We start from the raw sequence: 57074 nt of genomic DNA, 5'->3' as shown, positions 1-57074 counted from the left end.
GAAGGCCGCATCCTGGAAACGGCCCTGCTGCTGTCACTGCTGCGCAAGCAACACACCCTGCCCGCAGTGCAGACCAAGCTGGAGCGGTACCTGTCGACTGCCACCGCGGCCACTGCCCTGGACGCCACGATCGCCGGGGCCATGCTTCTCCCGGGACGCCGACCTCGCGCCGCCGACGGGGTCGCCCCGGGCGGGAAACTGCCGAACCTGGCTTCCCTCCACCCTTTCACCGGCCATCGCAAACGGCTTCTCCTCGCCACCGTGCTGGCGATCCTGGGCGTTGGCCCCTACGACCCCGCGACCCGCCCGCACCAGATCGCGTACGGCGGCTATGCCGCTTGGACCGACCTGTCCCTGTGCGCGGTCAGAATGCTGCACACCGCGGCCCAGGACGGCAGCCCGGACGACACGGATACCGCCTGGCTCACCGAACGGCTCTCCGCCTTCCCCCACGGGCAGATCTGGGAGGGCAACGCGCTCGCTCACCTCGTCGCCCTGCACGCCCTACACACCCGGGCGCCGCAGCACCCCGTCCTCCACGCAGGCATCGTCGCACTGACAGAGGCCGTGCGAGAGGACGGTGGCATGCCCTTCATCGCCGGACAGGAGGTGTGGGTGACGGCGCTGGCAGGAGCGGCGCTCGCCGAAGCAGGAGCCGACCCGGCGCTGCTGCACCGCATCGGTGACTACCTCGCCGCACGGCAACAGGACGACGGGGGCTGGGGATACAACGAAACCACCACACAAACGGATGTGGACGACACCTCTCGCTGCGCCGTCACCCTCCATCTCACCGGCGGCCACCTCCGCTACGGAACGCACCTGAAGCAGGCGCGGAAGTACCTGACGGCGATGGCGGGAACCGACGGCGGCTTCCCCACCTACCTCAAGGGCCACGCCTCGGAAGCGGACCTTACTGCGGGCGCACTGATCGCCCTCGCCCAAAACCACCCCTCCCAGAGGAACGATGATCATTCAGACCTGGTGAGGAGTTCCGCCGAGTTCCTGATGTCGGCCCAGATCGGCAACGGCTCCTGGGAACCGTCCTGGACCCTCTCGGTCACCAGCGTCACCGCCCACGCCGTGGACGCGCTGAGCGTCGCGGCCCGCACGGTGCCCGCCATCGCCGCCCGCACCCGGTCGACCGGGGACGCGGCCCGCTCCTACCTGGACGCCACTCAGAACACCGACGGGGGCTGGGGACACCGCCCCGGCGAGGACAGCGACGTGATCTCCACCGCCCACGCGCTCCCCGTCCTCCGCCCGGGGCACCAGGCGGAAACAGCACTCCACTACCTGCTCTCGCACCAGAGCGCGGACGCGGCCTACCACGCACGACCGGACCAGGTGGGACCACGCCCATTCCCCTACGACTTCCCGCTCCTGGCCGACGTGCACGTATGCACCGCCCTGGCACGCAGCCGGCGTCTGCCGAGGTAACAACCGATCTGCCCTGATCCACGGGTTACTTGGTGGTGGAGGTCAACGCTGGTCACCAACTGGTCCCCCACAATGATCGAGGGGCGGTTTCGGATTGCTCCGAAACCGCCCCTCACCAGCGACTCTGTCGAGTCGGGACGACAGGATTTGAACCTGCGACCCCTTGACCCCCAGTCAAGTGCGCTACCAAGCTGCGCCACGTCCCGTTGCCCGTCTGACCTGGGGTTTCCCTTGGCCGAACGTGCATGGAAACAATACCGCACTCGGGTCGATGGTCGCGCACCCGTTTATCGCGCCCCGGCCGCCGGGGCGCCCTCAGTCCTCCGTGGCCACGCCGAGGTCCGGGTACGCCTCCAGGAGGCGCGGCGGGGCCGCCTGGCGCCAGGAGTCGGTGAGGATGTCACGCAGTTCGTCCTCGTCGTCCAGCGCGGCCAGCCGGGCGCGGACCCAGGCGAAGTGGGCCTCGTGGTCGGCGATCCAGAACTTCCCGGGCTCGGCGAGCACCAGTTCGTCGCGCTCCTCCTTGGGGCAGCGCACGGCGAGGGAGGTCTCCTCCTCGGGCAGCGTGGCGAACATCTTCCCCGCGACCCGGAAGGTGGGCATGCTCCAGGCGATCTTCTCCGTGGTGTCCGGCAGGGACAGGGCGATACGGCGTACATCTTCGGCGTCCGGCATGCTCCGCACCGTAACGGCTGCCACTGACAGTCAGGGGTGGGTGGAACAGGGCGACGCCGACCCGGCGGCGCGATGCTCCGAACACCCGGATCACGTCCGCGCGACCTCTTCCAGTGCGTCCAGCACCGGGCGGATCAGCGGGTGCTCCTCCGCTCCCCGTCGTACGGCCGCGAAGACCCGGCGGGTCGGGGCGACGCCGTCGACCGGGCGGACGACCACGCCCGTCAGGTCCATGCCGCGCAGCGCCGAGCGGGGGACGAGGGCGACGCCCGCGTCGGCCGATGCGAGGGCGACGACGGCGCGGAAGTCGTCGGAGGAGTGTTCCAGGCGGGGCTGGAAGCCGGCGTTCTCGCAGGCCAGGACGACCACCTCGTGGCAGGGGTTGCCGGGGTAGGGGCCGATCCAGGGGTCCTTGGCCAGCTCTGCGAGCGGGACCTCGGGGGCGTCGGCCAGGCGGTGGGCGACCGGGACGACCGCGTCGAAGGGCTCGGCGTACAGCGGGACATGGGTGAGGCGCGGGTCGTCGGCGGGCGGGGCCCCGCGGTACTCGACGGCGACCGCGACGTCGACCTGCCGGTCGAGCACCATCGGCAGGCTGGCGTCGCCCTCGGCGTCCTGGACGCGGATGCGGATGCCGGGCGCCAGCCGGGCGAGACGGGTCACCGCGGGTGCCACGACCTGCGCGATACCCGTCGCGAACGCGGCGACCGTGACCGTGCCGGCCGCGCCGGAGCTGTACGCGGCGAGTTCCGCCTCGGCCCGCTCGAGCTGGGCCAGGACGGCGTTGGTGTGGCTGAGCAGGATCTCGCCGGCCGGGGTCAGCCGTACGCCCTTGGCGCCGCGCTCGACCAGCCGGTGGCCGGTCTCCTGCTCCAGGGCCGCGAGCTGCTGGGACACGGCGGACGGGGTGAGGTACAGCGCGGCGGCAGCCGCCGTCACCGTGCGGTGGTCGGCCACCGCACGGAGGATGTGGAGCCGCCGCGCTTCGATCATGGGATCGATTATCGCAATATTTCCGGGCCGGAGATTCGCGCGGCCCCTCAGCCCGCCCGTTCCGCCCGCAGCTCCGCGCGGGCCGCGACGAAGGCGTCCACCGCCCGGTTCACGTCCTGGGTGGAGTGCGCGGCGGAGAGCTGGACGCGGATGCGGGCCTGGCCCTGTGGGACGACCGGGTAGGAGAAGCCGATCACGTACACCCCGCGCTCCAGCAGCAGTTCCGCCATCCGGCCCGCCTCCGACGCGTCGCCGATCATCACAGGGGCGATGGCGTGGTCGCCGGGCAGGATGTCGAACCCCTCGTCCGTCATCCGGCGGCGGAACAGGGCCGTGTTCGAGGCCAGTTGCTCGCGCAGCTCGCCCGCCGACTCCAGGAGGTCCAGGACCTTGAGCGACGCCGCGGCGATGACCGGGGCCAGGGTGTTGGAGAAGAGGTACGGGCGGGAGCGCTGGCGCAGCAGGGCCACGATCTCGGCGCGCGCGGCGACGTAACCGCCGGACGCCCCGCCCAGCGCCTTGCCCAGGGTGCCGGTGACGATGTCGACGCGGTCCATCACCCCGTGCAGCTCGGGGGTGCCCCGGCCGCCGGGGCCGACGAAGCCGACGGCGTGCGAGTCGTCGACCATGACCATGGCGTCGTAGCGCTCGGCGAGGTCGCAGATCTCGGCGAGGGGCGCCACATAGCCGTCCATGGAGAACACGCCGTCGGTGACGACCAGCCGGCGGCGGGCGTCGGACGCGTCCTTCAACTGCCGTTCCAGGTCCGCGAGATCACGGTTGGCGTAGCGGAAGCGGCGGGCCTTGGAGAGGCGGATGCCGTCGATGATCGAGGCGTGGTTGAGGGCGTCGGAGATCACCGCGTCCTCGGGGCCGAGGAGGGTCTCGAAGACGCCGCCGTTCGCGTCGAAGCAGGAGGAGTACAGGATGGTGTCCTCCTGGCCGAGGAACGCCGACAGCCGCGCCTCCAGCTCCTTGTGCACCTCCTGCGTGCCGCAGATGAAGCGTACGGACGCCATGCCGTAGCCCCAGCGGTCGAGGGCCTCGTGGGCGGCGGCGATCACCTCGGGGTGGTCGGCGAGGCCGAGGTAGTTGTTGGCGCAGAAGTTGAGGACCTCGCCGGGCCGGCCGCCCGCCGTGACCGCGACGGTCGCGGACTGCGGGCTGCCGATGACCCGCTCGGGCTTGTGCAGACCGGCGGCGCGGATCTCGTCGAGGGTGGCGCGCAGGTCGTCGCGCACGGAGTCGAACATCATCGGTTCCTTTACAGAGTCCAGTCGAGGATGACCTTGCCACCACGGCCGCTCGCCGCGTCCGCGAAGGCCGCCTCGAAGTCGCGGTAGCCGTACCGGCCGGTGATCACGGGGGCGAGGTCGAGGCCGCCTTCGAGCAGGACCGTCATGGCGTACCAGGTCTCGAACATCTCCCGGCCGTAGATGCCCTTGATGGTGATCATCGAGGTGACGATCCGCGCCCAGTCGACGGGGAACTCGGCGGCCGGCAGGCCGAGCATCGCGATCCGGCCGCCGTGCGTCATGTTGGCGATCATGTCGCGCATCGCCTCGGGCCGCCCGGACATCTCCAGCCCGATGTCGAAGCCTTCGCGCAGCCCCAACTCCCGCTGTCCGTCGGCGATCTGACACTCCGACACATTCAGCGCGAGACTGACGCCGATCTTGCGGGCCAGCTCCAGCCGCTCCTCGCTGACGTCGGTGACGACGACGTTGCGGGCGCCGGCGTGCCGGGCGACGGCGGCGGCCATCAGCCCGATCGGTCCGGCGCCGGTGATCAGCACGTCCTCGCCGACGAGCGGGAAGGACAGGGCGGTGTGCACGGCGTTGCCGAACGGGTCGAAGATCGCCGCCACGTCGAGGTCGACGGGGACGCGGTGCACCCAGACATTGGCGGCGGGCAGGGCCACGTACTCCGCGAAAGCGCCGTCGCGCCCGACGCCGAGGCCCACGGTGGCCCGGCACAGATGGCGGCGGCCGGCGAGACAGTTGCGGCACCTGCCGCAGACGAGGTGCCCCTCACCGCTGACCCGGTCCCCGACCTGGATGTCGACGACGTCCCGGCCCGTCGCGGCGACCTCGCCGACGAACTCGTGCCCGAGCACGAGCGGGGTGCGGATCGCCTGCCGCGCCCAGCCGTCCCAGGACCGGATGTGCAGATCGGTGCCGCAGATGCCGGTGCGCAGCACCTTGATCAGTACGTCTCCGGGCCCGACGGCGGGCTCCGGGACGTCCACGAGCCACAGTCCGGGCTCCGCCTTCTCCTTGACCAGCGCCTTCAACGCAACGGCTCCTGTGGTGAGGGCCCGGGCGCGGGCAGGCCGAGGTGCGGCCCCGCAGCCGGGAAGACGGGTGGATTCGCCAGCAATCTGCCGTACTTCCCCCGCCCGGGTCCATCGAGCTTTTCTTAAGCGCCGCCACAGCTCCGCTTCACGCGACTGCTCCACACGGTGCTTCGCACGGCTGCTCCACGCGGTCGCTCCACGCGCGTGGCACGCGCGTGGCACGCTGGAAGACGACCCTCACGACTCCGGCCGACTGACGTGGAGCCCCTGATGACCACAGCACGGGACCTGATGATCGTCGTGATGGACGTGACGCCCGTACGTCCCATCGGGCAGGGCGATCTGTCGCTCGCCCTCGCGGGCGCCGAGGCGATCGATCTGGTCGAGACGGGCGCGGTCGCCCTCGACGGTGACGTCCTGGTGCCCGGCCCACCGACGGCGCCGGCCGATCCCCTCCTGGACGTGGCCGCGTCGTCGCTCGTCCGGGTGGCGCCGTACGAGTCGGTCGAGGACTGGCTGTGGCGCCGCGGCCGGGGCCTCGCCTCGGCCTATGCCAACCGGCTGGAGGCGGACGGGCTGGCCGTCCGGCCCCGCCACCGGCGGCTGCGCGTCCGGTCGGGGCGGCCGGAGCCGGTCGACTCTCCGGACCGTCGCCACGCCACCGATCGCTGGGCGGCGGACGAGCCGGTCCTCGTCGCGCTGGCCGCCGCCGTCGGTCTGCGCGAGGAACCCGCCGACGGCTTGCCCGAGCTGCCCGACGACGCGGTCCTGACGGTGCTGGCGGCGGTCGGCGACGCGCTGACGGAGCTGGAGGCCGTACGGCAGCGGCGCTCCATCGAGGACGCGGCCTTCGACAACATCTGGCGCGCCCCCTGACAGGCGTACGCCTCTCTCATCGGCTTTGCCTCACGGCGCGAGGAACCCGTCGGCCTCCCGCCATCGCAGTTGTCCGACGAGGTCGGCGGCGGTCGCCTTGATGGTCTCCAGGCCGGCCTTCCCCCAGGGCCGGGGCGCGAGGTCGGCGACGCACACCGTGCCCAGCACCATGCCGGTCGTGTCGATGAGCGGAGCGCCGAGGTAGGAGCGGATGCCGTACTCGTCGACGACCGGGTTGCCCGCGAAGCGCGGGTAGTCGCCCACGTCCTCCAGGACGAGTGCCTTGCGCCGGACGACGACGTGCGGGCAGTAGCCGTAGTCGCGGGGCAGCCGGCGGCCCACCTCGGGCTTGCCGCCACGGGCCGCCCGGCCGCCGGCCGGGGTGTGCAGCCCGGCGAAGAACTGCCGTTCCTCGTCAAGGAAGTTGACCATCGCGTACGGCGCTCCGGTCACCTCGGCGAGGCGGTCCGCGAAGGCGTCCAGGGCGGGTTCCGGCCGTTCCCCGAGACCGAGTCGGCGCAGCCTCCGGGCACGGGCGGGAGCCTCCTTGTCCTCCGGGGTGAGCAGCAGACGACCGGCCGGGCGCGGCGGGTCGTAGCTCATGGCCGGGCTCCGTCGCTGTGGACGTGGGTCATATGCGGCTCCGGGGCGTTGGGTGCGGCGGTCACATGTGTGCGCCGCGGCTCGGCTGAGGTGCGGCCGGTGCGTGGGCGAGGAGGTGTTTGACGAGGGTGAGCAGGGTCTGGACGCCGGACGCGGAGATACGGGCGTCGCAGCGCACGATGGGGACGTCCGGGTCCAGGTCGATGGCGGCGCGCACCTCCTCGGGGGCGTAGCGGTGGGAGCCGTCGAACTCGTTGACGGCGATGATGAAGGACAGGCCGCGTTCCTCGAAGAAGTCGACGGCGGCGAAGCACTCCTCGAGGCGGCGGGTGTCGGCGAGGATGACCGCGCCGAGAGCGCCCTCGCACAGTTCGTCCCACATGAACCAGAACCGCTCCTGGCCGGGCGTGCCGAACAGGTAGAGGACGTGTTCCGGGTCGAGGGTGATGCGCCCGAAGTCCATGGCGACGGTCGTCTCGACCTTGTTCTCGATGCCGTCGAGGTTGTCGGTCGCGGCGCTGACCGTGGTGAGGAGTTCCTCCGTGCTCAGCGGCGCGATCTCGCTCACCGCGCCGACGAAGGTCGTCTTGCCGACCCCGAAGCCGCCCGCGACCAGGATCTTCAGGGCGGTGGGGAAGGGGGCGGCACGGCTTTCGTGCGCGCCGTAGTCGTCGTGATCTCCGTACTTGTCATGTTCGCCGTAGTTGCGGTGCTCGCCGTACTCAGAGCTGTCGTCGTAGTCCATCGAGCACTGCCTCCAGTAGGGCCCGGTCGGTGGGGTTGTGGTGGAACTCGGGGGGCTTGGTGGTCAGCGCCCCGCAGTCGAGGAGGTCCGACAGCAGCACTTTGGTGACCGCTGCCGGGAGCTTCAGATGGGCCGCGATCTCGGCGACCGACACCGGTACCCGGGTCAGATCCAGCGCGGTCGCGTGTTCGGGGCCGAGGTAGCCGATGGGGGTCGCCCCGGTGGCTCTGACCTGCGACATGAGATCGAGGGCGACGCTGGGTCTGGTGCGGCCGTTGCTGACCGTGAACGGGCGCACCAGCCGTCCGGCCGCGTCGTCGAGCCAGGGCCCGTCGCCGGCCGCCATCACGCTCAAGGCCCCATCACCGACGGTTCGACGGCGTGCTGCCGGGGCGCGGTCGTCAGATACGGCCGGACGCTCTTCACGAGCATCGCCATCTCGTAACCGAGCACGGCCGCGTCGGCCTCGCGCCCGGCGAGCACGGCGAGGCACGTGCCGGAGCCGGCGGTGGTGACGAACAGCAGCGTCGCGTCGAGTTCGACGACGACCTGCCGCACGTCCCCGCCGTCGCCGAACCGGATGCCGGCGCTGCGGCCGAGGGAGTAGAGGCCGGAGGCCAGGGCGGCCATATGGTCGGCGCTGTCGTGGTCGAGGCCGTGGACCGACTTCACGAGCCCGTCGCAGGAGAGCAGCACCGCGCTCGTGGTGTGCGGCACGCGCTGCACGAGGCCGCTCATCAGCCAGTCGAGATCGGATACCTGGCCGGTCGGTGCGTCGCTCGCCATGGTGGATCGACTCCTTGGGGTACGAAGGTCTGTGGGAGCGGTGGGGGTCGTGGGGGTGGGGGCGATGGGCGTGGATGTGGGGGCGGCTGTGCTCAGCGTGCTCATCCGGCTGGTGTGCTCCCGTCGTGCCGGGCGGTGGGTTGATCGGTACCGGTCAGGTCCAGCGCGTCCGGTGCGCCGTATGCCGGGTACGGCAGCGGGTGCGGAGGCGGGTCCGTGACGTCCCCCTCCAGGCTCTGCTGGGCCTCGGCCAGGCCGATGCCCCGCTGGAAGGCGGCCATCAGGCCCGGGTCGTGGGCGACGGGCTGCTCGGAGTCCTGCCGTGGGGCCGGACCGCCGCGCAGTTGGGGGACGATGTGCTCCTGGGCGCGGCGGCGGGGCAGTTGGGGCTTGCCCATGGTGCCGCGCACGGCACCGATGCGTGGTGTGGGTGCGATGCCCGCGTTCTCCTCGACGACATGCCGGTCGCCACCCCGAACACCGGGCACGGCCTCCGACGGATTGGCCCGCGTCTCGCGTGCGCCGCGGACGGGCAGGGGGGCGGGTCGACGCCCGTTCGGACGGGGGATGTCCGCACGGGAGGTGTCCGCACGAGGGGGGTCCGCACGAGGGGGGTCCGCACGGGGGGCGTCCGGCTGGAGCGGAGCCGCCTCGGCAGCGCCCGCCGCAAATCCGCCGCGCCGCCCCGGCCCGGAAACGGACCGGGCTTGCGGGGACGTGCCCGCACGGGCGACGTCCGAGACGCCCTCCGACCGCGAGGAGCCGAAGGGCACCCCGGAGGCGGGCGTGTGCTGCGTCTCCGTCTCGGACTGGAACTGGGACTGGGACTGCAACGGTGCCTGGGACTGGGGCTGGGACTGCATCTCCGGCTGCGACTGCGGGGACTGCGGCTGCGGCAGGTCCGAGAACTGGCCCGTGTCCGAGAGGCTCCGCCCCCCTTCCGGCAGGCCGGTGGAGGTACCGGCGGCCGTGGCGTCCGGCACCCACGCCGTGGGGTACGACAGGCCCACGTCGGCGGTGTCGCGTACCTGAGCCGAGCCCGAGAACGGTCCCGCATCACCGGCCGCCGACCCTTGAGCCGAACCCTGTGACCCACCCGAGTCGCCAGCGCCCAGCCTCTGAACCAAGCCCTGCGACACACCCGAGTCGGCAGCACCCAGCCCCTGAGCGGAACCCGGCGACCAGCCCGCAACGTCGGCACCCCGCACCTGAGCCGAGTCGTGCGATAGGCCCGCTTCGGCGACACCGTGCCGCTGCGCCGAGCCCGGCAGGAGGCTCACTTCGTCGGCACCTTGGAGCGACGACCACACCACATCCGGTGTCCCGTGCACCGGCACCGGCACCGGCACCGGCACCGACGCCGACGCCCCCTGCGCCCCACCCGCATCACCAACACCCTCCAACTGGGCCGACCTCCGCGACTCACCCACGTCGCCGGGGTTCCGGATCTGCGCCGAGCCCGTCGGTCGGCTTACGTCGTCGTCGGCGGCCTGGGCCGCAGGCCAACCCGCAGCCGCGTCGCCGTGTGCCTGGGCCGAGTCCCGCGTCACATCGGCATCGCCGGACCAGGCAACCTCCGCGGTGCCGCCGTGTACCTGAGCCGAACCCTGCGACTCACCCGCGTCGCTCGCGACGGGAGCGGTCTGGGGTGCGGGCCAGCCCGCTCCAGCCGTGTCCCGTGCCTGTACCGGCATCGGTGGCCTGGCCGGGTCGGCGTTCGCGCGCCCTCCCGCTCGCGTGCGGGGCGGGAGCGGCGGGTGGCCCGTGTCTGTCGTGTCCGGTGACTGCGTCGGGCTGCGTCGGCGGCCTCCGCCCGGGGTGGTTCGGGGGCCTTGGGGGTGTGTGGGAGCGGGGGGTTGGGCCGCTCCCGCGCCCGGGCCTGCCGCCGTGGGTCCCGTCCCGAGGGTGGGGTGGGGTGCGGGTGGCAGGACGGGGCGGGCCGAGTTGGCCGTGGTGGGGAGCAGCGGGAAGCCGGTGCCGTCGGTGTCCGGGCCCTGCTGTGCGGATCCGGCGATGCCGGGCGGCGAGCCCAACAGCGCCTGCGGGACGACCAGGACGGCCTGGACGCCGCCGTAGATGTTGGACTGGAGGCGGACCCGGATGCCGTGCCGGCGGGCGAGCTGGGAGACGACGAACAGGCCGATGCGGCCGTCGGCCAGCAGGCGGCCGACGTTGACCTGGTCGGGGTCGGCGAGCAGGGCGTTCATCCGGACCTGCTCCTCGACGGGCATGCCGAGGCCGCGGTCCTCGACCTCGACGGCGAGCCCGGAGGTGACGAGGTTGGCGCGCAGCAGCACCTGGGTGTGTGGGGCGGAGAACACCGTGGCGTTCTCGACGAGTTCGGCCAGGAGATGGATGACGTCGGCGACGGCGTGCCCGCGCAGTTCGCCGTCGATGGGCGGGACGAGTTTGACCCGCGAGTACTGCTCGACCTCGGCGATGGCGGAGCGCAGCACCTCGGTCATGCAGACCGGGTTGCTCCACTGCCGCCGGGAGACGGCCCCGCCGAGGACGGCGAGGTTCTCGGCGTGGCGGCGGATGCGGGTGGCGAGGTGGTCGACGTGGAAGAGGCCCTTGAGCAGGTCGGGGTCCTCGATCTCGTGCTCCAGCTCGTCGAGGATCGAGATCTCGCGGTGCACCAGGGACTGAAGGCGGCGCGCGAGGTTGACGAACACCTCCAGCTTCTGTTCGCTGCCGGCCTGGCTGGACAACTGCGCGGCCTGGACGACGGCGGTGACGGCCCCGTCGTGGGCGCGGGCCAGGTCGGCGGCGAGCAGTTCGAAGTCGTCGGCGTCGTGGGCGGGCGGGCCGCCGCGCGAGGTGCGCTGGGGCGGGGCCTCGCCGCGGCGCAGCGCCTCGATGACGGCCCGCAGGTCGGCCTCGCCGCGCGCGCTGCCCTGGCGCAGGGCCGCGACGCGGTCGCTGACGGAGCGGGCGGCGCGGTCGGCGGCCACGGCTGCGATCACGATGCCGACGCCGGTCACGGCGACCGCGCCGGCCAGCACCACCCACAGCATCGGGCCGGGCCGGACGCCGGTGGAGCGCACGGTGAACAGGACGACCGCGCAGGCGCTGAGGGCGACCGCGGTCGGGGGGAGCACGGCGAGCCGCAGCAACTGGGGCCGTATGTGTGTCTCGGCCGGCGCTGGTGCGGTGCGGGCGACCGGCCGCCCGTGCCGCCCGCCCTCACGGCGGTCTGCGCGTGTGGCGGGTGCGCGGAGGTGAGACATCGGTGTCCTCGTACTGGTCCGTCGAGCCTGGCTGTCGGTCGGGAGAGCCAAGAATTCGGCCCGGTGTCGCCCGACGGACACTCACAGTAGTCGTCAACGCATCAGGTGCGGTGGGCAGTTGACAAAGTCTCACGGGGAGCGTCCCGCTCTGGTATGAGCGTTCGTACGGCAGACCGATAAGTTCGCGCGATCCGGGGTGCAGGGAGGAAAGAAGTCGATCAGACCTGTTCAGAGGTGATCCAGGAAAGACGGAGCGGGCCGGGGAGCCCCCGCCTCCCGACCCCCGCCACCGAACCTTCCCCCGCTCTCACAGACCCCCCGGGCCCGACCTCCGACCCATCACCGCCGCCGACAGAACCCTCCCGAACGTCACTCACCGTATCGGTCGTGGCCTTGGCTTCCGTCCGCGATCAAACCGGCCTGCACCAGCCCGCCCAGCACCGCGCGCGGACGGCTCGCTTGCGGTCCCGCACGACCGGGCGGCTCCGGATCGGCCCTGCCATCACCTGCTCGAAGCAGCCGGGTGAGGGCCTCCTGGCGGCGGGCCGGCGGCTCGCGGTCCGCGCACTCGGCGGCGTAGATGCCGATGAGGCTGTGGAAGCGGTAGCGGTGGCCCTGTTCCTCCTCCAGCAGGTGGTGGGCGGCGAGGAGTGCGAGCAGTCTGCGGGTGGTGTCGCGGTCCGTCTCCGCGAGCGTCGCGGCGATCCCGACCGTGAACGGGCCGCCGTACAGGCCCAGATGCCGGAACATGCGGGCCGCGTCCGCGGGCAGTGCCTGGTACGACGCCTCGAAGACGCTGCGCATGCTGGCCACGGCGTCGCCCTTCACCGCGAGCCGGTCGAGTCGGCCGCGTTCGGCCGCGTACTGCTCGACCAGCGCGGACAGCGGCACCCCTGGGTTGGCCGCCAGCCCGTCGGCGACGATCCGCAGCGCCAGCGGCAGTCCCCCGCACAGCGCCGCCAGACACGCGGTGGCCGGCTCCTGCCCTTCGAGGCGTCCCCCGCTGAGACCGGCGAGCAGACGCGCCGACTCCGCGTCGGCCAGCGGCCCGATGCTGACCAGGTGAGCGCCGTCCCGCGCCGCGAGCCCGCCGAAACGCTGCCGACTGGTCGCCAGGACACAGGACGAGCCCCGGGGGATGAGCGGCCGTAACTGATCGGCGCTCAGCGCGTCGTCGAGCACCACCAGCATGCGCCGGCCGTGCAGCAGGCTTCGGTAGAGGGTGGCGCGGGCGGCCAGGCCGCGGGGCATCCGTGAGCCGTCGATCCCCAGGCTGCCCAGGAGCTGGCCCAGGGCGTCAACGGCGCTGACCGGCCGGCCCTGTAGTCCGGTGCCGCGCAGGTCCACGTACAACTGGCCGTCGGGGAAACGGTCGATGAGCCGGTGCGCCAGCTCCAGCACGAACGCCGACTTGCCGACCCCGGCCGGACCGTCGACCACCGCCACCGGAGTCGTCGCACCGTGCCCCGAGCACTCGTCGTTCAACACCCCTTCCAGCCCGGACAGTTCCTTGCCGCGCCCCACGAACCCACGGGCCAGCGGAGGGAGTTGTACGGGCTTGGGGGCGCCGGGAAACGCGGTCTCGCGGCCCGTGAGCGGTACGGGCGGGGTGTCCGCGCCGGGCGGGCGCAGTTCCGGATGCCCGGACAGGATCCGCTGGTAGAGGTTGCGCAGGTCGGCGCCGGGCTCGATGCCCAGCTCGCTGCTCAGCAGTTGCCGGGTCTCCTCGTACATCCGCAGCGCGTGGGCCTGTCGGCCGCTGCGGTACAGCGCCAGGATCAGCAGCCAGCGCAGCTTCTCGCGCAGCGGTTCCTCGGAGACCGCGCCGGTCAGTTCGGTGACCATCTCGGCGTGCCGGCCGGCCGCCAGCATGTCGGCGGCCCACTCCTCGACGGCCGTCAGCCGCAGGTCCCGCAGCCGGGTGCGTTCCATCGAGGCGAAGGGCCCGGGGACGCCCGAGTAGGCCTCGCCGTGCCAGAGCGACAGGGCCTGTTCGTACAGCCGCAGTGTCGTGTCGGCGTTGCCCTCGCCCCGTGACCTACGCGCGTCACCATGACCGCGTACGAAGAGGGTGGCGTCCACGTCCGAGGGGTCCAGCCGCAGGCAGTAGCCGCCGGACGCGGAGGTGAGCAGCGCGCCGGCCGCCCGCCGGCCGCGCCCGGGGTCCAACGCCCGGCGCAGTCCGCCCACATACGTGTGGACGCCGTTGGCGGCCGTCTGCGGTACGTCGCCGCCCCACAGGGCGTCCACGATGTTCTCGACGCCCACGACGTCGCCGGCCCGGCTCGCGAGGAGGCCCAGTACGGCCCGCTGTTTGGGCGGGCCGAGCGCCACCTCCACCCCGTGCCGCCAGGCCCGCACCGGGCCTAAGAGCTGAATGCGCAGCGGTGCTCCCGTGGCGGCCATAGCTCATTCGCCTCCGGAATCGGATCTGAACCGACCACCGGTTTCCTCGCGTAGCACGTCAGGAATGGCCGGGCGGTAACGGGTTTCCATAACTCTCCTTTGAGTAGAGGTGGCCACACCAAGACCTTCACCCGTCAGGACATATTCAGAGGAAGACGTACCTCATGCGCGGACCGCAATTCACGGTCCGCGCATGCAAGAAAGAGGACGCATTTGTCGCGCCACGAAGTCACAAAGAAAACGGCGCGGGCGACGAGCGCCACAACCAGAGCGCCACCTGCGGAAACTCGCACCACAGGCCACCGGGACGAACGCACGTCAATGCGACGCGGGACTAGTACCCGCGCTTCGCCACAAGCCCTTGAAAGTTGTCGAGTGAACCATCAGTCAGTGACTCGCTGACCATTTTTCCCCCGCATATTTTAATCTCAGATGTACGCGTAAGGTCACAGTAGCGTCGGCCTGGTGGGTTGTCACCCCCGACACGAGGGCGCGCCCTCGACCAAGCCGGGAACCCTGTCGGGCCGAGAACACAACAGAAACAGAACACCAGGATCCGGAACAGAGAGAACTGGATCCCTACGGTTCCGGAACCACGAGGCGAGCTCGCCCGACCGGGCGGCCGATGGCCGGAGTCGGCAGCCTGTAGGCGGCGACGCCGTCCCGTCGCGCCCGCGATCTCCCAACAGGCCTTGGCGAAGGCAGGCGTTGGAGGTCACCGACCTCGCCGCCCTCGTCCCGCACCAGGCCAACCCCGCCCAGGCGGTCACCGCCCTGAACCGCCCGAGCCCCTCCCCCGCTCCCCGCTCCCCGCTCCCCGCGCCTCCGTAGTCGCTGCCTGCTGCCGCGCTGTTCAGTCCTCGCCCACGAGGTCGAGGGCTTCGTGGGTCGGCTTGGGGGCGATCTGCGGGACGGGCCAGCGGCGGTTGAGGGGTGCCGAGACGTCCCGCCACCAGGGGTGTACGGGGAGGTCGCCGGCGGGCTCGAAGGGCAGGCCCGGGACGGGCAGGGCGACGGCCTGGCCGACAGCCCGCGCGGCGGCCAGCGTCCACTCGCCGGGCTCCGCCCAAGGGTGCAGCGCGAGATTGAACGAACCCCAGTGGATCGGGAGCAGCACCCCGCTCGCCTCGCCGCCTTGCAGGTCCAGGTGGGTCTGGACGCCCTGAGCGGGGTTCATGTGAATGTCCGGCCAGCCGCCCGGCAAGGGCGCGGACTCCGGGTCGTCGTCGGGCCAGAAGTCCGAGTACGCGCCGATCTGGATCATCGTCGCGTCGAACGGGCCGTGGTCGGCGCCGATCTCCTTGAAGCCCTCGAAGTAGCCGGTGTCGCCGCTGTGGTAGATCCGGTGCTGCTCGCCGGCGACGACCCAGGACGCCCACAGGGTGTGCTGGATGTTGCGAAGGCCCCGGCCGCAGAAGTGGCGGGCCGGGGTGGCGGTCAGGGTGAGGCCGCCGACCTTCGTCGCCTCGTGCCAGTCCACCTCGCGCAGTCGGTCCGCGGAGACACCCCAGTGTTCGAGGTGGGCTCCGACGCCGAGCGGCACGGCGAACAGGGTGTCCGTGCCGGCCAGCGCCTTGATCGTGGGCATGTCCAGGTGGTCGTAGTGGTCGTGCGAGATGACGACGACGTCGACCGGACCCAGCGCGGCCAGCGGGAGCGGCACCGGGTGCAGCCGCTTGGGCCCGGCGAAGGGGAACGGGGAGCAGCGCGTGCCCCAGACCGGGTCGAACAGGACGCGCTGCCCGTCGATCTCCGCGAGCACGCCGGAGTGCCCCATCCACGTCAGGCGCAGGCCCGTGACGGGCGGCTTCGCGAGGTCGGCGAGGGTGGTGGCATGCACCGGGATCCGGCCCGTGGGGGCGCGCAGGGCGCGCTCCTCCTTGTCGAGGAACTTCTTGACGAGATCGAACATCCCGCCGCCCGAGGGACGGAACCGCGTCGAGCCGCCGGGGTTCTGGAACACCCCGTCCTTGAAGTGGGGCGATCTGCGGATACGCGCCAGGCGCTCACCGCTCGGGTCCGCGCCGAAGGCCGCGGGCTGCGGAGCGCGAAGCCCGGAGCGCATGGGACGGAAACCGGACACGGTACCTCCAGGTGGATTTCGCTGAGGCATGCCATTCAGGCATTCCATTATGGTCGCCCCCTCCGACAACGCGGGCCGTCCCGGTGACTCGGGGGCCGCGAGCCACCGGGACGGCCCGCGTTGACACGGCCGCCGCCGCCTTCCGATACTGACCTACCGTTCAGTATCAGCCGTGTCCCCGGCACCGTACGCGCCGGTCGAGGAGTCCGTATGACCGCCCCCTGTCTGTCGCTCACCTGGACCGATCACGTCACCGGCCGCCAGGGTTTCCTGGTCGTCGACCGGCTGGTGCGCGGTGTCTGCAGCGGCGGCCTGCGGATGCGGGCGGGCTGCACCCTGGCCGAGGTGACCGGGCTCGCGCGCGGCATGAGCCTCAAGGAGGCCCTGCACTACGACCCCGAGGCGCGGTACGTCCCCCTGGGCGGCGCGAAGGGCGGCATCGACTGCGACCCCCGGGACCCGCAGGCGTACGGCCTGCTGGTGCGGTATCTGCGTGCGGTGCGGCCGTACGTGGAGAGCTGCTGGACCACCGGCGAGGATCTGGGGCTGACCCAGGATCTGGTGGACCGGGCGGCCGCCGAAGCGGGGCTGGTGTCGTCCGTGCAGGCCGTCTACCCCCTGCTGGACGACGAGGCCGCCGCCCGCGCGCGGCTCGCATCCGCGTTCGCCGTCGAGGTGGACGGCATCGGCCTGGACGAGCTGGTCGGCGGCTGCGGGGTCGCCGAGTCCGTGCTGACGGCCCTGGACCGGGCCGGGGTGGCGTACGCGGGGACGCGGGTCGCGCTCCAGGGGCTGGGCACGATGGGCGGGGCCACGGCCCGCTTCCTCACGCGCGCGGGGCTGACGGTCGTGGCCGTCGCCGACGTCAAGGGCACGATCGCCAACCCGGCCGGTCTCGACGTGGAGGCGCTGCTGAGCGCGCGCGACGCGCACGGCACCGTGGACCGCGCCGTACTGCGCCCCGGGGACCGCGAGCTGCCGGGCGACGCCTGGCTGTCGGTGGCGGCGGAGGTACTCGTACCGGCCGCCGTGTCGTACGCGATCGGCGTCGAGGAGCAGGAGCTGATCCGCGCCCGGTGGATCGCCGAGGCGGCCAACATGCCCGTCCTGCCGGAGGCGGAGGCGCTGCTGCACGCGCGCGGGGTGAGCGTGTTGCCGGACGTCGTCGTCAACTCCGGGACCAACGCCTGGTGGTGGTGGACGCTGTTCGGCGACATCGGCGCGGACGCCGAGGAGGCCTTCGCGTACACGCGCCGCTCGATGCGCGCCCTGGTGGAGCTGGTACTGACCCGGGCGGAGGCGGACGGGACGACGCCCCGGGCCGCCGCGCATACGATCGCCGAGGGCCGACTGCCGGTGATCGCGCAGCGGTTCGGCGCGGCGGAACCGGACGGTCCGGGGCAGCTCACGCCACCGGATCAGGATGGGGCGTGAGAGGTCGGGACGGATTGGGGTGACGGCGTGACCAGGGTCCGGTTGGGTGTGGCCGAGCGGCGTGCGGAGCTGCTGCGGGCCGCCATCGAGCAGATCGAGGCGCGGGGCGTGGCGGCGGTCAGGATCGCCGACGTGGCCGCGGCCCTCGGGGTGAGCAACGCGCTGGTGCTCTACCACTTCTCGACGAAGGAGAAGCTGGTCGCCGACGCGTTCGCCTACGCGGCCGAGGACGACCTGGCGCGGCTTCGCACGCTGGTCGGCCGGCGGACCACGGCACTGCGCCGACTGCGGTCGGCCGTGCGCTGGTACGCGCCGACGGGCCGGGCCAAGGGCTGGCGGCTGTGGATCGAGGGCTGGGCGGTGTCGCTGCGCGAGCCCGCGCTGCGGGAGGTCGCCCGGGACCTCGACCGGGAGTGGAAGGCCGTGCTCGCCGGGGTGATCGCGGAGGGCGTGGCAGCGGGCGAGTTCCGCTGCCCGGACCCGGCCGGCACGGCCCTGCGCCTGACGGCCCTGCTGGACGGCCTCGCCGTCCAGCTCACGTCCTACCCGGGCGCGGTGTCCCGCACCCGCGCGCAGGAATGGGTCGACGAGGCCGTGGCCCGGGAACTCGGCCTCGCCCCCGAGACGTTGAGCGCCCAGAAGCGCTGAAGCCGAGGCAAAGAGTGAGGCTGACAGGACGCAGGACCCGGCCGTCGGCTCAGTCCAGCTCGTACACCGCCGTCACCGTCGCCGTCGCGCGGATCTCGCCGGGGGCCACGGGCACGGCGCTCATGCCGGCGCCCGGGATGTCCCCGGTCGACGGCGCCGGGCGCGAGGAGCTGGAGGCGTCCTCGCTGAGTGAGACGAGTCGGCCCAGGCGGCGGCCGCTGAGGCGGGCGTACTGCTCGGCCTTGGCGTGGGCGTCGTCGTGCGCGGCCTCACGGGCGCGGGACCGCAGCGGGGCGGGGTCGGAGACGTCGAAGACCACCGAGTTGATCCGGGCCGCGTCGCCGCCGGCGTCGGTGATCGCCTGGAGGACCGCGCCGGTCTTCGCCACCTCGCGCACCTTCACGGAGAAGGACTGCGCGGCCTGGTAGCCCTTCAGTCGCGCGGAGTTGTCCGCGTTGTCGTAGACGGGGCTGAGCGAGACGCCCTCCGTGCGGACGTCCCGGTCGGCGACGCCCTGGGCGCGGACGGCGGCCAGCAGCGCGGTGGCCGCCTTGGTTTGTGCGTCCACCGCGGCCTGCGAGGTCTTGGCGGAGACCTCGACACCGGCGCCGACGAGCGCCAGGTCGGGGGCCGCGCTCGCGCTGCCCTCACCGGTCACCGTGACGGTGGCGGGACTGTCCGGCGCGAGCCGGACGGCCACGGCCGGATGGGCGGGCGACGCGACCGCCGCGGGCACGGCGAGCGCCGGGACGCCCAGGGCGAGCAGGGAGACGAGGGCCACGGCGACGGGCGTACGGGGAAGGGGCATGCGGGACCGGTCCTTCGAGGCGTCGAGCGGAAACGGGGCGGGTGCGGTGCGCGGGTGGGGCGGGTGCGGTCATCCCAGCACCCGCACCGGCCCCCGCCCGCGCACCACTCCCGTGCGCTCACCTCACTGGTGGAGCGGCCGACCGTACGACCTCCACGGCCGACCACGTCCATGCCCGCGTCCGCGTCCGCGTGCGCCCACGGTCACTGCTCGGGCCGCGGTGTTCAGGCCACGGCCGCGATCCGCATCCTGATGTCGTCCGGCGACAGCGCGCCCTTGGCGGTCACGTGGTCGCCGGAGGACTCGCCGCGCAGCCGGCGTCCGATCCACGGCACCAGGTACTCGCGCGCCCAGTGGACGTCGTCGCGCCGCACGTCGAGGGTGCCGCGCGGCGGGAGCGGCGGCCAGGGCTGCTCCGGGTCGGCCGGTACGTCGAGGCCGAGGGTCTCTCCGGCGCGCAGCGCCACGCGCGTGTGCCCCTCCGGGGAGAGGTGGAGCCGGTCGCCGTCCCAAGCCCTGCGGTCCTGGACGGACTTGAGGGACCACAGGTCGAGCACCGGGCAGCCGTACCGGTCGGCGACGGCGCGGACGTGCCCGTTGTAGGTGGCGATCTTGCCGCGCAGGTGCTTGAGCACGGTCATGCCACGGGTGTCGAAGCCGGTGGTCACCATGACCGTGCCGGCCACGGCGGTCAGGGACGCGATCGCGCGCTCGAAGCGCTCGGCGACCTCGTCCGGGTCGGTGCCGGGGCGGAGGATGTCGTTGCCGCCGGCGCAGAAGGAGACCAGGTCCGGGGCGAGCCGCAGCGCCCTGGGGAGTTGGTCCTCCATGATCTGGTCGAGCAGCTTTCCGCGGACCGCGAGGTTGGTGTAGTCGAAGTCGCCTTCGGGCCGCCGGTCGGCGAGGAGTACCGCGAACCGGTCGGCCCAGCCGACGAACGCCCCGTCGGGCCCGGGGTCGCCGACGCCTTCGGTGAAGCTGTCCCCCACCGCCACGTACGACCCGATCACTGATCTGTTGTCATTCTTCGAATCGTCTGCCACAACAGTTGATGATTCACCTTCGAATGTGACTTACGCGACCGTAGGAAAGGGTTGACGGACGGTGAGATAAGCCACTCTTAAAGAGTTGGCCAATCAGGGAATAAGCCCTCGCACACCGAAGGCCGGACCCGGGGATCGGGATCCGGCCTTCGGCAGCGTGTCAGGCGGGTTGAGCGTGCGGTGCGTGTCGGGCGGAGGTCGTCGGCGGGGTCAGCCGACGGCGACGCCGTGCGAGCGGAGGTAGGCGACCGGGTCCACGTCCGAGCCGTAGTCCGGCGTGGTGCGGATCTCGAAGTGCAGGTGCGGGCCGGTCACGTTGCCGGTCGCGCCGGAGAGGCCGATCTGCTGGCCCTCGGTCACGGTCTGGCCGGCCGAGACGGAGAGCTGGGAGAGGTGGCCGTACTGGGCGTAGTAGCCGTCGGCGAGCCTGATGACGACCTGGTTGCCGTACGCGCCGCCCCAGCCCGCGGTGACGACGGTGCCCGCGCCCACGGCCTTGAGGGAGGTGCCGGTCGGGACGACGAAGTCGACACCGGTGTGGTATCCGCTGGACCACATGCTGCCGGCCACGTGGTACCCGGTCCCGATGGTCGCACCGGCCACCGGCAGGCTGAATCCGCTGGAGGTACCGGTGTCTGCGCCCGTGCTCGTGCTGGTCTCGGCGGCCTGGGTGGTCACGTTCGAGGAGGACGAGCCGGACGACGAAGAGGACGAAGAAGGCGACGAGGACGACGCCTTGCCGTCGGACGACGTCTTCGAGGAGGACGACGATCCGGTGGTGCCGGTCGCGGCCTTCTTGCCGATCGAGAGCTTCAGGCCGGGGTGGATCAGCGACGGGTCGCCGCCGACGGCCTGACGGTTGTCCTGGTACAGCTTCTGCCAGCCGCCGGCGACGTTCTGCTCGTCGGCGATCGCCGCGAGGCAGTCGCCGGACCGCACGGTGTAGGTCCGGGTAGCCGTGGCGGCGGTCTTCTTCTGCGCCACCGGAACGGCCTGCACGACCTTTTCCGAAACGGACTGCGAAACCGTCTGCGCGGCGGACTGCGACGGCACCGCATGGGCGCCGGCAGCGCCTATGAGCGGAAGGGTGAGCGCTGCGCCGCCGGTTCCGGCGACGGCTATGGAGCGGGTGAAACGCTGGGACTTCGGACGAAGGTGCTTACCCTTCGCGGGCATGGCCAATTCCTCTCCGACGCCTGCGAGGTGAGCTGTCGGGTGCGGGCTGGAGATGCCCGGCCGCGCCGAGGCACGGCTTTACCCCAAGCCTGTTCCGGGACCGGAACAGGCGGTTCTACCTGTGGGTCCCCCGCTCCTGCCTTACACGGGTGGGTGAGCGGACACCGGGCGGCGGCAGGATTAGGCATCCGTCCGGATTGGGGTGGAACGTAAGCGACCAAGACGCACGGGGACAAGCAGAGGTTGCACGGATAACGCTTTTCTCTTGATCTCCTGCGCGAATACCCAGTCACGCTCCGTCAATCAATAGGCCCGCTTTCCGCCAAGCACCCCGGAAAAGCATATGAATTACGTGAACATGACGAACGACGTACGGTCACGGATATGACGCTCCTCACGTGACACCTCTCCAGGTCCCTTTATTCCAGGGCGAGTTAGAACGAAGGATCCAATTCGGGACAGAAGACTCAGATGCGACGCAGGCGGATAACCATCGCATCAAGGTCGCCCCGCAGTCCGGTGCGCAGCCCGTGATGCAACAGCACGGCACCCCGGTGGACTTCGCCCGTTTCGAGGCATTCGTACGACGATGTCGGGTCGAGTCCGCGCAGCCGCAGCGCCGGGACGGGCTCGCCGAACCGCTGGACCTGGAGGCAGGCGAGGACGACCGCCTCGTCGCCCCGCACGTACTGGACGGCGCTCAGGCCACCGGCCGGGGGCCGCAGCCGGTAGAGGTCGCCGTGCTGCACGAGGGGTCGGATCTCCTTGTAGAGGTCCACCCATTCCCGGGCTTCGGCGAGGTCCGCCTCGCTCCACTCGGAGAGGTCCCCGCCGACCCCGAGCACCCCGGCCATGGCACTGACGAACCGGAAGCGCAGCGAGCTGGCCCGGCCGTTGAGCTGGGTGTTCGGGCTGTCCGTGACCCATGCGGCCATGACCCGGGCGGGGTGGATCTGGCTGAAGCCGTGCTGGATGTCGAGCCGGTCGAGCGGGTCGGTGTTGTCGGAGGTCCACACCTGGTCGGTGCGGCTCATGATCCCGAGATCGATGCGCCCGCCGCCGCCCGAGCAGGACTCGAAGGCGACGCCCGGGTGGGCTGCCCGCAGCCGGTCCAGGAGGGCGTACAGGGCCCGTACGTGGTCGACCCAGAGGCGCTGCGGGTAGGGGTCGTCCGGCCAGCCGGCGTCGGTGAAGCAGCGGTTGAAGTCCCACTTCACGTAGTCGACGGGGGCGCTGGACAGGAGTGTGTCGAGCTGCTCCCAGAGGTACTCCTGAACGTCCTCGCGGGCGAGGTTCAGTACGAGTTGATTGCGGAATTCCGTCCGCTTTCGTCCCGGTTGGAACTGTACCCAGTCCGGATGCGCCCGGTACAGCTCGCTGTCGGGGTTGACCATCTCGGGCTCGACCCAGATGCCGAACTGCATGCCGAGGCCGTGCACCTGGTCGGCGAGGGGCTTCAGGCCGTTCGGGAAGCGGTCGGGGTTGGGCCGCCAGTCGCCGAGCCCGGCATGGTCGCCGGTGCGCGTCCCGAACCAGCCGTCGTCGACGACGAACAGCTCGACGCCGATCGCCGCGGCGCGCCGGGCGAGGGTCGCCTGCTGCTCCTCGGAGATGTCGAAGTAGGTGGCTTCCCAGGAGTTGAACAGCACCGGGCGGTCCTGTCCGGCGTCCGGGATCACATGCGCCCGCTGGTAGGCGTGCCAGGTGCGGCTCGCGCCGCCGAACCCGGCGTCGCTCCACAGGCCGGCGAACACGGGCGTACTGAAGGACTCCCCCGCCGCCAGCCGCAGCAGGCCCGAGTCGTCGTACCCCGCGCCGCCGGTGATCTGCACGCGCGCGTCGGGGAGTTGGGCGACGGCGATCCGCCAGGAGCCCGACCAGCCGAGGGCGCAGCCGTAGACCTCGCCGCGCTCCTCGGTCGCGTCGGTGTCCAGGGCCACCCAGGGCAGATGCTGGTGCCCGGTGTGGCCGCGGCGGCTGCCGATGACCTTCTCACCGTAGGTGAGGGGGGAGCGCGTGAGCCGGGACTCGGCGGCCCAGCGGCCGTGCAACTGCGACAGCCGCCAGTCGTCGCGCTCGGGCAGCGTCCAGGTCGCGGAGTCGGCCCGCAGCAGCTCCACCGGCTCCTCGCCGTCGTTGCGCAGGGTCGTCCAGCGCTCTACGACGTCCCCGCGCATCCGGTAGTGCAGGGTGACGGCGAGCCCGCCGTCCCGGAACCGCAACCGCAGCCCGTCACCGCCGGCCTCATCGGCCCCGTCGGTCTCGTACGTCTCGAAGGTCCACTCGGTGCCGCGCCGCTCGGCGGTGCGCACGGACAGGGCGGGCCGGACGAAACGGGGGCCGCCCTCGACCGGGTACTCCTCGCGGCCGTCGAGCGGGGACTCGAAGGACGCCCCGCGCGCCGACGGCGGGAGTGCGGCGAGCGCCTCGGCGTCCACGAGCGCGATGCCCGGGCCCCAGTGCAGGTGGACCAGCTCGTCGGCCTCGGTGAGATGGAGGGCGTAGCTGCTCGTGGGCCCCGAAAGGAGCCAGGTGCGGCCGTCGTCGGCGATCTCGGGCATCAAACCCCCACTAATTCGAACAGGTGCGATCAAGCACCAACATCATCGAATGCGGTCGGCCCGCCGGGCAACTCCGCCGGGAACTCCTGTGGATAACTCTCCACCTGCGCGAACGGCTGGTTTCTGTGGCCTGTGGACAACTCGTTGCGACGGGAATCCTTGTCGTATGGTCGATGCGGTGTCCCGTCGGCCACCACGAGCCGCGCCGACGGAGACCGGCAGGAGGGAGCCCCAGTGACGCAGCAGATCCCGTCGACCGAGCCCGAGCTGGCCGCCGTGCGCAACTTCCGGGACGTGGGCGGTCTGCCCACCGTCGACGGCCGGCGGGTGCGCCAGGGCGTGCTGTTCCGCAGCGGCCACCTCGCCCACGCGACCGACGAGGACGCCGCGTTCCTCTCCGACCTGGGCCTGCACACCATCTTCGACTTCCGCAACGCGGCGGACCAGAAGCTGGAGGGCCCGGACGTCGAACTGCCGGGCGTACGCAATGTGAACCTACCGCTGTCGGACCCGGCGGACGGCGTCGAGTTCTGGAAGATGGTGCGCGACGGCCACCTCGACCAGCTCCGCGAGATACTCGGGGACGGCAAGGGCGCGGGCCGCATGATCGCCTCCTACCGCTCGATCATCAAGAAGCGCACGGCGGAGCACTCGCGGGTGCTGCACGCGCTCGCCGAGGACAGCGTCCCGGCCCTGATGCACTGCGCGGCGGGCAAGGACCGCGCAGGGCTGTCCATCGCGGTGACGCTGCTCGCCGTGGGCGTGGAGCGCGAGGCGATCCTCACCGACTACCTGGAGTCCAACGCCAAGCACCGCCGCTACCGGGTGCGCCGCAGCGCCACCTCCGCCGAGGCCTACTCCCCCGAGGTCATGGAGCTGCTCAGCCCCCTGTTCGACGCCCGCGCGGAGTATCTGGCGGCGGCGTTCGAGACCATCGAGGAGACCTGGGGCGGCGTCGACGCCTACCTGGAGCAGGGCCTCGGCCTCGCCCCCGAGACCCGCGAGCGGCTACGGGAACGGCTGCTCGTCTGACCCGCTCTCCAGAGGGCTCTACTGCTGAGCCCCCGCCTCGAAGAGCAGCCAGAGGAAGCCCGCGAAGAGGTGCCCCACGGCGATGTAGATGATCAGCCGGACCCACAGGGCGCGGGGGAACTTCTCCTCGATGTCTCTCATGGCGTCTCTCCGGTCTCCGAAGGGGTCGGGCCCAGGCACAGCGTGGCCGTGGGGCTCTGCAACAGGGTGTGGACGAAGAGCAGCTCGACCCCGTCGGCGTCCTGCGCGGCGATGCGGTGCGGGGTCAGCGAGTCGAAGTGCGCGCTGTCGCCGGGCCCGAGGAGGTCCGTGGTGTCCCCGAGGCGCAGCCGCAGCCGCCCCCGCAGGACGTGCAGCCACTCCTCCCCGGGGTGCACCCGCACGACGTCGCCCTGGGAGCCGTACGGGACATGGACGCGCAGCGCCTGCATCCCCCGCCCGGACGCGCCGGCCTGCCAGTACGTCCAGCCGCCCGCGCGGGTGGGCTCCATGTCGGCGGCGCGCACGACGGCGTCCCGGTCGGCGACCGTCTCACCGAGCAGCTCCGAGACCGTCGTACCGTAGACGCGGGCGAGGGCGAGCAGCATCGGCAGCGAGGGCTGGCGCTGCCCGGTCTCCAGGCGGGAGAGGTACCCCGGCGACAGTCCGGCGGCCCGGGCCGCGGCCTCCAGGGTGAGGGCGGCCCGGCGGCGCAGGGCGCGCAGTTGGGGGGCGACGGCGGGAAGGGCCTCGGCGTGCTGCGCCGAGGGCTCGGATGCGGACTCCGGCTCGGGCGGGCTCATGCCTCCATTCCACGCCCGAGTTGCCCCTGCGGCAAATTTCTTGCCTCAGAGGCAAAACGGCGGGCGGATGAGGCACATGGGGCCCGCCCTGGGCCGGGTCAGCGGTTGGCCACCGCCTGCTTCACCAGGGTCTTGCCAAAGTCCCACATCAGTCCGCCGCCGCTGTGCGCGTCGTCCATGACGGCGGTGAAGGCGTCCACGAACCGGTCCACCTCCCGCTCGCCGACGATCAGCGGCGGGATCAGCTTGATCACCTCCAGGTGGTCGCCGGAGACCTGGGTGAGGATCCGGTGCCGCTGCAGCAGCGGTACGACCACCATCTGTGCGAACAGCCCCTTGCGCGCCGCTTGGAGCATGGTCCAACGGCTGCGCAGCTTCAGCGACTTGGGCTTTCCGAACTCGATGCCGATCATCAGGCCCCGGCCGCGGACGTCGGCCAGCAGCTCGTACGTGTCGACGAGGGCGGCGAGCCGGGACGTCAACTGCTCCCCGGTCGCCCGGGCGTTGGCCACGATCTGCTCGTTCTCCATGACGGACAGCACCGCGAGTCCGGCCGCCATGGCCTGCGCGTTGGACCCGAAGCTCGCCGAGTGCACCAGCACCCGGTCCATCGACGAGTAGACCTTCTTGAAGATCCAGTCCTTGCCGAGGGTCGCACCCACCGGCACATACCCGCCGGACAGCGCCTTGGCCACGCACACCAGGTCCGGTTCGACGCCCTCCTCGTGCTGGTAGGCGTAGAAGTCGCCGGTGCGGCCGAGGCCGGTCTGCACCTCGTCGGCGACGAGCAGCGCCCTGTGCCGGTGCAGCAGTTCCTGGGCGGCGCGCAGATAGCCGGGCGGGGCCTCGTGCACGCCCTTGCCCTGGATCGGTTCGACGATCAGGGCGGCGACGTCGCCCTTCGCCAACTCCCTTGCCAGCGCGTCGAGATCACCGAGCGGGACGGCCGTGTCGGGCAGCAGGGGCGAGAACCCGTCCCGGAATCCCGACTCGCCGTTCACCGACAGCGAGCCCGTGGTGAGCCCGTGGAAGGCGTGGTCGCAGTACAGGACCCTCGGTCTGCCGGTGGCGTACCGGGCGAACTTCAGCGCGGTCTCCACCGCCTCGGTGCCGCTGTTGCCGAAGAACACCCGGTCCAGGTGCGGGCTGTGCGCGAGCAGCTTCTCGGCCAGCAGTCCGGGCAGCGGCTGGCAGTCGAAGCGGGTGAGGTCGGCGAGGTCGGCGTCGAGGACGTCGTGCAGCGCCTTGCGGACGACGGGGTGGTGGCGGCCCAGGCCCATCACGCCGAACCCGGCGAGCATGTCCAGGTAGTCGTTCCCGTCCGCGTCCCAGAAGTACGCGCCCTCGCCCCGCTCGTAGACCTTGTCGAAGCCGATGGTGCGCAGCATGCGCGGCAGTTGGTGGTTGAGGTACCTGCCGTGCAGCTCGTAGCGTTCGGCGCCGCGCTCGGCGAGGAGCGCGCCGAGGTCGAACTCCGTGGTCATGGGGCCTTCTCCTTGACTGGGCCGGTAAGAAGTCCGTCGGCGGACGTGACGTCCTGGACGGCCAGGCTCGCGCTGATCCGGCCGGCGATCTCGACGGGTGTGAGGCCGATGTCGGCGAGCACCTCGGCGCGCTTGGCGTGCGCGAGGAACTGCTCCGGGATCCCGAACCGCCGTACGGGCACGTCGACTTCGGCGTCACCCAAAGCCAGCGCCACCGCCGAACCGACGCCCGCGGCACGGCTGTTGTCCTCGACGACGGCCACCAGACGGTGCCCAGCGGCGAGGCCGGGCAGGGCCGGGTCGACGGGTTTGACCCAACGGGGATCGACGACCGTGCAGTTGACGCCCCGCGCGGCGAGCAGCTCGGCGGTCTGCAGACACACCGGCGCCATCACGCCGACGGCGACGAGGAGCACGTCCGGCCGTTCGCCCCGGTGCAGGACGTCCATGCCGCCCACCCGGCCGACCGCCGGGATGTCCGGTCCGACCGACTCCTTGGGGAAGCGCACCAGCGTCGGCGCGTCGTCCACCGCGACCGCCTCCCGCAACTGCGCGCGCAGTTGCCCGGCGTCGCGCGGGGCCGCGATGCGCAGTCCGGGGACGACCTGGAGCACGGACAGGTCCCACATGCCGTTGTGGGACGCGCCGTCGACGCCGGTGACCCCGGCCCGGTCCAGCACGAACGTCACCCCGCAGCGGTGCAGGGCCACGTCCATCAGCAGTTGGTCGAAGGCCCGGTTGAGGAAGGTGGCGTAGACGGCGACGACCGGGTGCAGGCCGCCGGTCGCCAGGCCTGCCGCGCTCACGGCCGCGTGCTGCTCGGCGATGCCGACGTCCCACACCCGGTCCGGGAAGCGCTCGGCGAACCGGCCCAGGCCCACCGGGTGCAGCATGGCCGCCGTGATCGCCACGACGTCGTCCCGTTCCTCGCCGATCGCCACGATCTCGTCCCCGAACACGGACGTCCACGACGGCCCGCCGGCCGGTGCGAGCGGCGCGCAGGTCAGCGGGTCCATCACGCCGACGGTGTGGAAGTGGTCCTCCTCGTGCGCGAGGGCGGGCTCGTAACCCCGCCCCTTCTCGGTGAGGCAGTGCACCAGCACCGGCCCGTGGAAGCGCTTGGCGCGCCGCAGCGCGGACTCGACGGCCTTGACGTCGTGCCCGTCGATCGGGCCGACGTACTTCAACCCCAGGTCCTCGAACATGCCCTGCGGCGCGAACGCGTCCTTGAAGCCCTTCTTCGCCCCGTGCAGCGACTCGTAGAGGGTGTGCCCGACGACCGGGGTGCGCAGCAGGATGTCCTTCCCCCAGGCCAGCACCTTCTCGTAGCCGTCGGTCGTGCGCAGGGTCGCCAGGTGGTTGGCGAGGCCGCCGATGGTCGGCGCGTACGAGCGCTCGTTGTCGTTGACGACGATGATCAGCGGCCGGTCCTTGGCGGCGGCGATGTTGTTCAGCGCCTCCCAGGCCATCCCGCCGGTGAGCGCCCCGTCGCCGATGACCGCGACGACATGCCCCTTCCCGCCCTGCACCTGGCGGGCCTTCGCGAGGCCGTCGGCCCAGCCGAGCGCGGTGGAGGCGTGGCTGTTCTCGATGACGTCGTGCTCGGACTCCGCGCGGGCGGGATAGCCGGACAGGCCGCCCTTGCCGCGCAGCTTGGAGAAGTCCTGACGCCCCGTCAGCAGCTTGTGCACATAGCTCTGATGGCCGGTGTCCCACAGGATGCGGTCGACCGGTGACTCGAACACCCGGTGCAGGGCGACGGCCAGTTCCACCACGCCCAGGTTGGGCCCGAGGTGTCCACCGGTCCTGGCGACCGCGTGGACCAGGAACTCCCTTATCTCTTCGGACAGTTCACCGAGTTCCGCCTCGGACAGCGCCTTCAGGTCGCGTGGTTGCCGGATGTTCTCCAGGATCGTCACGTCGGGCCCCCTTCGGTCCGTGCTGTTCAGCTCACGGTGACGGCCGGCTCCCCCGACCCGACGCCGTCCTGTTCCATCTGCTCGGCGATCTTCATCGCCTCCTCGATGAGGGTCTCCACGATCTTCGACTCGGGGACGGTCTTGATGACCTCGCCCTTCACGAAGATCTGCCCCTTGCCGTTGCCGGAGGCGACGCCGAGGTCGGCCTCCCGCGCCTCACCGGGACCGTTGACCACACACCCCATGACCGCGACGCGCAGCGGGACCTCCATGCCCTCCAGGCCCGCCGTGACCTCGTCGGCCAGCTTGTACACGTCGACCTGGGCGCGGCCGCAGGACGGGCAGGAGACGATCTCCAGCCGCCGCTGCTTGAGGTTCAGGGACTCCAGGATCTGGAGGCCGACCTTGACCTCCTCGGCCGGGGGCGCGCTCAGCGACACCCGGATGGTGTCGCCGATGCCCTGGCTGAGCAGCGCGCCGAAGGCCACCGCCGACTTGATGGTGCCCTGGAAGGCGGGGCCCGCCTCCGTGACGCCCAGGTGGAGGGGGTAGTCGCTCTGGGCGGCGAGCTGGCGGTAGGCCTCGATCATGATCACCGGGTCGTTGTGCTTGACGGAGACCTTGATGTCCCGGAAGCCGTGCTCCTCGAAGAGGGAGGCCTCCCACAGGGCGCTCTCCACGAGCGCCTCGGGGGTGGCCTTGCCGTACTTCTGGAGCAGGCGGCGGTCCAGCGACCCGGCGTTGACGCCGATGCGGATCGGGGTGGAGTGGTCGCTCGCCGCCCGCGCGATCTCCCGCACCTTGTCGTCGAACTGCTTGATGTTGCCCGGGTTCACCCGGACCGCCGCGCAGCCCGCCTCGATCGCGGCGAACACGTACTTCGGCTGGAAGTGGATGTCCGCGATCACCGGGATCTGCGACTTGCGGGCGATGGTCGCGAGGGCGTCCGCGTCGTCCTGCGTGGGGCAGGCGACGCGGACGATCTGGCAGCCGGACGCGGTGAGTTCGGCGATCTGCTGCAAGGTCGCGCCGATGTCCGACGTACGCGTCGTCGTCATCGACTGCACCGACACCGGGGCCCCGCCCCCGACCGCCACCGGGCCGACCTGGATGCGCCGCGACTCACGTCGCGGCGCCACCGGCCGGACCGGCATCTCGGGGACGCCCAGGGAGACGGCGGTCATCCCGTCACTCCCGGTTTCCCGCGACGGTGTCCCGCATGGCGCGCAGGGACTCCTTGAGGGAGCCCATGGTGGCGAGGACGGCGGTGGGCTCGTAGCCGCAGTGCGCCATGCAGTTGGCGCAGCGCGGGTCCTTGCCCCGGCCGTACTTGTCCCAGTCGGTGTCCTCGATCAGCTCGCGGTACGTCGGCACGTACCCGTCGCTCATCAGGTAGCAGGGGCGCTGCCAGCCGAAGAGCGAGTAGTTCGGGATCGCCCACGCGGTGCACGGGAAGTCGACCTTGCCCTCCAGGAAGTCCAGGAAGAGCGGGGAGTGGTTGAGCCGCCAGCGGCGCCGGTTGCCGCCCGCGAAGGCCTTCTTGAACAGCTCGCGGGTCTGGGTGACGCCGAGGAAGTGCTCCTGGTCGGGCGCCTTCTCGTAGGCGTAGGCGGGCGAGATCATCATCTCGTCGACGTGCAGGTCGTCGTTGAGGAAGTTGAGGACCTCGATGATGGTCTGCGGGGTGTCGGTGTTGAAGAACGTCGAGTTGGTGGTGACGCGGAAGCCGCGCCGCTTGGCCTCCTTGATGGCCTCCACGGCCTCGTCGAACACGCCTTCCTTCGCGACCGACTCGTCGTGCCGCTCGCGCAGCCCGTCGATGTGCACGGCGAACGCGAAGTACGGGGACGGCGTGAACTTGTCCATCTTCTTGCGCAGCAGCATGGCGTTGGTGCACAGGAAGACGTACTTCTTCTTGGCCACCAACTGCCGTGCGATCTCGTCGATCTGAGGGTGCATCAAGGGCTCGCCGCCCGCGATGGACACCATCGGCGCACCGGACTCCAGGACCGCGCCGACGGCCTGGGCGACCGGCATGCGCTGCTTGAGGACGCCCGCCGGATGCTGGATCTTGCCGCAGCCCTCGCACTTGAGGTTGCAGGCGAAGAGGGGCTCCAGCTCGACGATGAGCGGGAACTTGTCCCGCTTACGGAGCTTCTGTTCGGCGAGGTATGTAGCGACCTTGATGGACTGGCGCAGTGGCATGGCCATGCGGCTCACCTCCGGGGGAGCAGAACATTACGGTGCCATTCGAAAAAAGCAGGCAGGACGGAGCGAAGAACGCGGAAGGCTGATATTCCACCGCGCACCGTGCCGATCCGGACGAGTTCATGTTCTGGAGCGTCCACGACCACCCGGACGGCCGCAACCGGGCGCACATCCGCGCGCACGGCGCTCAGGAGCGTGGCCGCCGACTCCATGTCGACCGCGATTGCGCCGGTCGCGAGCAGATCGGCCCGTTCGTGACCGCGTACGACGTGGTCGGAGCCGGTGAGGGGGCCGGTGTGGACGGTGCGCCCGGGCAGGGTGCGCACGAGCTCCTTGACGAGCAGTTCGGTGCCGACGCAGGGGACACGGCCACGCGGGTCGCGGGTCTCCTCGGCGACGACCAGGTCACCGGGGTGCATGCCGGGGGCGAGCCCGGCGCAGAACCCCGTGGCGAGTACGGCGGCTCCGCCGAGCACCGGGTCGGCCAGGACCCGGGTGACGGAACGCTCCGCCGCCTTGGGGCCCATGCCGGTGCGCAGGACGGTGACCGGCCCGTCGGCGCCGCTGCGGTCTCCCATGCGCAGGGCGAGGTGCTCGATGCCGAGCGCGCAGGCGATCAGCAGCGGGGCGGGGACGGGCTGTGTGCTCACATTCAGCTCCCCTCGGCCTCGGCGGCGGTCGGCCGCGCTCCGGTCGGCTGGGCAGCGGGCAGCTTGCTGAAGGGCTCGCCGTGGACGTACCGGCCCAGGGCGGTCAGCGGGAAGACCTGCCGGTAGAGGTGGTAGTTGATCGAGAAGTCCCACGGGAAGCCGGTGCCGGTGAAGTGGGGCTCGTCCCATGAGCCGTCCTCCCGCTGGGTCTGCGCCAGCCACGCGACGCCCCGCTCGACGGCCTTGGATTCCCGCTCCCCCGCGGCCAGCAGGGCCATCAGCGCCCACGCCGTCTGGGAGGCCGTCGAGGCTCCCCGGGCGCTGAAGCGGACGGGGTCCTCGTAGGAGCGCAGGTCCTCGCCCCAGCCGCCGTCGTCGTTCTGGACGCGCTCCAGCCAGGCCACCGCCCGCCGGATCGCGGGGTGCCGGGCGGGCAGGCCCGCCGCGGTGAGGGCGGGCACCACCGACCCTGTGCCATAGACGTAGTTGACGCCCCAGCGCCCGAACCACGAGCCCTCCGGCTCCTGTTCGGCGAGCAGCCACTCGATGCCGCGCCGGGTGCGCGGGTCGTGCGAGAGCCCCTCGACCGCCAGCATCTCGACGACGTGCGCGGTGACGTCGGCGGACGGCGGGTCGATGACCTCGCCGAAGTCGCAGAACGGCATCCGGTTGGGGAACTTGCTGGTGTTGTCGACGTCGAAGGCGCCCCAGGCCCCGTTCTTCGACTGCATGCCGAGGTTCCAGCGCACCCCGCGTGCGATGGCCCGGTCCATCCGCTGCGGGTCGGGGTGCTTGACCCGGCGCAGCGCGAGGACGACCTCGGCGGTGTCGTCGATGTCCGGGTAGTTGTCGTTGTGGAACTCGAACGCCCAACCGCCCGGCGGGAGTTGGGGCCTACGCACCGACCAGTCGCCGGGCCGCATGACCTGTTCGCCGAGCATCCAGTCGGCGGCCTTGACCAGTTGGGGATGATCGGCGGGCAGGCCCGCGTCGGCGAGCGCGATGGTCGCCAGGCAGGTGTCCCACACCGGCGACTGGCAGGCCTCGATCATCCGGGCGCCGTCCTCGCGCCACACGGCGTAGCGGTCGAACGACGCCAACCCGGCGCGCATCACCGGGTGTTCGAGGTCGTAGCCGAGCAGGTGCAGGGCGATGACCGAGTACACGGCAGGCGGCTGGATGCCGCCCCAGCAGCCGTCGTTCTCCTGGCGTTCGATGATCCAGCGGGCGGCGGAGTTCAGGGCCGCTGTGCGCAGCCTGCGCACCGCGACCGGCCGGTAGCCGCGGACCACCTTGTCGAGCCGCTGGAAGAGCCCCTCCCAACTGTTCACCGGCGCAAGGGGTTTGGGCGGGTTGGGGCGGTCCGGATCGGTGTGCAGCTCGTCCAGCGGGAACGGCGCCGGGCGCACCGGGCGCTTCGCCGAGACGACGGTGAGCGGCACGATCGTCTGCCGGGCCCAGCAGCCGAAGTTGTAGATGCTCAGCGGGAACCACTTGGGGAAGTACAGGAGTTCCGGCGGGAGTTCGGGCAGGTCCTCCCACTTCCACCAGCCGAACAGGGCCAGCCAGATCCGGGTGAAGACACGGGCGGCGGCGATGCCTCCCTGCCCGCGGATCCAGGCGGCGGCCCGGCTCATGTGGGGCGCCTCGGGGGCGTCCCCGGCCAGCCGCAGGGCGACGTACGCCTCGATGGTGGCGTTGAGGTCGGACGGGCCGCCGTAGAAGGTGGTCCAGGTGCCGTCCTCGCGCTGCTCGCCGCGGACGAAGAGGGCGGCGGCCCGGGTGGTGGCCTCGTCGCGGATGCCCAGGAACTGACGGAGCAGCAGATCCTCGGCGTCCATGGTGACGTTCGTCTCGAGGTCGCCCTTCCACCAGCCCTCGGGGTCCTGGCGGGCGAGCAGGAAGTCGGTGGCGCGTTGCATCGCACGTACGGCGGCTTCTTGTCCCCCGGCCGCCACGGGGATGGTGATGTCGGTTTCGCTGGCCGCGGCAGCGCGGGGCGGCAGGGCCCCGGTGCTTCCGTCGGTCGTCGCTGTCATGGCTTCCCCTTCGTGCAGTGTGCATGGCGTGCTTCTGCTGTGGGTCCGCCGTCGGCCGGTGTTCTGTCTCCTCGCACACCGGCCGGCGACTACGCGAGGGCTATTCGACCGATAGTGATCATCTCTTTCGTACGACGACGAAGTCGGCGAGCGCCGTGAACCGGGCCCGCACCCGCTCGGGCATGTCGACGGCGTTCAGGGCCTCGATGGCGACGGTGTGCTGACGGCGTGCCTCCCCGGCGGTCCACTCACGGCCGCCCGCCTCCTCGATCAGGGCGGCGCGGGCGGCGAACTCCGCCTCGGAGAAGTTCTCGAAGTCGCTGCTCTTGGCGTCGGCGGCGAGGATCTCGCCGAGCCGCTCGGAGGCGGCGCCGCCCGCCGCGAGCGCCGCGACCACCGGGAGGGACTTCTTGCGCTGGCGCAGGTCGCTCCAGGTCTGCTTGCCGGTGGAGACCGGGTCGCCCCAGATGCCGAGGAGGTCGTCGACGGCCTGGAAGGCCAGGCCGAGGTGGTAACCGTACTTCTCCAGGGCGTCGGCGGCGGCTTCGTCGGCGCCGCCGAGCACGGCGCCGATGGAGCTGGCGCAGGCCAGCAGGGCGCCGGTCTTGTTGCCCTCCATCTCCAGGCACTCCTCGACGCTGACGCGGTCGCGGTGCTCGTAGGAGATGTCCTGGGCCTGGCCGTCGATGAGGGCGCGGGTGGCGGTGGTGAGGCGGCGGGTCGCGCGGCCGGCCTCGGCCGTGCCGAGTTCGAGCAGCACCTCGTTGGCGAGGGCGAACAGGGCGTCGCCGACCAGGATGGCCTGGGCGGGGCCGTGCACCTTCCAGACGGTGTCGCGGTGCCGGCGCTGTTCGTCGCCGTCCATCAGGTCGTCGTGCAGGAGCGAGAAGTTGTGGACCAGTTCGACGGCGACCGCGCCGGGGATGCCCACCTCGGGCGCGGACCCGGTGACCTCGGCGGAGAGCACGGCGAGCGCGGGGCGCACGGCCTTGCCGCCGTCGCCGTCGGTCGGCCGGCCCTGGGCGTCGATCCAGCCGAAGTGGTAGGCGGCGACCGTGTCCATGGGCGCGGCCAGCCGGTCGACGGCCGCCCGCAGCACCGGTGTGGCCAGGGTGCGGCCGCGCTCCAGGAGCGCGGTCACGTCCACCGCGGTCCTCGGGGCGTCCGGCGTGGCCGGGGGCACAGTGGGCACTGTTTCTCCTCTTGTCGCGGTACCGGAGGGGGTGCGGGGGTGTGCCGAGCCGTGCTGATCGAGCATCACGCCGCCTCCTCGAACTCGAAGAGGCGGCGGGGGCGGGGCCGGCCCAGGGCGCTCAACGCGGCGTCGGCCGCGCTCACGCCGCTGCGGACCGCACTCTCCATGGTCGCGGGCCACCCGGTGGCGGTCCACGCACCGGCCAGGTACAGGCCGGGGGCTTGGGTGCGGGCACCGGGGCGCAGCCGCCCGACGCCGGGGGCGGGGGCGAACGTCGCCGTGCGCTCCCGGGTCACGAAGAAGTCCCGCACCTCGGCGCCTCGGGTGCCCGGCAGCAGCCGCTCCAGCTCGGGCAGATAGCGCGCGCGCAGCGCGGCGACGGGGGCGTCGATCTCGTCGTGCGCGGCGGACTGGGACAGGGCGAGGTACTGGCCCGCGCGCAGCCCTGAGGCGTCGGTGCGGTCGAAGACCCACTGCACGGGTGAGCCGAGCGCGGCGAAGAAGGGCTTGTCGAGGACCTTGCGGTCGTAGACGACGTGCACGTTGAGGATGGGCGCGGTGCCGATCTCCAGCAGCCGCCGCGGGTCGTCGAGCGCCCCGTCGGGGAGCAGGTCGTACGCCTCGCGCTGCGGTACGGCGAGCACGACCGTGTCCGCGCGGAGCGTCTCGCCGGGAACCCGGACGCTCCACGTCCCGTTCTCATCAGGAGACAGGGAGGTGACGCGTGACCGGACCTCGGTGCGCACGCCCGCGGAGTCGAGCGCCTTGCGGGCGAGCCGGTCGTGCAGGTCGCCCAGCGGGACATGCGCCCAGCCGATGTCGGCAGCGCCCGGGTCGGACAGCAGACCGGTCTTGAACACCATCGCGGCGAGCGCCAGCGAGGAGTCCCCCGCGACCGCGTTGAGGGTGGCGATCCCGACCAGGTCCCACAGCGCCTCGACGGCGCGCGCCGACTGGCCGTGCGCGGTCAGCCAACTGCCGAAGTCCTGCGCGTCCAGGGCCGGATCGGTGAGGTCGAGCCCCTTCAGCGCGAGCGCGGCCCTGCCCACGCGCGCGCGTTCGGCGAGCGAGAGATGCGGGTACGTGGCGAGGCTGCGCCCCAGATGCAGCGGCACGGGCAGCGCGTCGCGCCGCAGTCTGCCCAGCCGCCGCCCCTCGGGCTTGGCGAGGTCGACGACGGGGACGTCGAGCCGCTCCTGAAGCGGTGCCAGCGCGCTGCCCTCGATGCGGTCGAGGAACCAGCGGTAGGCGGTGCAGCAACGCAGGTACACGTGCTGGCCGTTGTCGACGGTCAGTTCGCCGCGCCGGAAGGAGAAGGCGAGGCCGCCGAGCCGGGGCCGGCCTTCGAGGAGAGTGACGCGCACGCCCGCGTCGGCGAGCGCGAGCGCGGCGGTGACACCGGCGAGTCCGCCTCCGACGACGACGGCGCTGCGCCCCGAAGTACCGGACGGCTGCGAGGCGTCGGCGAGCTGCCCGTCGTTCATCGCGCACCCTCCCGTGCAGGTCGGCCATGGTGTGTGAACTCTGCACCGCGGGCCGTCGCACTCAGGGACGCCGCGCCGGACCGGAGGGTTGCGCACCGCTTTTCTGCGGTGGCGTCGCCCTGGCCCACCGTGTCGCCCGCCGTGTCCATCAGGGGTGCCTCCTGACGGTCTGCCGCGACACGTGCCGGGCGTCCAGGCCCGACAGGCCGCGCACGGCGACGTAGGCCTTCTCGCGGCCCGGCAGCGAGACCCGGCCGCGCAGGACCGCCTCGGGGTCGCGCTCGATGCGGTCGAGGAGCCGGCGGTAGATGCCGGCCATGGCGGCCACGCACGCGCCGCTGCGCCGGTCGAGCAGCGGGAGCAGCCGGTAGCCCTCGGCGAACAGGGCGCGGGCCCGGCGTACCTCGAAGTGCACGAGGCCCGCGAAGTCGGAGCCCTCGGGCGGCTTCGGTCCGTCGAACCCGGCCGAGCAGCCGAACTTCGCGAGGTCGTCGGCGGGCAGGTAGGTCCGGCCGCCCGCCGCGTCCTCGCGGACGTCTCTGAGGATGTTGGTGAGCTGGAGCGCGAGCCCGAGTGTGTCGGCGTACTCCGGCGCGCGCTCCGCGCCGCGCGCCCCCGGTTCGGTGCCGAACACGCCGAGCGAGAGCCGACCGATGGCGCCCGCCACACAGCGGCAGTACACCTTCAGGTCGTCCCAGGTCTCGTAGGTCTCGCCGCGTACGTCCATCAGCACGCCGTCGATCAGTTCGTCCAGGCCGCCCAGCGGGACGGGGAAGGCCCGGGCCGTGTGCGCGAGGGCGACCGCGACGGGGTCGGTGTCGTCCTCCTCGACCTCGCCCTCGCGGACCCGGGTGAGCAGCGCCCGGGTGTCCTCGAGCCGGGCGGTCTTGACGTCGGCGGCCAGCGCGCCGTCGCCGATGTCGTCGACGCGGCGCGAGAAGGCGTACAGGGCCGACATCGCGCGGCGCTCGGGCGCGGGCAGCAGCCTGATGCCGTAGGCGAAGTTGCGGGCCTGCTGTCCGGTGACGGTCTCGCAGTAGCTGTAGGCGGCGAGTACCGGTGCGGACACGTGCGGTGACGACTCCACGGTCCGGATCACCCCTTTCCTCGCAGGGTCACGCCCACCTCGCGCAGCAACTGGAGCTTGCCGGGCTTGGGCGGGCCGGGAAGTACGTCGTATCCGGCGGCGGCGATCGCGTGGATCGCCGCCCTTCCCCCCGCCACGAACCCCGCGAGCAGCAGCCTCAGCCTGCCGTGGACGCTACCCACCAGGGGGGCGCCTTCATTCAGGAGATCGCGGGCGCGTTCCGCTTCGTAGGCGACCAGCGCGCGCACCGATGCGCCCGCGCTCTTCGCGGCGAGATCGGTTTCCCGCACGTGGAAGCGCTTCATGTCCTCGGCCGGCAGGTACACGCGGTCGCGGCCGAGGTCCTCGGCGACGTCCTGCAGATGTTCGACGATCTGCAGTGCGGTGCAGATCGCGTCGGAGAGCCGGATGCGCTCGGGGGTCGAGGTGCCGGTGACGGCGAGGACGAGACGGCCGACGGGGTTGGCGGACAGCTCACAGTAGGCGACCAGGTCGTCGTAGGTCTCGTAGCGGCTGACGAGTTGGTCCTGGCGGTTGGCGGCGATCAGGCCGAGGAAGGGCTCGGGGGTGAGCGCGTTGCGGCGGACCGTCGGCTGGAGGCGGCGCAGCAGGGGGTGGCGGGGCACGGAGTCGAACACCCGGCGCAGATCGGCCTCGAAGGCGTCCAGCAGGAGGAGGCGGTCGTCGGCCTCGGTGGCTTGCACGCCGAGCAGTCGGGCGTCGGCGCCGCCCGGGGCGAGGTCGCCGTCGCCGATGTCGTCGACGAGCCGGGCGAAGCCGTACACGGCCATCAGGTCCTCGCGCCAGGCCCGGGGCAGGAAGAACGGGGCCACCGGGAAGTTCTCGGCGGCGGCCTTGTCGAGCGTGCCGCGCTCCGGGTCGCCGACATGGGGCGCGGCGGTCGCCGTCATCGTCGGCCGCCCAGGGCCGGGACGGCACGGCCTGCGCTGAGCTGGGGAGTTTCCGTAGCCATTGCCGTCACATCTCCCGTTCTACACTGCGGACCCAATACACACTATTTCGGACACGCCGCTCGGCCGCCCGCGCGACGGTCCCGACCTTGGGCACTGCGCGATATCGCCCCACTTTGAAGCGTTTCGGGACCGGTCCAGCTTACGTTGTACAACGCAGCGCGGTTCGCGGGGGTGTCCTGCACATCACAACAACACACCGATTGGCGTCAAGATTCCTAAGGCGCCCCGGAGTTGACGTTTCCTTTGCAGACGCGGGGCCCCGCCGGGACGTTCCAGCGGGGCCCTGGTCGAAACGCTCTACTTGGCGGAGAACTTCTCGTACTCCCGCATGACCTCTTCGGTCGGGCCGTCCAGGCGCAGTTCGCCGCGTTCCAGCCACAGCACGCGGTCGCAGGTGTCCCGGATCGACTTGTTGCTGTGGCTGACCAGGAACACCGTGCCGGCCTGCTTGCGCAGGTCCCGGATGCGTGCCTCGGAGCGGCCGCGGAACTTCGCGTCGCCGGTCGCCAGGGCCTCGTCGATCATCAGGACGTCGTGGTCCTTGGCGGCGGCGATGGAGAAGCGCAGCCGGGCCTGCATGCCGGAGGAGTAGGTGCGCATCGGCAGGGAGATGAAGTCGCCCTTCTCGTTGATGCCCGAGAAGTCGACGATCTCCTGGTAGCGCTCCTTGACCTGCTCGCGGGACATGCCCATGGCCAGACCGCCGAGGGTGACGTTGCGCTCGCCCGTGAGGTCGTTCATCAACGCCGCGTTGACGCCGAGCAGGGAGGGCTGGCCGTCGGTGTAGACCCGGCCGCTCTCGGCCGGCAGCAGACCGGCGATGGCGCGCAACAGGGTGGACTTTCCCGAGCCGTTGGAGCCGATCAGGCCGATGGCCTCGCCGCGGTGGGCGACGAAGGAGACGCCCCGCACCGCGTGCACCTTGCGCACCCCGCGCGCGGTGTCGTCGGAGCCCCGCTTCACCATCCGGCTGAGGGCGGCGGTGGCGCTGCCCTTGCCGGTCTTCGCGCCGTTGACGCGGTAGACGATGTGGACCTCGTCGGCGATGACGGTCGGGCCCCGACGGACCGCCGCCTGCCCCGGGAGCGGCTCAGCCACGGCCGTACCTCTCCTCCGCCCTCCAGAAGTACACGAAGCCGCCGACGGCGAGCAGCGCCGCCCAGCCGCCCGCGACCGCCCAGACATGGTCGGGGAGGTTCTCGGCGCCGTACTCCTCGATGAGCGCGAAGCGCATCAGGTCCATGTAGATGGCGGCCGGGTTCCACTGCAGGATGTTCGCCACCCACTGCGGCTTGTCCGCGAGGAAGACCGGGATGGAGAACATGACGCCGGACGCGTACATCCACGTCCGCATCACGAACGGCATCAACTGCGCCAGGTCGGGGGTCTTGGCGCCGGCCCGGGCGAAGACCAGCGCCAGGCCGGTGTTGAAGCAGAACTGCAGGGCGAGCACCGGGACGATCAGCGCCCAGGACAGGTCCGGGTAGCTGCCCATGCCGATGACCACGAGGAACAGCACGACCATCGAGTACAGCAGTTGCTGGAGTTGCTGGAGTGCGAAGGAGATCGGCAGGGAGGCGCGCGGGAAGTGCAGGGCGCGCACCAGTCCGAGGTTGCCGGAGATCGCGCGGACGCCGCTCATCACGGAGGTCTGCGTGAAGGTGAACACGAAGACGCCGGTGACCAGGAAGGGGATGTACACCTCCTTGGACATGCCCCGGCTGGCGTCGAGCAGCACGCCGAAGATCATGAAGTAGACGGCCGCGTTCAGCAGCGGCGTGGCCACCTGCCACAACTGGCCCAGCTTGGCCTGGCTGTACTGCGCGGCCAGCTTCGCCTGGGAGAACGCCAGGATGAAGTGGCGGCGGCCCCAGAGCTGGCGGACGTACTCCAGCAGCGGGGGCCGGGCGCCGCTGACGGCGAGGCCGTACCTGGCGGCCAGTTGGGCGGCCGTGAGGCCCTCGTCGGTCGACGGAGGCGCACTCACCATGACTCCGACGTCATGCGTTGTCTCACTCACAAGTAGGAAACTTTCGTCTTCGGGATGCGCAGCCTTGACGGCTGGCATGAGCCGGCGGGCCCGCCGTACGGCCCGGGTGCCTCAGGGACGAGCTTGTCAGATCACCGGGGGCCGGCCCAGTCGGGTCAGCCGCCACACCGTGCGCCACTTCATGGGCCTGCGCGGTCCGCACGGAGTGCTCCAGCCTTCCCGGAAGCCGCCGAACCAGGCCTTCAGCGCAGGCCCCGAGGGGCGGCGCGCCAGCGTGAGCAGCAGCCAGACCCCGAGGTAGACGGGCACCAGCGGGGCGGGCAGGTTGCGGCGGGCCAGCCAGACGCGGTTGCGGGCGACCATGCGGTGGTACACCGCGTGCCGGGAGGGCGCGGTCGTCGGGTGGTACAGCACCATGTCGGACCGGTAGTCGATCATCCAGCCCGCGTCCAGGGCCCGCCAGGCGAGGTCGGTCTCCTCGTGGGCGTAGAAGAACTCGTCCGGGAGGCCGCCGACTTCGGCGAAGACCTTCGTGCGGACGGCGTTGGCGCCGCCGAGGAAGGTGGTGACCCGCGAGGAGCGCATCGGGTCGGCGGCGCGCAGCCGGGGGACGTGGCGGCGCTGGGTGACGCCGGTCTCCGGGTCGGCGATCCGGAAGCTGATGATGCCCAGCTTCGGATCGGCGTCGAAGGCCCGGCGGCACAGTTCGGCTGTGTCGTGGTGGCCCAGCAGGCCGTCGTCGTCCAGGAACAGCAGGACGTCGACGTCGCGGCCGCTGGGGCCGAAGGCCTCGATGCCGACGTTGCGGCCGCCGGGGATGCCGAGGTTCTCGGGCAGTTCGACCGTGCGCACGCCCTCGGGGACGGCCGGGACGGGCGAGCCGTTGCCGACCACGACCACCTCGACGCGGTCGCCGTCCTGCTTGGCGACCGAGTCGAGCAGGGCGCTCAGCTCGTCGGGGCGGTTGCCCATGGTGATGACGACCGCGCCGACCTTCAGGGGCCCGCCGCCCGCTATGGGCGCGCTCACTTCAGCCTGCTCGACGCGAGGATGGACACCAGGTGCAGCAGGGTCTGCAGCAGCGCGATGCCGGCCAGTACGGCGACGCCGAGCCGGGACCAGAACAGGTCGCCGCGCATCTGGTCGAGGACGGCCAGGACCAGGATCAGCAGGGACGCCTCGATGCCGAGGATCAGCCGGTGGAACTTGAGCGCCGAGGCGGCCCGGCGGGCCAGCGCCATGCCGGAGGAGCGCGGCTCGGACGCCGACTCCTTGACCGGCTCCAGGCCGGTCTGGTGGCGGGCGACGCCGACGAGGTCGGTCTCTGCCTTGATCAGGATCGCGCCGAGGGCGGCCAGCGTGCCGAGGAAGGCCCACAGCCAGTCGATCCGGCCGCTGCCCCACAGGTCGGCGGCGCGCAGCCCGAAGCCCACCAGCACGGCGGCGTCGGTGAGATACGCCCCGACCCGGTCCAGGTAGACGCCGGCGAGCGAGTACTGCTTCTTCCAGCGGGCGATCTCGCCGTCCACGCAGTCCAGCAGCAGGTACATCTGCACGCACACCACGCCGAGCACGGCGCCCGTGATCCCCGGCACCAGCAGGGCCGGGGCCGCGAGCACCCCGAAGACGGTCATCAGGTACGTGAGCTGGTTGGGCGTGACCCTGGTGTTCACCAGCAAGCGGTCCACCCGCAGGGACACCTCACGCATGTAGAGGCGCCCCATCCAGTGCTCACCGCTGCGCCGGTCCTTCACCCCCGGAGGGTGGACGACCGGTCTGAGTTCAGCTACCGATGGCCTTGACATAGTCGGCGTAGATGTCCTTGATCTGTTCGGTCTTGAGGTCGAGGTGTTCGAGGATCGTGTAGCGGCCGGGCCGGGTCTCGGGGGCGAACTCCACGGCGCGGACGAACTCGTCCACCGTGAAGCCGATCTCCCCGGGCAGGACGGGCAGTCCGTGCCGGCGCAGCACCCGGGCCATGTAGGCGGCCTCCTCGTGGGCTCCGCGCAGGTACATCGCGAAGGTCGCCCCCAGGCCGCACTGCTCGCCGTGGGCGGCCGCCCGCTTGGGGAAGAGCAGGTCGAAGGCGTGGTTGATCTCGTGGCAGGCGCCCGACGACGGGCGGGAGTCGCCCGACACGGACATGGCGATGCCGCTGAGCACCAGCGCCTCGGCCAGCACCTGGAGGAAGTCGGTGTCCCCGATGCCGCCCGGGTGGCGCAGGACGGCCTCGCCTGCCTGGCGGGCGATCGCGGCGGCGAGGCCGTCGATCTTCTCGCCCTTGACGCGGTTGGCGAGTTCCCAGTCCGCGATGGCCGAGATGTTCGACACCGCGTCGCCGATGCCGGCCCGCACGTAGCGCACCGGGGCGTCGCGGATGACGTCGAGGTCGATGACGACCGCGATAGGCGTCGGCACACCGTAGGAGCCGCGGCCCGCGTCGTTGTCGAGGGTGGCGACCGGCGAGCACAGGCCGTCGTGCGCGAGGTTCGTGGGCACCGCGACCAGGGACAGGCCCACGCGTGCCGCGGCGAACTTCGCGCAGTCGATGATCTTGCCGCCGCCGAGGCCCACGACCGCGTCGTAGTGGCCGGCTCTTATGTCGCTCGCCAGCCGCACGGCGTCGTCGAGGGTGCCGCCGCCGACCTCGTACCAGGTGGCGCCGGGCAGGGCGGGGCTGAGGCGCTCGCGCAGCCGGGCGCCCGAGCCGCCGCTGACGGCCATCGCGAGCCGGCCCGAGTGCGAGATGCGCTCGTCGGCGAGGACCCCGACCAGGTCGTCGAGGGCACCCGGGCGGATGTCGACGACGACCGGCGAGGGGATCAGCCGGGTCAGTACTGGCACGCGATCTCCCGTCCACGGGCGAGATCGTCGTGGTTGTCGATCTCGACCCACTTGACGTCGCCGATCGGCGCCACGTCGATACGGAAGCCGCGGTTCACGAGCTCCTGGTAGCCGTGCTCGTAGAACTGCTGGGGGTCCTTCTCCCAGACGGTCTTCAGCGCGTCGGCCAGTTCGGGGGCCGCGTCGCCCTCGATGAGGGTGACGCCGATGTACTCGCCGGTGGCCTCGGCCGGGTCCATCAGCTTGGTGATCTTCGTCATGCCCTGGTCGGGGCCGACGACGACCTTCATCTCCTCGTCGGCGAGGGACTTCACCGTGTCGAGGGCCAGGATGATCTTCTTGCCGTCGCCGCGGGCGGCGAGCAGGGTCTTCTCGACGGAGACCGGGTGGACGGTGTCGCCGTTGGCGAGGATCACGCCGTCCTTGAGGGCGTCACGGCCGCACCACAGGGAGTAGGCGTTGTTCCACTCCTCGGCCTTGTCGTTGTCGATGAGGGTGAGCTTGAGGCCGTACTTCGCCTCCAGGGCCGCCTTGCGCTCGTACACGGCTTCCTTGCGGTAGCCGACGATGACCGCGACCTCGGTCAGACCGATCTCGGCGAAGTTGCCGAGGGTGAGGTCCAGCACCGTGGGCTCGCCCTCTATGCCCGCGGGCCCCACCGGCACCAGCGCCTTGGGCAGGCTGTCGGTGTAGGGGCGCAGACGCCGTCCGGCGCCGGCCGCCAGCACGAGGCCGATCATGCGGGTTCTCCTTCATCGTGTACGGCGGGAGCGCCGCCCTTGTGGGCGGCCACCCAGAAGCGGATGCTCTCGACGAGCACCACCACGGCGACGGCCACGGCGAGGACCGTGAGCGCGACCTTGAAGAGCGAGGCGGTGAGCAGCGCGGCCAGCAGGGCCACGAGCAGCGTCCGCCCTTCCTGCCCCCCGAGCGCGCGCACCAGCCAGGCCGGCGGCGCTCCGGCGTTGCCGCGGATGCGGTACACCGTGTCGTAGTGATGGTAGGCGACGGCGGCAACGAGACCGAAAGCCGCCGGAAGCGCCCCGTTCACATCGGCCCGGGCCGCGAGGATCAGCACGGTGCCGTACTCGGCGGCGCGGAAGAGCGGGGGGATCAGCCAGTCCAGGGCGCCCTTGAGGGGGTGCGTGACGGCCTCGGCCGACAGCAGGACGTAAGCGCCCGCCATCAGCACGACCCACCAGCTCGGCCCCCACGCCCACGCCCCGAGCGTCACCAGGACGGCGCCGGCCGCGGCGCTGAGCGGCGCCGTGACGCGGGGCGCGCCCGGCAGGAAGCGCACCAGCAGCTCGGTGAGCGGGCCGTTGTCCGCGAGGTCGGCGAGGGCCTGCGCGGCCCGGTCCGTGCGCTTGGCCTTGCGGGTCAGCGAGCGCAGGACGCGGCCCGCCGTGGTGTAGGTCGCCCCGAACGCGCAGCCGACGAGCAGCGCGTAGAAGGTGATGCGGGGGGTGGTGGCCGCGGTCAGGACGGCGATCATGGCCCATCGTTCGCCGATGGGCAGGACTATCATCCGCCGCACCCAGACCGTCCAGCCGACGCTGTCGAGCTTGTCGGAGAGGGCGGCGGTGGGGCTGGTGTTCGCGGTGGCGTCGTGGTTGGCCTCGTTGAACGAGAAGTCGACCACGTGCCGGCAGGTCTGGAGCACCATCGCGCCGAGCGCGAGGGCCCAGACGTCGTCGCCGCCGCGGGCCGCGCCCAGCGCGAGGCCCGCGTAGTAGGCGTACTCCTTGGCCCGGTCGAAGGTGGCGTCGAGCCAGGCGCCGAGGGTGGAGTACTGGAGCGAGTAGCGGGCGAGCTGGCCGTCGGTGCAGTCCAGGACGAAGGACGCGATCAGCAGGACGCCGGCCGCGACGAACCCGACCCGGGTGCCGGTGGCCGCGCAGCCCGCCGCGATCAGCGCGGTGAGCAGCGAGGCGGTGGTGACCTGGTTCGGGGTGAGGCCGCGGCGCGCGCACCAGCGGGCGAGGTAGCGGGAGTAGGGGCTGATGCAGAAGGTGGTGAAGAAGCCGTCGCGGGCCTTCACGGCCGACTTCAGGCGTACGTCCTCGTCGTCGACGGCGGCGACGGCCTGCCGTGCCTCGTTGCGGGCCTGCGGGTCGGCGGGGACCTCGGCGACCAGGCTGCCCAGCTCGGGGCGGTGCACGGCGACGTCGTCGGTGTCGAGGCCGGTGACCACGCGGTCGGCGAGGCTGTCGACGGCGAGCCCGAGGGTGCCGGCGCTCGCGGAGTTCTCCCGGGCCACGGCGCGGGTCAGGGCCTGACGCCCGGCCGGCTGGGCGGTCACCGCGCCCGGGATCGCGGCGAGCGGGAAGCGCGGGTCGGTGAGGCCGAGGCGCAGCGCGTGCTCGTGGCCCACGAAGCGGGCGTCCACGACGGCGACGCGCTGGTCGCCGGGGACGGCCGCGAGGAGGGTCTCGGCGTCACCGGCGTCGGCGGCGGCGCGGACGTCGAAGCCGAGGGACCGCAGGTCTGCCTCGATCGACGATCCGGGGACCGGCGAGCCGGTGAGGATGGCGGTCGGCAACCGAACTCACTCCCTGGGACCGACGCGTTCGCGCCGGTCATGTACACGATGGGGTGCCCCTTGGCCGCACCGGCGACGTCACCGGTGGCCGCGCCAGGCGGGCGGCATGTCGGCAGAGGCTATCGGATGCCGGGAAGGCCGTGTTCACCGCCCGTTCAGGCACGATCGACGCGGTCCGACAGCAGAGTTCGAGCCCTCTTTGAACCGGCTTGAACCGGCCTTTGCCGAGATCATCATCGGTGATCGGCGGCCCGGCCGACAAACCGTGCCCCGCAGAGCAGACATCCGGGACATTGCCCATCGCGGCCGGTGGCCGGTACCGGTCGGCATAGGGTCTACAGCCATGACGTGGCTGATCACCGGCGGAGCCGGATACATCGGGGCACATGTGGCACGCGCCATGACGGGGGCCGGCGAGCGCGTCCTCGTCCTGGACGACCTGTCGGCGGGTGTCCCCGCACGACTGGCGGCGGACGTGCCGCTCGTGAAGGGTTCGGCGCTCGACGCCGGTCTTCTGCGGCGGGTCCTCGCCGAGCACGCGGTGACGGGTGTGGTGCACCTGGCCGCGCACAAGCAGGTCGCCGAGTCGGTGGCCCGGCCCACCCGCTACTACGGGGAGAACGTGGGCGGTCTGGCCACCCTCCTCGACGCGGTCGCCGAGGCCGGCGTCGGCCGGTTCCTCTTCTCCTCGTCCGCGGCCGTCTACGGCAACCCGGACGTGGACCTCATCACCGAGGACACCCCGTGCCTCCCGGTGAACCCCTACGGGGAGACGAAGCTCGCCGGGGAGTGGCTGGTGCGGGCGGCGGGGCAGGCGCACGGCATCGCGACGACCTGCCTGCGCTACTTCAACGTGGCCGGGGCGGCGGCGCCGGAGCTGGCCGACACCGGCGTCTTCAACATCGTCCCGATGGTCTTCGACCGACTCACCCGGGGCGAGGCCCCGCGGATCTTCGGCGACGACTACCCGACGCCGGACGGCACCGCCGTGCGGGACTACATCCACGTCGCGGACCTGGCCGAGGCGCACCTGGCGGCGGCCCGGCGGCTGACCGCGCCGGGCGCTGCGGGCGATCTGACGGTGAACATCGGCCGGGGCGAGGGCGTCTCGGTGCGCGAGCTGGTGACGCTGATCGGCGAGGTCACCGGGGACACCCGGCCGGCGGTCGTCGAGGGGCGCAGGCCCGGGGACGCGCCGCGCGCGGTGGCCTCGGCGGAGCTGGCCGCCCGGGAGCTGGGGTGGACGGCCCGGCGGGACGTGCGCGACATGGTCGGGTCGGCGTGGCGGGGCTGGCAGCGCCACCACGGCTGAACGGCACCACGGCTGAGCGGCAGGTGAGGGTGCCCTGACCTGCGATTCGTTTCCGCAGGTCAGGGCACATGACAACGGTGTTCAGTGCCGCGTTGCCGGATACCCCCCACCCGTAGTTCACTGTGAGCCCGGGCAGAACACGACGGGCCGCCGCGGCCCACGACGGACCACAGAAGGGCTGCTTCCATGGGGGCTGGGCACGACCACGGCCACACGCACTCGCACGCGCCGACCACCGGCACGGCCGCGGCGGCGTACCGCGGCCGGCTGCGGGTGGCGATGTCGATCACGCTCGGCGTCATGGTGGTCGAGATCGTCGGCGGCCTGCTCGCCGACTCCCTCGCCCTGATCGCGGACGCGGCGCACATGGCGACGGACGCGCTGGGCCTGGGCATGGCGCTGCTCGCCATCCACTTCGCCGGCCGCCCGCCGAGCGAGAACCGCACCTTCGGACTGGCCCGCGCCGAGATCCTGGCGGCCCTCGCCAACTGCCTGCTGCTGCTCGGGGTGGGCGGCTACGTCCTGTACGAGGCGATCCAGCGGTTCTTCACGCCGACCACCACCGAGGCCGGGCTGATGATCTGGTTCGGCGCGATCGGCCTGGTCGCGAACATGATCTCGCTCACGCTGCTGATGCGCGGCCAGGCGGAGAGCCTGAACGTGCGCGGGGCGTTCCTGGAGGTGGCGGCGGACGCGCTGGGCTCCGTGGCGGTGATCATCTCGGCGGTGGTGATCCTGACCACCGGCTGGCAGACCGCCGACCCGATCGCCTCGCTCGTCATCGGCCTGATGATCGTGCCGCGGACGGTGAAGCTGCTGCGCGAGACCCTCGACGTCCTGCTGGAGTCGGCTCCCAAGGACGTCGACATGGCGGACGTACGGTCCCACATCCTGGCACTGGAGGGGGTGGAGGGCATCCACGACCTGCACGCCTGGACGATCACCTCCGGGATGCCGGTGCTGTCGGCGCACGTGGTGGTGCGCTCGGAGGTGCTCAACGCGATCGGCCACGAGAAGCTGCTGCACGAGCTCCAGGGCTGCCTGGGCGACCACTTCGACGTGGAGCACTGCACCTTCCAACTGGAGCCGGTCGGACACGCGGAGCACGAGGCGCGGCTCTGCCACTGAGGGCGCCCGCCTCTGACACCGAGGGCGCCCGCGCGCTCTCGCCGCCCGCACGGTGTGATGCGAACAGGCGTTCCGGACGGTTCCGCGCCCCCGGCGCCGGGCAAGATCACCAACCGGGTCCCTTGCCGCGCGCGGGACATGCGCGCGTTCCCGCGAAGTGCCGGGAGCGCCGGGCGCGTACGGCAGACTGGGGACGCGAGGACCGATGCTAAGGATGGGTATGCCGATCACACCTGCCACCGCGACACACGAGTCGTCGAACGGCACCGCGGAAGCGATCTTGCTGGAGCTGGTCGACGAGAACGGCGTCACGATCGGCACCGCGGAGAAGCTCGCGGCCCATCAGGCGCCGGGGCAACTGCACCGCGCGTTCTCCGTGTTCCTCTTCGACGAGCGGGGCCGGCTGCTGCTCCAGCAGCGGGCGCTCGGCAAATACCACTCCCCCGGTGTGTGGTCCAACACCTGCTGCGGTCACCCCTATCCCGGTGAGGCGCCGTTCGCGGCTGCCGCCCGGCGCACCTTCGAGGAGCTGGGCGTCTCGCCGTCGCTGCTCGCCGAGGCGGGCACGGTCCGCTACAACCACCCGGACCCGGACTCGGGCCTGGTGGAGCAGGAGTACAACCACCTGTTCGTCGGGCTGGTGCAGTCCGCGCTGCGGCCGGACGAGGCGGAGGTCGGCGACACGGCCTTCGTGACGCCCGCCGAGCTGGCGGAGCGGCATGCGAAGGACACGTTCTCCGCCTGGTTCATGACGGTGCTGGACGCGGCGCGGCCGGCTGTCAGGGAGCTGACGGGTCCTTCGGCCGGCTGGTGATCGGCTGGTGATCCTCAGCGCACCCGCGCGGGTTTGAGCGGCAGGGCGGCCCAGATCACCTTGCCGCCGCTCGCGGTGTGCTCGACGTCGCAGACCCCGCCCGCCTCCCTGGTGATCTCCCGTACCAGGAGCAGTCCCCGGCCGCCGGTGCGGCCGTGGTCGGCCTCCAGGGCGGTCGGGCGGTAGGGGTGGTTGTCCTCGACGGACACCCGCACCCAGTCGGCTCCGACGGCGATCTCCACCCCGAGGACCGGGGACAGCAGCGCCGCGTGCCGGACGGCGTTGGTCACCAGCTCGGAGACGATCAGCAGCAGCCCCTGGGCCAGGTCGTCCGAGACGGGCACTCCCTGGCGGTGGAGCAGGTCGCGCACCGCGTGCCGCGCCTGCGGGACGGAGGTGTCCACGGCGGGCGCGGTGAACCGCCAGACTCCTTCGTAGGGCAGCGGTCGCGGCCCGGCTTCCTCAGGGGGTGCGGGACGTCCGCCCGGGCCGCCCTCAGGGCGTGGGTCGGGCCCGCGCCCGTGATCGTCCATCGTCCGGTCGCCACCCTCGCGCTCGATTGTCGCCACGCGTCGAGTGTTGGCAACGAGGCGCTCCCCGCCGAAGGACTGAACAGAAGTCAGCAGTTATCGAGCGTTTCCGACCACCTACGAACAAGCCGGTCGACATCGGGACCACTTCCGCCCGCTTTGAGATGGCTTTACCTCCGCTGTCGACTTTTTCACGTCGTCCGCCCCGGCCACCTTGGGAGCCCGCTGGTTAGCATCCGGACATGGAGCCCGAACTGCTGCACGGCGTCACCGACGCCGTCGCCACCGTCGTCCTGCACCACCCCCAGAAACGCAATGCCATGACGGCCGCGATGTGGGCGGCGCTGCCCCCGCTGCTGGACACCCTGGCCGCCGATCCCGGGGTGCGGGCCCTGGTGCTGACCGGCGCGGGCGGGACCTTCTGCGCGGGCGCCGACATCTCCACCCTCCAGGGCTCGGCGGACGAGGCGCAGGCGCTGGCGGTGGGCGCCGAGGACGCCCTCGCCGCGTTCCCCAAGCCGACGCTGGCGATGGTCCGGGGGCACTGCGTCGGCGGCGGCACGCAGCTCGCGGCCGCCTGCGACCTGCGGTTCGCCGAGGCGGACGCGTCGTTCGGGGTGACGCCGGCCAAGCTCGGGATCGTCTACCCGTCCTCGTCCACCCGGCGGTTGGTGTCCCTGGTGGGTCCGGCCACCGCCAAGTACCTGTTGTTCTCCGGTGAGTTGATCGACGCGCAGCGGGCGCTGCGTACCGGGCTGGTCGACGAGGTGCTGCCCGCGGACGAACTCGAGGAGCGGGTCGCGGAGTTCACCCGCGTCCTGGTGTCGCGCTCCCAGCTGACGCAGGCCGCCGCGAAGGAGTTCGCGGACGGGCGCACGGACCGCGACGCCCACTGGACCGCGCAGGCCCGCGGCAGCGCCGACACCGCGGAGGGCGTCACCGCGTTCCTGGAGCGCAGGGAGCCGCGCTTCACCTGGACCACGTCGGCCTGACGCGGCCGAAGAAGCCCCGCCGGGAGTGCGCCCTGAGCCCCGGGTGTCGGTGCCACCTGCCACAATTGCCGCGCAACCTCAGTGGAGAAGGCGGTACGGGATCGTGACGACACCCGGGTCCATCGAAGTAGGGTCCATCGAAGGCAGGATCGCCGAGGAGCTCGGCGTACGGGAGCGGCAGGTGAAGTCCGCCGTGGAGCTGCTCGACGGCGGCTCGACGGTGCCCTTCATCGCCCGCTACCGCAAGGAAGCGACCGAGATGCTCGACGACGCGCAGTTGCGCACGATCGAGGAACGGCTGCGCTACCTGCGGGAGCTGGAGGAGCGGCGGACGGCGATCCTGGAGTCGGTGCGTGAGCAGGGCAAGCTCACCGACGCGCTGGAGGCGCGGATCCGCGACGCCGAGACCAAGGCGCGGCTCGAGGACATCTACCTGCCGTACAAGCCCAAGCGGCGTACCAAGGCGCAGATCGCGCGCGAGGCGGGCCTCGAACCGCTCGCCGAGGGACTCCTCGGCGACCCGACGGTCGACCCGCTCGCGGCGGCCGTCGCGTTCGTGGACGCCGACAAGGGCGTCGCCGATCCGCAGGCCGCGCTGGACGGCGCGCGGGCGATCCTCACCGAGCGGTTCTCGGAGGACGCCGACCTGATCGGCGAGGTGCGCGAGCGGATGTGGAAGCGCGGGCGGCTGGCCGCCAAGGTGCGCGCCGGCAAGGAGGAGGCGGGCGCGAAGTTCGCCGACTACTTCGACTTCACCGAGCCGTTCACCGCGCTGCCCTCGCACCGGATCCTGGCGATGCTGCGCGGTGAGAAGGAGGACGTCCTCGACCTCGTCCTGGAGCCGGAGGAGCCCTCCGAGCAGCCCGGTCCCTCGTCGTACGAGGGGATCGTGGCGGGCCGGTTCGGGATCGCCGACCGGGGCCGCCCCGGCGACAAGTGGCTGACGGACACGGTCCGTTGGGCGTGGCGCACCCGCATCCTCGTGCACCTCGGCATCGACCTGCGGCTGCGGCTGCGCACGGCCGCCGAGGACGAGGCGGTGAACGTGTTCGCGGCGAACCTGCGCGACCTGCTGCTCGCCGCCCCGGCCGGCACCCGCGCGACGCTGGGCCTGGACCCCGGTTTCCGTACGGGCGTGAAGGTCGCCGTGGTCGACGCGACCGGCAAGGTCGTGGCGACCGACGTGATCTACCCGCACGTCCCGGCGAACAAGTGGGACGAGGCGATCGCCAAGCTCGCGCGGCTGGCGAAGGAGCACGCGGTCGACCTGGTCGCCATCGGCAACGGCACGGCGTCCCGCGAGACCGACAAGCTCGCCGGTGAACTCATCGACAAGCACCCGGAGTTGAAGCTCACCAAGGTGATGGTGTCCGAGGCCGGCGCGTCGGTGTACTCGGCCTCGGCGTTCGCCTCGCAGGAGCTGCCCGACATGGACGTGTCGCTGCGGGGCGCGGTGTCGATCGCCCGCCGGCTCCAGGACCCGCTGGCCGAGCTGGTGAAGATCGACCCGAAGTCGATCGGTGTCGGCCAGTACCAGCACGACCTGTCCGAGGTGAAGCTGTCGCGTTCGCTGGACGCGGTGGTGGAGGACTGTGTGAACGGCGTGGGCGTGGACGTCAACACGGCCTCGGCGCCGCTCTTGTCGCGGGTGTCCGGCATCTCCGCCGGCCTCGCCGAGAACATCGTGGCGCACCGGGACGCGAACGGGCCCTTCACGTCCCGCTCCGAGCTGAAGAAGGTGGCGCGGCTCGGTCCGAAGGCGTACGAGCAGTGCGCGGGCTTCCTGCGCATCCGGGGCGGCAGCGACCCGCTGGACTCCTCCAGCGTGCACCCGGAGGCGTATCCGGTGGTCCGGCGCATGGTGAAGACGTCCGGCCAGGAGGTGGCCTCGCTGATCGGCAACACGGGCGTGCTGCGCTCGCTGCGGCCGACGGACTTCGTGGACGAGACGTTCGGTCTGCCGACCGTCAGCGACATCCTGAGGGAGCTGGAGAAGCCCGGGCGCGACCCGCGGCCCGCGTTCAAGACGGCCACCTTCAAGGAGGGCGTGGAGAAGATCTCCGACCTGTCCTCCGGGATGGTCCTGGAGGGCGTCGTGACGAACGTGGCGGCCTTCGGTGCGTTCATCGACGTCGGCGTCCACCAGGACGGCCTGGCGCACGTCTCGGCCCTGTCGAAGACGTTCGTCAAGGACCCGCGCGACGTCGTCAAACCCGGTGACATCGTCAAGGTGAAGGTCCTCGACGTCGACATCCCGCGCAAGCGGATCTCACTGACGCTGCGACTGGACGACGAGGCTGCCCCGCAGGAGCGCCAGCAGCGCGGCGGGGGCGAGCGCGGCGGAGGCCGCCCGCCACAGCAGCAGCGCCGGCAGCAGGGCCAGGGCCAGCAAGGGCAGGGACGCGGTGGCGACCGGGGTGGTCGCCAAGCACCGCCGCCCGCCAACAGCGCGATGGCGGACGCGCTGCGACGCGCGGGGCTGACCGACCCCAAGAAGCGCCGAGGCTGAGACCCGGCGGGGGCCCGCGCACGGGTGCGGGCCCCCGCCGGACAGATCCCAGCGCTCGGTGGCCTTGCCGGCCTCAGCGCGGGGTGACCGGGGTGACCGGCAGGCGGCACCGACCGCCAAGAGTGCGATGGCGGACGCGCTGCGGCGCGCAGGCCTGACCGACCCCAAGAAGCGCCGAGGCTGAGACCCGGCGGGGGCCCGCACCCGGTGGTAGGCCCTGGCCGGCCAGGTCCTAGCGCACGATGACCTTGCCGGCCGCAGCGCGGGGTGACCGGGGTGACCGGCAGGCGGCACCGACCGCCAACAGGGCGATGGCGGACGCGCTGCGGCGCGCAGGCCTGACCGACCCCAAGAAGCGCCGAGGCTGAGACCCGGCGGGGGCCCGCACCCGGTGGTAGGCCCTGGCCGGCCAGGTCCTAGCGCACGATGACCTTGCCGGCCGCAGCGCGGTGGTGACCCGGGTGGTCGGCAGGCGGTGCCGCCCGCCGACCGTGCGATGGCGGACGTGCTGCGGCGGACGGCCCCCGTCGCGCTTGCCCCCGCCGCGCTGCTGGCCTCCGCCGGGCAGGTTCTAGCGCTCGGTGACCTTGCCGGATGCGACCTCGAAGCGACGGGTGACGTGGACCGCGTCCAGCATCCGTCGGTCGTGGGTCACCAGCAGGAGCGTGCCCTCGTAGGCGTCGAGGGCCGACTCCAGTTGCTCGATGGCCGGCAGGTCGAGGTGGTTCGTGGGCTCGTCGAGGACGAGGAGGTTGACGCCCCGGCCTTGGAGCAGCGCGAGGCCCGCGCGGGTGCGCTCGCCCGGTGACAGGGTGACCGCCGGACGCGTGACGTGCTCCGACTTGAGGCCGAACTTGGCCAGCAGGGTGCGCACCTCGGCCGGCTCGGTGTCGGGGACGGCGGCGCGGAACGCCTCCAGCAGCGATTCGGAGCCGTGGAACGCCTTGCGCGCCTGGTCGACCTCGCCGACCAGGACGCCCGAGCCCAGAGCGGCCGCTCCGGCGTCCAGCGGGACCCGGCCGAGGAGCGCGCCGAGCAGGGTCGACTTGCCCGCGCCGTTCGCGCCGGTCACCGCGACCCGGTCGGCCCAGTCGATCTGGAGCGACACCGGCCCGAACGTGAAGTCGCCGCGCCGCACCTCGGCCTCGCGCAGGGTGGCGACCACCGCGCCGGAGCGCGGGGCGGACGCGATCTCCATCCGCAGCTCCCACTCCTTGCGCGGCTCGTCGACGACCTCCAGGCGTTCGATCATGCGCTGGGTCTGCCGGGCCTTCGCGGCCTGCTTCTCGCTGGCCTCGCTGCGGAACTTGCGGCCGATCTTGTCGTTGTCGTTGCTCGCCTTGCGGCGCGCGTTCTTCACGCCCTTGTCCATCCAGGAGCGCTGGGTCTGCGCCCGGTCCTGGAGGGCCGACTTCTTGTCGGCGTACTCCTCGTAGTCCTCGCGGGCGTGCCGGCGGGACACGTCCCGCTCCTCCAGGTAGGCGTCGTAGCCGCCGCCATAGAGGTTGATCTGCTGCTGGGCGAGGTCGAGTTCGAGGACCTTGGTGACCGTGCGGGTGAGGAACTCGCGGTCGTGGCTGACGACGACGGTGCCGGCGCGCAGGCCGGTCACGAAGCGTTCGAGGCGCTCCAGGCCGTCAAGGTCGAGGTCGTTGGTCGGCTCATCGAGGAGGAAGACGTCGTAGCGCGACAGGAGGAGGGAGGCGAGGCCCGCGCGGGCGGCCTGGCCGCCGGACAGGGACGTCATCAGTTGGTCGAGGCCGACACGCAGCCCGAGCGAGTCGGTGACCTCCTCGGCGCGCTCGTCGAGGTCGGCGCCGCCGAGGTCGAGCCAGCGCTCCAGGCTCGTGGCGTAGGCGTCGTCGGCCCCGGGCAACCCGTCGACCAGGGCCTGGGTGGCCTCGTCCATCGTGGTCTGCGCCTCGGCGACGCCGGTGCGGCGGGCGAGGAACTCCCGCACGGTCTCACCGGGGCGGCGCTCCGGTTCCTGGGGGAGATGGCCGACGGTCGCGGTCGGCGGGGAGAGCCTCAGCTCGCCCTCTTCGGGCGTGCTGAGCCCGGCGAGCAGCCGCAGCAGGGTGGACTTGCCCGCGCCGTTGGCACCGACCAGCCCGATCACGTCCCCGGGGGCGACGACGAGGTCGAGCCCGGAGAAGAGGGAGCGGTCGCCGTGCCCGGCGGCGAGGTTCTTGGCGACGAGAGTGGCAGTCATCAGGTCGTAGATCCTAGTGGGCGGGCGGGCGCGCCGTCGCACCCGTCCCGACGCGGTCTCGCCGGTCGCCGGTGCGGTCGGCTAACGTCCGGGCGTGGACACCGAGTTGAGCGGCGAAGTGATCGTGGTCGGCGGCGGGGTCATCGGGCTGACGACGGCCGTCGTCCTGGCCGAGCGGGGCGTGGCGGTCCGGGTCTGGACGCGCGACCCGGTCGAGCGGACCACCTCGGCCGTGGCCGGCGCGCTGTGGTGGCCGTACCACATCGAGCCGAAGGCGTCGGCGCGGGCGTGGGCACTGCGCTCGCTGGAGGTCTACGAGGAACTCGCCGAGCGGCCCGAGACGACCGGGGTGCGCCTGGTCGACGGGGTGCTGGGCGAGACCGACCTGGCGGACGTCGAGGGCTGGACCGCGGGCCGGCTGACCGGGCTGCGCCACGCCACGGCGGACGAGTACGGCACCGGGACCGGCGTCCGGGCACGGCTGCCGCTGATCGATATGTCGATGTATCTGCCGTGGCTGCGGGAGCGGCTGCTGCGGGCGGGCGGCACGGTCGAGGAGCGGACGGTGACGGACCTGGCGGAGGCCGACGCGCAGGTCGTCGTCAACTGCACGGGGCTGGGTGCCCGGGAGCTGGCCGCGGACCCGTCGGTGCGACCCGTACGGGGCCAGCTCGTCGTCGTGGAGAACCCGGGGATCGACACCTGGCTGGGCTCCACCGCCCCGGACGGCACACTGGCCCACTTCTTCCCGCAGCCCGGGCGGCTGCTGCTGGGCGGTATCGCGCAGGACGACGACTGGTCGCTGGAGCCGGACCCGGAGGTGGCCGAGGCTATCGTCCGGCGCTGCGCGGCCCTGCGGCCGGAGATCGCCGGAGCGCGGATCGTGGCGCACCGGGTGGGGCTGCGGCCGGCCCGGGACGCGGTACGGCTGGAGCGGGCTGAGCAGCCGGACGGGCGGGTGGTCGTACACCACTACGGGCACGGCGGGGCCGGCGTGACCGTGTCCTGGGGCTGCGCGCAGGAGGCGGCCGAGCTGGTGCTCCCGGCCGCCTCCCAGTAGTTGATCTACGGAGCCGCGGGGACTACGGGATCCGGTAGGTGGTGTGCGGCGGATTCCGTACGACGTCCAGGGGTCCGGCGTCGGGGGTGACCGGCGCCAGTGCCGAGGCCGGAGCCGGGGTCGTGGCTCGGGCGAAGGCGGCGGCGCCTCCGACTAGCCCCGTACTTCGCGGGTCACCGATTCAGGTCTGTGGCCAGCGGGTTCGGGTGACTTCGATGCCGAGGAGTTCGAGGAGGTGAAGTTGGACGCCGCGGGTGATCTGGACGGTGGGCGGGTCGGTCACGTTGCCGATCCGCAGGGTGAGTTCGCCGAGGTGGTAGAGGATCATCCGGCCGGTGGGCCGGACCCGGCGGTTGTCCGGATATAGGCCGGTCATGGTCTGCGTGGGGCCCAGTGCCTGCCGGACCTGGCGCTCGATCAGGCTGAACACCAGCAGGGCCAGGCAGATCACCTGGACCAGGGCGGCGACGCGGTGGTTGTGCTG

50 protein-coding genes, 1 tRNA gene and 1 riboswitch (1 of these 52 running past the window's edge) are annotated in these 57074 nt (G+C 71.9%); of the genes, 12 read left to right on the top strand and 39 right to left on the bottom strand.

The genetic code is table 11. The features are described from left to right. On the top strand, nucleotides 1-1440 hold the 3' portion of the coding sequence (locus BMZ82_RS00245; RefSeq protein WP_177244311.1) for a prenyltransferase/squalene oxidase repeat-containing protein. The gene continues 123 nt to the left of window position 1, outside the view; only the last 1440 of its 1563 coding nucleotides appear in the window; its start codon lies beyond the left edge, outside the window; its stop codon occupies nucleotides 1438-1440. A 132-nt stretch (nucleotides 1441-1572) separates the two neighbouring features. Here the strand turns inward: BMZ82_RS00245 and BMZ82_RS00240 are convergent. From BMZ82_RS00240 to tdh, 5 genes are all read right to left on the bottom strand, one after another. Then, nucleotides 1573-1646, bottom strand: a tRNA-Pro gene (locus BMZ82_RS00240). A gap of 109 nt (nucleotides 1647-1755) precedes the next feature. Then, a complete protein-coding gene (locus BMZ82_RS00235; RefSeq protein WP_093770312.1) occupies nucleotides 1756-2115 on the bottom strand; it encodes an MmcQ/YjbR family DNA-binding protein in 360 nt (119 codons plus the stop codon). Nucleotides 2116-2205: 90 nt separating this feature from the next. Continuing rightward, entirely contained in the window at nucleotides 2206-3108 is a 903-nt protein-coding gene (locus BMZ82_RS00230; RefSeq protein WP_093770310.1) for a LysR family transcriptional regulator, read from the bottom strand. A gap of 47 nt (nucleotides 3109-3155) precedes the next feature. Next, on the bottom strand, nucleotides 3156-4361 hold the full coding sequence (locus BMZ82_RS00225) for a glycine C-acetyltransferase (RefSeq protein ID WP_093771049.1): 1206 nt from the start codon (nucleotides 4359-4361) through the stop codon (nucleotides 3156-3158). An 11-nt stretch (nucleotides 4362-4372) separates the two neighbouring features. Beyond that, nucleotides 4373-5401 carry an L-threonine 3-dehydrogenase gene (gene tdh / locus BMZ82_RS00220; protein WP_093770309.1) on the bottom strand — a complete coding sequence of 343 codons (1029 nt, stop codon included), beginning with the start codon at nucleotides 5399-5401 and terminating at the stop codon, nucleotides 4373-4375. Nucleotides 5402-5674: 273 nt separating this feature from the next. On the opposite strand from tdh, the gene BMZ82_RS00215 reads away from it, so the two are divergent. Continuing rightward, nucleotides 5675-6280 (top strand): GOLPH3/VPS74 family protein, encoded by a 606-nt coding sequence (locus BMZ82_RS00215; protein ID WP_093770308.1) that lies wholly within the window; start codon nucleotides 5675-5677, stop codon nucleotides 6278-6280. 30 nt (nucleotides 6281-6310) lie between these two features. Here the strand turns inward: BMZ82_RS00215 and BMZ82_RS00210 are convergent, their stop codons facing one another. The 6 genes from BMZ82_RS00210 to BMZ82_RS00185 form a co-directional block, all read right to left on the bottom strand. Further along, the gene (locus BMZ82_RS00210; protein ID WP_093770307.1) at nucleotides 6311-6883 is read right to left on the bottom strand and encodes a GAF domain-containing protein; all 573 of its coding nucleotides are present in this window, start codon (nucleotides 6881-6883) and stop codon (nucleotides 6311-6313) included. Nucleotides 6884-6944: 61 nt separating this feature from the next. Beyond that, nucleotides 6945-7628: a GTP-binding protein gene (locus BMZ82_RS00205; RefSeq protein WP_256251692.1), complete on the bottom strand. Its 684-nt coding sequence runs from the start codon at nucleotides 7626-7628 to the stop codon at nucleotides 6945-6947. Continuing rightward, complete coding sequence (locus BMZ82_RS00200) at nucleotides 7606-7977, bottom strand: DUF742 domain-containing protein (RefSeq protein ID WP_093770306.1); 372 nt, start codon at nucleotides 7975-7977, stop codon at nucleotides 7606-7608. The genes BMZ82_RS00205 and BMZ82_RS00200 overlap by 23 nt, the downstream gene beginning before the upstream one ends. 2 nt (nucleotides 7978-7979) lie before the next feature. Beyond that, nucleotides 7980-8414, bottom strand: coding sequence for a roadblock/LC7 domain-containing protein (locus tag BMZ82_RS00195; RefSeq protein ID WP_093770305.1), 435 nt, complete (start codon nucleotides 8412-8414; stop codon nucleotides 7980-7982). Between the two features lie 101 nt (nucleotides 8415-8515). Beyond that, nucleotides 8516-11644 (bottom strand): ATP-binding protein, encoded by a 3129-nt coding sequence (locus tag BMZ82_RS41465; RefSeq protein WP_093770304.1) that lies wholly within the window; start codon nucleotides 11642-11644, stop codon nucleotides 8516-8518. Nucleotides 11645-12013: 369 nt separating this feature from the next. Further along, nucleotides 12014-14050: an AfsR/SARP family transcriptional regulator gene (locus BMZ82_RS00185; protein WP_093770296.1), complete on the bottom strand. Its 2037-nt coding sequence runs from the start codon at nucleotides 14048-14050 to the stop codon at nucleotides 12014-12016. A gap of 708 nt (nucleotides 14051-14758) precedes the next feature. On the opposite strand from BMZ82_RS00185, the gene BMZ82_RS41460 reads away from it, so the two are divergent. Then, nucleotides 14759-14881 (top strand): hypothetical protein, encoded by a 123-nt coding sequence (locus BMZ82_RS41460; RefSeq protein WP_256251691.1) that lies wholly within the window; start codon nucleotides 14759-14761, stop codon nucleotides 14879-14881. A 22-nt stretch (nucleotides 14882-14903) separates the two neighbouring features. Here the strand turns inward: BMZ82_RS41460 and BMZ82_RS00180 are convergent, their stop codons facing one another. Then, on the bottom strand, nucleotides 14904-16133 hold the full coding sequence (locus BMZ82_RS00180) for an MBL fold metallo-hydrolase (protein ID WP_093770294.1): 1230 nt from the start codon (nucleotides 16131-16133) through the stop codon (nucleotides 14904-14906). A 210-nt stretch (nucleotides 16134-16343) separates the two neighbouring features. On the opposite strand from BMZ82_RS00180, the gene BMZ82_RS00175 reads away from it, so the two are divergent. Continuing rightward, nucleotides 16344-17567 carry a Glu/Leu/Phe/Val dehydrogenase dimerization domain-containing protein gene (locus tag BMZ82_RS00175; protein WP_093770292.1) on the top strand — a complete coding sequence of 408 codons (1224 nt, stop codon included), beginning with the start codon at nucleotides 16344-16346 and terminating at the stop codon, nucleotides 17565-17567. 27 nt (nucleotides 17568-17594) lie between these two features. Further along, nucleotides 17595-18215: a TetR/AcrR family transcriptional regulator gene (locus BMZ82_RS00170; RefSeq protein ID WP_093770290.1), complete on the top strand. Its 621-nt coding sequence runs from the start codon at nucleotides 17595-17597 to the stop codon at nucleotides 18213-18215. Nucleotides 18216-18264: 49 nt separating this feature from the next. On the opposite strand, the gene BMZ82_RS00165 is transcribed toward BMZ82_RS00170, so the two are convergent. From BMZ82_RS00165 to BMZ82_RS00150, 4 genes are all read right to left on the bottom strand, one after another. Then, on the bottom strand, nucleotides 18265-19023 hold the full coding sequence (locus tag BMZ82_RS00165; protein WP_093770288.1) for an SIMPL domain-containing protein: 759 nt from the start codon (nucleotides 19021-19023) through the stop codon (nucleotides 18265-18267). 224 nt (nucleotides 19024-19247) lie between these two features. Further along, complete coding sequence (locus tag BMZ82_RS00160) at nucleotides 19248-20033, bottom strand: SGNH/GDSL hydrolase family protein (protein WP_093770286.1); 786 nt, start codon at nucleotides 20031-20033, stop codon at nucleotides 19248-19250. A 243-nt stretch (nucleotides 20034-20276) separates the two neighbouring features. Continuing rightward, nucleotides 20277-21242, bottom strand: coding sequence for a peptidoglycan DD-metalloendopeptidase family protein (locus BMZ82_RS00155; RefSeq protein WP_093770284.1), 966 nt, complete (start codon nucleotides 21240-21242; stop codon nucleotides 20277-20279). A gap of 4 nt (nucleotides 21243-21246) precedes the next feature. Next, a riboswitch (cyclic di-AMP (ydaO/yuaA leader) is annotated at nucleotides 21247-21408 on the bottom strand. Nucleotides 21409-21709: 301 nt separating this feature from the next. Beyond that, the gene (locus tag BMZ82_RS00150; protein WP_093770282.1) at nucleotides 21710-23803 is read right to left on the bottom strand and encodes an alpha-galactosidase; all 2094 of its coding nucleotides are present in this window, start codon (nucleotides 23801-23803) and stop codon (nucleotides 21710-21712) included. Between the two features lie 234 nt (nucleotides 23804-24037). Here BMZ82_RS00150 and BMZ82_RS00145 point away from each other — a divergent pair, with 234 nt between their 5' ends. After that, a complete protein-coding gene (locus BMZ82_RS00145) occupies nucleotides 24038-24835 on the top strand; it encodes a tyrosine-protein phosphatase (protein ID WP_093770280.1) in 798 nt (265 codons plus the stop codon). An 18-nt stretch (nucleotides 24836-24853) separates the two neighbouring features. On the opposite strand, the gene BMZ82_RS00140 is transcribed toward BMZ82_RS00145, so the two are convergent. The 20 genes from BMZ82_RS00140 to BMZ82_RS00050 all read right to left on the bottom strand — a co-directional run bounded on the left by BMZ82_RS00140 (nucleotide 24854) and on the right by BMZ82_RS00050 (nucleotide 46033). Continuing rightward, nucleotides 24854-24976 carry a DUF6126 family protein gene (locus tag BMZ82_RS00140; RefSeq protein ID WP_093770278.1) on the bottom strand — a complete coding sequence of 41 codons (123 nt, stop codon included), beginning with the start codon at nucleotides 24974-24976 and terminating at the stop codon, nucleotides 24854-24856. Then, on the bottom strand, nucleotides 24973-25617 hold the full coding sequence (locus tag BMZ82_RS00135; protein ID WP_093770269.1) for a helix-turn-helix domain-containing protein: 645 nt from the start codon (nucleotides 25615-25617) through the stop codon (nucleotides 24973-24975). The genes BMZ82_RS00140 and BMZ82_RS00135 overlap by 4 nt, the downstream gene beginning before the upstream one ends. Before the next feature lie 98 nt (nucleotides 25618-25715). Beyond that, nucleotides 25716-27101 carry an aspartate aminotransferase family protein gene (locus BMZ82_RS00130; RefSeq protein ID WP_093770267.1) on the bottom strand — a complete coding sequence of 462 codons (1386 nt, stop codon included), beginning with the start codon at nucleotides 27099-27101 and terminating at the stop codon, nucleotides 25716-25718. Continuing rightward, nucleotides 27098-29020, bottom strand: coding sequence for a 1-deoxy-D-xylulose-5-phosphate synthase (gene dxs, locus BMZ82_RS00125; protein WP_093770265.1), 1923 nt, complete (start codon nucleotides 29018-29020; stop codon nucleotides 27098-27100). Before dxs ends, BMZ82_RS00130 begins: the two co-directional genes overlap by 4 nt. Before the next feature lie 26 nt (nucleotides 29021-29046). After that, nucleotides 29047-30204, bottom strand: coding sequence for a flavodoxin-dependent (E)-4-hydroxy-3-methylbut-2-enyl-diphosphate synthase (gene ispG / locus BMZ82_RS00120; protein WP_093770263.1), 1158 nt, complete (start codon nucleotides 30202-30204; stop codon nucleotides 29047-29049). A gap of 4 nt (nucleotides 30205-30208) precedes the next feature. Next, the gene (gene hpnH / locus BMZ82_RS00115; RefSeq protein ID WP_093770261.1) at nucleotides 30209-31231 is read right to left on the bottom strand and encodes an adenosyl-hopene transferase HpnH; all 1023 of its coding nucleotides are present in this window, start codon (nucleotides 31229-31231) and stop codon (nucleotides 30209-30211) included. 5 nt (nucleotides 31232-31236) lie between these two features. Next, complete coding sequence (locus BMZ82_RS00110; protein ID WP_093770259.1) at nucleotides 31237-31878, bottom strand: phosphorylase family protein; 642 nt, start codon at nucleotides 31876-31878, stop codon at nucleotides 31237-31239. Nucleotides 31879-31880: 2 nt separating this feature from the next. Next, nucleotides 31881-33917 carry a squalene--hopene cyclase gene (shc, locus tag BMZ82_RS00105; protein ID WP_093770257.1) on the bottom strand — a complete coding sequence of 679 codons (2037 nt, stop codon included), beginning with the start codon at nucleotides 33915-33917 and terminating at the stop codon, nucleotides 31881-31883. Nucleotides 33918-34035: 118 nt separating this feature from the next. After that, nucleotides 34036-35109, bottom strand: a complete 1074-nt coding sequence (locus BMZ82_RS00100) for a polyprenyl synthetase family protein (RefSeq protein WP_177244310.1) — start codon at nucleotides 35107-35109, stop codon at nucleotides 34036-34038. A 65-nt stretch (nucleotides 35110-35174) separates the two neighbouring features. Next, nucleotides 35175-36596: a hydroxysqualene dehydroxylase HpnE gene (gene hpnE / locus BMZ82_RS00095; protein WP_093770253.1), complete on the bottom strand. Its 1422-nt coding sequence runs from the start codon at nucleotides 36594-36596 to the stop codon at nucleotides 35175-35177. After that, entirely contained in the window at nucleotides 36593-36745 is a 153-nt protein-coding gene (locus BMZ82_RS42585; protein ID WP_371270758.1) for a DUF6380 family protein, read from the bottom strand. The genes hpnE and BMZ82_RS42585 overlap by 4 nt, the downstream gene beginning before the upstream one ends. After that, nucleotides 36745-37695 carry a presqualene diphosphate synthase HpnD gene (gene hpnD / locus BMZ82_RS00090; protein WP_093770251.1) on the bottom strand — a complete coding sequence of 317 codons (951 nt, stop codon included), beginning with the start codon at nucleotides 37693-37695 and terminating at the stop codon, nucleotides 36745-36747. Before hpnD ends, BMZ82_RS42585 begins: the two co-directional genes overlap by 1 nt. Beyond that, a complete protein-coding gene (gene hpnC, locus BMZ82_RS00085) occupies nucleotides 37692-38594 on the bottom strand; it encodes a squalene synthase HpnC (protein WP_093770249.1) in 903 nt (300 codons plus the stop codon). The genes hpnD and hpnC overlap by 4 nt, the downstream gene beginning before the upstream one ends. A gap of 360 nt (nucleotides 38595-38954) precedes the next feature. Continuing rightward, nucleotides 38955-39755, bottom strand: coding sequence for an ABC transporter ATP-binding protein (locus BMZ82_RS00080; protein WP_093770247.1), 801 nt, complete (start codon nucleotides 39753-39755; stop codon nucleotides 38955-38957). Further along, entirely contained in the window at nucleotides 39748-40677 is a 930-nt protein-coding gene (locus tag BMZ82_RS00075) for an ABC transporter permease (RefSeq protein ID WP_093770245.1), read from the bottom strand. The genes BMZ82_RS00080 and BMZ82_RS00075 overlap by 8 nt, the downstream gene beginning before the upstream one ends. A 96-nt stretch (nucleotides 40678-40773) precedes the next feature. Further along, nucleotides 40774-41619, bottom strand: a complete 846-nt coding sequence (locus BMZ82_RS00070) for a glycosyltransferase family 2 protein (protein WP_093771047.1) — start codon at nucleotides 41617-41619, stop codon at nucleotides 40774-40776. A 53-nt stretch (nucleotides 41620-41672) separates the two neighbouring features. After that, nucleotides 41673-42452 (bottom strand): CDP-alcohol phosphatidyltransferase family protein, encoded by a 780-nt coding sequence (locus tag BMZ82_RS00065; protein ID WP_093771046.1) that lies wholly within the window; start codon nucleotides 42450-42452, stop codon nucleotides 41673-41675. Further along, nucleotides 42430-43491, bottom strand: coding sequence for an iron-containing alcohol dehydrogenase family protein (locus tag BMZ82_RS00060; protein WP_093770243.1), 1062 nt, complete (start codon nucleotides 43489-43491; stop codon nucleotides 42430-42432). The genes BMZ82_RS00065 and BMZ82_RS00060 overlap by 23 nt, the downstream gene beginning before the upstream one ends. After that, nucleotides 43479-44231 carry a phosphocholine cytidylyltransferase family protein gene (locus tag BMZ82_RS00055; RefSeq protein WP_093770241.1) on the bottom strand — a complete coding sequence of 251 codons (753 nt, stop codon included), beginning with the start codon at nucleotides 44229-44231 and terminating at the stop codon, nucleotides 43479-43481. Before BMZ82_RS00055 ends, BMZ82_RS00060 begins: the two co-directional genes overlap by 13 nt. Beyond that, entirely contained in the window at nucleotides 44228-46033 is a 1806-nt protein-coding gene (locus BMZ82_RS00050; protein ID WP_093770239.1) for a DUF5941 domain-containing protein, read from the bottom strand. The genes BMZ82_RS00055 and BMZ82_RS00050 overlap by 4 nt, the downstream gene beginning before the upstream one ends. Nucleotides 46034-46376: 343 nt before the next feature. Between BMZ82_RS00050 and galE the strand changes: the two genes are divergently transcribed. The 3 genes from galE to idi all read left to right on the top strand — a co-directional run bounded on the left by galE (nucleotide 46377) and on the right by idi (nucleotide 49287). Continuing rightward, nucleotides 46377-47345, top strand: a complete 969-nt coding sequence (gene galE, locus BMZ82_RS00045) for a UDP-glucose 4-epimerase GalE (RefSeq protein ID WP_093770238.1) — start codon at nucleotides 46377-46379, stop codon at nucleotides 47343-47345. 186 nt (nucleotides 47346-47531) lie between these two features. Beyond that, nucleotides 47532-48473 (top strand): cation diffusion facilitator family transporter, encoded by a 942-nt coding sequence (locus BMZ82_RS00040; RefSeq protein ID WP_093770237.1) that lies wholly within the window; start codon nucleotides 47532-47534, stop codon nucleotides 48471-48473. 220 nt (nucleotides 48474-48693) lie between these two features. Beyond that, a complete protein-coding gene (gene idi, locus BMZ82_RS00035; RefSeq protein WP_093770236.1) occupies nucleotides 48694-49287 on the top strand; it encodes an isopentenyl-diphosphate Delta-isomerase in 594 nt (197 codons plus the stop codon). Between the two features lie 14 nt (nucleotides 49288-49301). On the opposite strand, the gene BMZ82_RS00030 is transcribed toward idi, so the two are convergent. Next, nucleotides 49302-49820: an ATP-binding protein gene (locus tag BMZ82_RS00030; protein ID WP_093771044.1), complete on the bottom strand. Its 519-nt coding sequence runs from the start codon at nucleotides 49818-49820 to the stop codon at nucleotides 49302-49304. Nucleotides 49821-50059: 239 nt separating this feature from the next. Between BMZ82_RS00030 and BMZ82_RS00025 the strand changes: the two genes are divergently transcribed. Continuing rightward, a complete protein-coding gene (locus BMZ82_RS00025) occupies nucleotides 50060-50809 on the top strand; it encodes an enoyl-CoA hydratase/isomerase family protein (protein WP_093770235.1) in 750 nt (249 codons plus the stop codon). Between the two features lie 103 nt (nucleotides 50810-50912). Beyond that, nucleotides 50913-53318, top strand: coding sequence for a Tex family protein (locus BMZ82_RS00020; protein WP_093770234.1), 2406 nt, complete (start codon nucleotides 50913-50915; stop codon nucleotides 53316-53318). 571 nt (nucleotides 53319-53889) lie between these two features. Here BMZ82_RS00020 and BMZ82_RS00015 read toward each other — a convergent pair. Further along, a complete protein-coding gene (locus BMZ82_RS00015; protein ID WP_093770233.1) occupies nucleotides 53890-55530 on the bottom strand; it encodes an ABC-F family ATP-binding cassette domain-containing protein in 1641 nt (546 codons plus the stop codon). 94 nt (nucleotides 55531-55624) lie between these two features. Between BMZ82_RS00015 and BMZ82_RS00010 the strand changes: the two genes are divergently transcribed. Then, nucleotides 55625-56590 (top strand): FAD-dependent oxidoreductase, encoded by a 966-nt coding sequence (locus BMZ82_RS00010; RefSeq protein WP_093770232.1) that lies wholly within the window; start codon nucleotides 55625-55627, stop codon nucleotides 56588-56590. Between the two features lie 181 nt (nucleotides 56591-56771). On the opposite strand, the gene BMZ82_RS41455 is transcribed toward BMZ82_RS00010, so the two are convergent. Next, on the bottom strand, nucleotides 56772-57074 hold a 303-nt coding region (locus BMZ82_RS41455; protein WP_256251690.1), incomplete at its 5' end, for a hypothetical protein.

The sequence above is a fragment of the Streptomyces sp. yr375 genome (assembly GCF_900110755.1).
Taxonomy (GTDB): Bacteria; Actinomycetota; Actinomycetes; order Streptomycetales; family Streptomycetaceae; genus Streptomyces.
This window is presented reverse-complemented; position numbering and strand designations above follow the sequence as displayed.

What these genes read in the sequence shown, in the direction of transcription:
- BMZ82_RS00225 (WP_093771049.1), bottom strand. Translation starts at nt 4,361, where the DNA reads ATGTTCGACTCCGTGCGCGACGACCTGCGCGCCACCCTCGACGAGATC.
- BMZ82_RS00140 (WP_093770278.1), bottom strand. Translation starts at nt 24,976, where the DNA reads ATGAGAGACATCGAGGAGAAGTTCCCCCGCGCCCTGTGGGTCCGGCTG.
- BMZ82_RS00205 (WP_256251692.1), bottom strand. Translation starts at nt 7,628, where the DNA reads ATGGACTACGACGACAGCTCTGAGTACGGCGAGCACCGCAACTACGGC.
- BMZ82_RS00155 (WP_093770284.1), bottom strand. Translation starts at nt 21,242, where the DNA reads ATGCCCGCGAAGGGTAAGCACCTTCGTCCGAAGTCCCAGCGTTTCACC.
- shc (WP_093770257.1), bottom strand. Translation starts at nt 33,917, where the DNA reads ATGACAGCGACGACCGACGGAAGCACCGGGGCCCTGCCGCCCCGCGCT.
- hpnE (WP_093770253.1), bottom strand. Translation starts at nt 36,596, where the DNA reads ATGAACGACGGGCAGCTCGCCGACGCCTCGCAGCCGTCCGGTACTTCG.
- BMZ82_RS00065 (WP_093771046.1), bottom strand. Translation starts at nt 42,452, where the DNA reads ATGTCAAGGCCATCGGTAGCTGAACTCAGACCGGTCGTCCACCCTCCG.
- BMZ82_RS00030 (WP_093771044.1), bottom strand. Translation starts at nt 49,820, where the DNA reads ATGGACGATCACGGGCGCGGGCCCGACCCACGCCCTGAGGGCGGCCCG.
- BMZ82_RS00185 (WP_093770296.1), bottom strand. Translation starts at nt 14,050, where the DNA reads ATGGCCGCCACGGGAGCACCGCTGCGCATTCAGCTCTTAGGCCCGGTG.
- BMZ82_RS00025 (WP_093770235.1), top strand. Translation starts at nt 50,060, where the DNA reads ATGGAGCCCGAACTGCTGCACGGCGTCACCGACGCCGTCGCCACCGTC.
- BMZ82_RS00235 (WP_093770312.1), bottom strand. Translation starts at nt 2,115, where the DNA reads ATGCCGGACGCCGAAGATGTACGCCGTATCGCCCTGTCCCTGCCGGAC.
- BMZ82_RS00195 (WP_093770305.1), bottom strand. Translation starts at nt 8,414, where the DNA reads ATGGCGAGCGACGCACCGACCGGCCAGGTATCCGATCTCGACTGGCTG.
- BMZ82_RS00175 (WP_093770292.1), top strand. Translation starts at nt 16,344, where the DNA reads ATGACCGCCCCCTGTCTGTCGCTCACCTGGACCGATCACGTCACCGGC.
- BMZ82_RS41465 (WP_093770304.1), bottom strand. Translation starts at nt 11,644, where the DNA reads ATGTCTCACCTCCGCGCACCCGCCACACGCGCAGACCGCCGTGAGGGC.
- BMZ82_RS00130 (WP_093770267.1), bottom strand. Translation starts at nt 27,101, where the DNA reads ATGACCACGGAGTTCGACCTCGGCGCGCTCCTCGCCGAGCGCGGCGCC.
- idi (WP_093770236.1), top strand. Translation starts at nt 48,694, where the DNA reads ATGCCGATCACACCTGCCACCGCGACACACGAGTCGTCGAACGGCACC.
- BMZ82_RS42585 (WP_371270758.1), bottom strand. Translation starts at nt 36,745, where the DNA reads ATGGACACGGCGGGCGACACGGTGGGCCAGGGCGACGCCACCGCAGAA.
- BMZ82_RS00055 (WP_093770241.1), bottom strand. Translation starts at nt 44,231, where the DNA reads ATGATCGGCCTCGTGCTGGCGGCCGGCGCCGGACGGCGTCTGCGCCCC.
- BMZ82_RS00215 (WP_093770308.1), top strand. Translation starts at nt 5,675, where the DNA reads ATGACCACAGCACGGGACCTGATGATCGTCGTGATGGACGTGACGCCC.
- BMZ82_RS00150 (WP_093770282.1), bottom strand. Translation starts at nt 23,803, where the DNA reads ATGCCCGAGATCGCCGACGACGGCCGCACCTGGCTCCTTTCGGGGCCC.
- hpnH (WP_093770261.1), bottom strand. Translation starts at nt 31,231, where the DNA reads ATGGCCATGCCACTGCGCCAGTCCATCAAGGTCGCTACATACCTCGCC.
- BMZ82_RS00135 (WP_093770269.1), bottom strand. Translation starts at nt 25,617, where the DNA reads ATGAGCCCGCCCGAGCCGGAGTCCGCATCCGAGCCCTCGGCGCAGCAC.
- BMZ82_RS00165 (WP_093770288.1), bottom strand. Translation starts at nt 19,023, where the DNA reads ATGCCCCTTCCCCGTACGCCCGTCGCCGTGGCCCTCGTCTCCCTGCTC.
- BMZ82_RS00070 (WP_093771047.1), bottom strand. Translation starts at nt 41,619, where the DNA reads ATGGGCAACCGCCCCGACGAGCTGAGCGCCCTGCTCGACTCGGTCGCC.
- BMZ82_RS00040 (WP_093770237.1), top strand. Translation starts at nt 47,532, where the DNA reads ATGGGGGCTGGGCACGACCACGGCCACACGCACTCGCACGCGCCGACC.
- BMZ82_RS00210 (WP_093770307.1), bottom strand. Translation starts at nt 6,883, where the DNA reads ATGAGCTACGACCCGCCGCGCCCGGCCGGTCGTCTGCTGCTCACCCCG.
- ispG (WP_093770263.1), bottom strand. Translation starts at nt 30,204, where the DNA reads ATGACCGCCGTCTCCCTGGGCGTCCCCGAGATGCCGGTCCGGCCGGTG.
- BMZ82_RS00015 (WP_093770233.1), bottom strand. Translation starts at nt 55,530, where the DNA reads ATGACTGCCACTCTCGTCGCCAAGAACCTCGCCGCCGGGCACGGCGAC.
- galE (WP_093770238.1), top strand. Translation starts at nt 46,377, where the DNA reads ATGACGTGGCTGATCACCGGCGGAGCCGGATACATCGGGGCACATGTG.
- BMZ82_RS00230 (WP_093770310.1), bottom strand. Translation starts at nt 3,108, where the DNA reads ATGATCGAAGCGCGGCGGCTCCACATCCTCCGTGCGGTGGCCGACCAC.
- hpnC (WP_093770249.1), bottom strand. Translation starts at nt 38,594, where the DNA reads ATGACGGCGACCGCCGCGCCCCATGTCGGCGACCCGGAGCGCGGCACG.